Below are 57,671 nucleotides of genomic sequence, written 5' to 3' on the forward strand. Positions count from 1 at the left end.
GCTGGACATATCACTCCGTAATGTAGCTCCTGTAAATATGTATAATGTTGTACTGACCAATGTAAGACAGGATGAAGTTGTGAACCTCAATACAGGATTAGATGTAAATAAATATGTAGTGGCCATTACAGGTGCTGTTTTTACGGGAGCGGTCTCAGCGGCAAATACCACAACCAGTCCCAAATCATATGGTTCTTATGCGACTGAAATTACGCAGGTAACCAATGCAGGTAAAAACTATCATGCTATTAATTTAGCTTTTAAAGGGGCTGGAACAGTTTCTTCTCAAAACGGAACCTGGACATTTACTTTGAATGTATTTGAAAAGTCATTAGTTAAAGACTGGGGAACTTTCAATGGTTCTGTTTCAGCATCAGCTTCACCGGGATATTCCGGACTATCAACCAATACGCCTCTAGGGCTTCAATAAAAGACTATGAAAAAGAGAATTTATATCACTATAATAATGTGTCTTGGGATATTTTTGAATGCCCAAAAAGGAAAAGTAGGAATAAACACAGCCACCCCTGCAGAAACACTTGATGTTAACGGAAAGACTTACACCAATACATTATATCTGAGGAATCCGGGAGAACCTACCATGACGGGTGGAAGCTTTTTAGCCACTTCTCAGAATGGTTTGCAGCTGTATGATCCATCTCTGGAAAGCAGTGGATTATTTAATTATCTAAAACTCACCCTTACCGGAGTATCCGGAGCAGGAATTACAGATTATGATACCAAAATTGATGCAAACAATTTTCTGGTGATCCTTCACAACTACTCTTTCAAACTTAATGATGGAACTACCAACGTAATGCTTGATTACGGAGACAATGGGGTGAATGACAACAAACAGGGATCACCGGATGTGGTAGCATTCAAAAGCAACGGAACCTGGCATATCAGAGCCAGATTTACAGACAGCAGAATTATTGCGGCCACTTCAGCTACCCCGTCAAGAACGTACAACAACTTTACCGTTGATCTGTATTTAATGGCTTACAGAAGGCTGATTGAAAAACAGAATATCAGCGATATTAATGCGGATCTCGGAGGAACAGACGGTTCTACCCAGACGATCAATAAACCATCCGGTTTTTAATTAATTTTTCATTTTAAATAAAGAAACGGTTATTTACATTAAATAGCCGTTTTTCTTTTTTCTCCGGAGGATCTGAAAATAAATGGGAAACATCTTATGATTTATTTTCTTTAAACTTTTTAAAAATCAGCAATTTCCATTTGCTATTTCAAAAATATTTTATACTTTTGCAGTCCAAAAAGTAGGTTTATTGTTATGTGAGTGCATAACCTACTGAATAATAAATGCTTCCAAACTCATTAATTATTCAAATTTAAAAAACAAACAATGGCTAAGAAAGTCTTTAAAATGGTAAAGCTTCAGGTGAAAGGTGGCGCAGCTAACCCTTCTCCACCAGTAGGTCCAGCATTGGGTTCTGCAGGTGTGAACATCATGGAGTTTTGTAAGCAATTTAACGGAAGAACCCAAGATAAGCCAGGGCAAGTTTTACCTGTAGTAATTACAGTATATGAAGACAAATCTTTTGAATTCATTATTAAAACTCCACCTGCAGCAATCCAGTTAATGGATGCAGCTAAGATCAAGGGAGGTTCTGGTGAACCAAACAGAAACAAAGTAGGTTCTGTAACTTGGGAACAAGTAAAGAAAATCGCTGAAGATAAAATGGCGGATCTTAACTGTTTTACATTAGACTCTGCTCTTTCTATGGTTGCAGGTACTGCTAGATCTATGGGATTAAGAGTAACAGGAACTAAACCAACTAACGCTTAAAACTTAAAGAAATGGCAAAATTAACTAAAAAGCAAAAGGAAGCTTTAAGCAAAGTAGAAAAAGGAAGAATCTATAACCTTGAAGAAGGTTCAGCTCTTGTAAAAGAAGTGAACACTACAAAGTTTGATGCTTCTGTAGATATCGCTGTAAGATTAGGTGTAGACCCTAGAAAAGCAAACCAGATGGTAAGAGGTGTTGTATCTCTTCCTCACGGTACTGGTAAAGATGTTAAAGTATTAGCTCTTGTAACACCAGATAAAGAAGCAGAAGCTAAAGCTGCTGGTGCTGACTATGTAGGTCTTGACGAATATTTACAAAAAATCAAAGAAGGTTGGACAGACGTTGACGTTATCGTTACGATGCCAGCTGTAATGGGTAAATTAGGTCCGTTAGGTAGAGTATTAGGTCCAAGAGGTTTAATGCCAAACCCTAAATCAGGAACTGTAACCATGGAAATTGGTAAAGCAGTAACTGAAGTAAAAGCAGGTAAAATTGATTTCAAAGTAGATAAGTATGGTATCATCCATGCTGGTATTGGTAAAGTATCTTTCGATGCTGCTAAGATCAAAGAAAATGCTCAGGAGCTTATCCAGACATTGATCAAAATGAAACCAACTGCTGCTAAAGGAACTTATGTGAAGAGCATCTATTTGTCTTCTACAATGAGCCCGGGTATTGCAATTGATACTAAATCTGTTAACTAATATTTAATCCTAAGACAATGACAAAAGACCAAAAAGTTGTAGCAATACAAGAGATCAAAGACTTGCTTCAGGATGCAAAAGTAGTATACGTAGCAGATCTAGATGGTTTGAACGCTGCTAAATCTTCAGATTTCAGAAGACAGGCTTTCAAGCAAAATATCAAAGTGAAAGTGGTAAAAAATACCCTTTTACAAAAAGCAATGGAGCAGATTGAAGGAGTAGATTTCTCTGAAATGTTCGAAACATTCAAAGGAAACTCTGCTTTAATGATTGCTGAGACAGCTAACGCTCCTGCAAAATTAATCAAAGATTTTAGAAAGAAAGACGAGAAGCCTGCTTTGAAGTCTGCTTTCGTACAAGAAACATTCTATGTTGGTGACAATAACCTTGATACTTTAGTAAGCATCAAGTCTAGAGAAGAAATGATCGGTGAAATCATCGGATTACTTCAGTCTCCAATTCAAAGAGTTGTTTCTGCTCTTCAAAACAAATCTGAAGCTGTAGAAGCTCAAGCTGAAGAAGCTGCTCCTGCGGTAGAAGAAACTCCTGCTGCTGAAGCTCCGGAAGCTCCTGCTGCAGAAAGCACTGACGAAACGCCAGCTGCTGAATAATTACACTCAAAAAATTAAATAAATAATCAACAAAAACATTACAACAATGTCAGATTTAAAAAATTTAGCTGAAACGCTAGTAAACCTAACTGTAAAAGACGTAAACGAATTAGCTGCTATCCTTAAGGATGAGTACGGAATTGAGCCAGCTGCTGCTGCTGTAGTAGTTGCTGCAGGTGGAGCAGGTGAAGCTGCTGAAGAAAAGACTGAATTCGATGTAATTCTTAAGTCTGCAGGTGCTTCTAAATTAGCTATCGTTAAATTAGTAAAAGATTTAACTGGTGCTGGTCTTAAAGAAGCTAAAGATATCGTAGACGGTGCTCCTGCTCCAATCAAGCAAGGTGTATCTAAAGACGAAGCTGAAGCTCTTAAGAAGCAATTAGAAGAAGCTGGTGCTGAAGTAGAATTGAAATAATTTCAATTGTATATAAATATAGGAGCCCGGGCATCTGCCCGGGCTCTTTTTTTGTATGTAAGTCTTTGTAAATCCGTAGTTTAATTTATAATGGTATTGTGTTATTATTAAATCATCTTATATTGTATTTTATTATGATTGATTATTTGATATAAATTAACATAATATTGTGTTGATATTTTTGTCTTATGCGTTATTTATGTATGTTTTTATTAATAAAGTATTGTTTTGATTGAAAATATATTATATTTGCAGTGAAAAAACACAACATAATTGGATAGAAATTACTTTCTTTCCTACGGCCATAAGATAACGCTTCTATTGCTTTTGGCGGCTGTAGGAAAAATAAATGCTAAGCTTGTATCTGTGATGACGAAACCTGCGTTATCATGTGCAACAGATATTAATAATCATCTGCAACGGTGCTCGGCTGATGTTTCTATTTATTTATTTTCTGATGCAGATAATCAAAACCTGTATGCCGTAAGCAAAACAAGTGCTGTTCAGAATAAAGCCCATTCTCTCTATTTCAAAAATTGTGGCTGTCCACTTAATTTCTTTAATAATAGTCATCTGCAGAAGCTTCTCCAAAGAGAGAGCAAATTAGTCACCATTCAAAATAGACGGAACAATCTGTCCCTGATTTCCCCATCAGATATTTTCCCGTTATTGGAAGAGGTCAAAAAGCTCTATAACAATTCCGTTAAACTCATTGACGGTTTTAAGTTTATTGTTAAGATTCCTGATAAGCTGATGCATTCCCTTATTTAGTAATATTTCTTACAATTTTGGAAACTCTTACAGTACAACCTGTTATTTCATTTATGATTTGAATGAGAGTGTCCTGGATTTGTCCTTTTAAAATAAACACATCAACATAAAAAAACAGCAAATATCATTAGAAATGAAAAACAAATTATTAACCATCGCTCTTTTATCATCTGGTTTGACCACGTTCGCTCAGGTAGGGATTAATACTTCGCAAGCGCAGGCAACACTTGATGTCGTAGGATCACCTTCTAATACAAGTAAACTGGACGGGGTAATAGCGCCAAGGCTTACTGGAGTACAACTGAAAGCAAAAAACTATAGTGCAGCACAAACCGGTGCAATTGTATATGTTACAGCAATTGAAGCTTCGCCTACAGGACAAACTGTGGACGTGATATCACCGGGATACTATTATTTTGACGGAACCAAATGGGGAAGCCTGGGCGGAAGCTGGCGGATAACAGGGAATACCGGTACAGCAGCTGCAACGGCGGCTTTAGGAACAGATATTGGAACCGGAAATTATTTAGGGACCAATGACAGTCAGAACTTAGTTCTGGCAACTCAAAAAAATGTAAAAGGAGTTTTAGACATTAATGGAACTTTACAGGGAGGAAATGCTAATTCTGCTTCGGGTTCTTTCGCTTCATTTACGTGGGGTTCCAATAATACCCTTACCAACAGTACCTCCTCCAACGTTGCATTGGGAAAAGACAATACGGTTTCTGCGCAGGGGAACTTTCCGGCTGTAGCTATTGGACTAAATAACACGGCCAATAATGGGGCTAAAGTAATAGGAAATAACAACAGCGCTACGGGTGCCAATAATCTGGTTTTTGGAAACCTTAATACGGTAACAGGAATTGCGGGGCTTACTATTGGGAATAATCATAACAATAGTGGTGGAATTGCCATTGGAAGTGGAAATACAACCTCACTGAACAATATTGCTGTAGGTTCTGCCAATACAGCTACCGGTACAGAAGCTTTTGCAATAGGATTTTCCGGGCAGGCAGCTGCTGGGCAGCTGGTGTATGCCAACAAGGAGCATGTTTTCTTGAATAAAGGTAATGGAACAGATACCATCTTAGGAATCAATATGGCTCCTACAGCAGCTACATCTACAGGTGCTGCGATCCAGATGAAAGGAATTGCTTCCGGAGCCAACGCAGCTTGTACAACAGCTGAAGAAGGTGCAATCCGGTATAACGCATCTACGAGAGTGCATGAAGGCTGCAATGGAACCAACTGGAAAGCACTTTACTAATTCAATAAAAATAAACACAAACCTTAAAAAAATAAAAAATGACCAGAAAATTATTCGAAAAGCTGGCTGCAATGCTTATGACACTGATGATGTCTGCCGTAGTATTTGCGCAGCAGGGCTATGAGCCTATCCGTGGAATGGGTGTAGAAGCAAAGCCTGTAAACAATTCAGGGATCTGTCTTGCATGCTATAACGGAAGTATGAACCCTGTAGTGGACGCCAGTCTTGATAACAGTGTAAGTATGGGAAATTTCGCTTCCCTTTTAAGTGGAAACGGAATCTCTGTCAAAAATAAAAATACAGCCTATCCTGCGGGATATATTACCGGATTCAATGTAGATCTTGGAACAAGTTTTATTACCGTTGATCTGTTGAGCTCTTTGAGAATCAGTACTTATAAGAATGGAATACTTCAGGAAACAACGACCAGCAGTACACTTTTATCAGTACCTGCATTCGGGGGAAGCAAAAACAGAATATTCCTGCACTTCAAAACATCAAAAGAATTTGATGAAGTAAGATTGTATCAAACCAATGTTCTTTCCGTATTCAGTGCAATGAATGTATATTATGCATTTGCATTTGATCCTGCAAAAGTACCAACGGATAACAATGGGATTTGTGATGACATTATTGCCGGAAGCGGTGTGGATGGCAATGTATCAGGAAGCAGCAGTTTCCTTGCTCCGCTTTCTTATGTTCAGAATAAAGAAAGAATTGGTGACGGAAACAAAAACTCTTACGGATCAATAGTTCTTCCTGTAGGATTATTAGGATCCTACTCAGTGGGAGTGCTTGATAAAAATCAAACATATCCTGCAGGAAACAGAACAGGATTTGTTATTGAACCGGACGATCAGGGGAAATTGTTAAGTGCAGAATTCCTGAAAAATATGACGATAGAAACTTATCTTTTCGGGCAGCTTCAGGATTCAAAACAATTATCCGATGGAGGAGGCCTGATTAATATTAAAGTATTGGGATACGGATCAGGAAAACAAAAAGTTACCCTAACAACTACCAAGCCTTTCAACGAAGTAAGATTAAAAATTACCCAAACCGTAGGGTTTAATTTAGGAGCCTTAAAAGTATATTACGCTTTTGAAGAGCCTGTTACCTGTGAATGTGATGATAAAATCCAGACCAGCGGTTCTTCGGTACCAGGAAATTTGGTGACAGGTACTACATGGACCTCAGGCCCGGGATTTCTAGGTCTTATACTGGCTAAAATGACAAATCCGGAAGCTATTGTGGATAATAACCCGTCTAACTATGCAACAGCTACTGTTCCGGCAGCCTCCATTTTCAGTCTTTTCTCAGCATTTGCAACCGTAGGAACTAACGCTGTACTTCCCGCTAATACAATGGCCGGATTTACTGTAGAAAAAGCAGGAAATCTTCTGGGAGTAAGTGTTCTGGAAAATATTACTGTAACATTGTATAACGGAAATGTCTTGACAGATACCTTCACCAGTTCAGGAAGTCTTATCAGCGGGAATTTCTTCACCACAAATTCTAATAAATTCTATGTTGGAGGAAAGGCTACAAAACCTTTTAACCGTATTAAAATCACTTTCAACAGTGGAACAGCAATTCGTATTCCTCAAAATTACTATATCTATAATGCTTTTGCGAGCAGAGATGATGATAATGACGGTGTTCCGAACTGCTTCGATCAGTGCCAGGGAGGTGATGACAGTATAGATAATAACGGAAACGGAATTCCTGACTGCGCGGAAGGATGTACAGCAGTAAACGACAAATCACCTGCATTAGATACAGATGGCGATGGAATTGTAGATGCCTGTGATCTTGATTCTGATAACGATGGCATTCCGGATGCTATAGAAGATTTTGACAAAAATGGTAAATTCCAGGATGATGATAATGAGGGAGATATCCTGATAACGCCGGTGCTGGGTGATTCTGTACCGAATTATCTTGATCTTGATTCTGATAATGACGGTATCCTGGATTTATTCGAATCTGGAATTCCCAACTCAGTAATCAATCAGATTGACGCAGATCATAACGGTATTATTGATGCCAATGTGCCGGTAGGTAAAAACGGAATTGCAGATATTCTGGAAACTTCTCCAGATTCAGGAGTATTGAAATATTCAATTAAAAATACAGACGGTGATGATAAGCCGGACTTCCTGGATATTACTTCCAACGGTTCGGATCTTGACCTTTATAAAATAGGAAAAGCCAACCTTGATACCTTAGGAGGAGGATTTATCTCCACGATTGATGATAAAGATAAAGACGGTATTCAGGCTGTAGTAGATACAGATCTTGTGAAAAGAGGAGCTCCGGATTCGCCGCTTTCACCCTATGCTTCATTGCTGAAAAATGCATCCAATGCCGCAAAAATTGCAGCAGCAGATATTACAGAAGTAGCAAATGACATAAAAGTATATCCGAATCCTGTAAAAGCTGGAGAAAACCTTAGAATTACATCTGCAGAAGAAGGCGTGTATACATTGTTCTCAGCGCAGGGACAGGTAGTTAAAACAGATAAGTTCAATGCACATACAGGTATTGATACATCTTCACTTCCAACTGGGGTGTATATTATTAAGATAGAAACTCAATCGACGATAAAATCTTATAAGGTTATTGTGAAATAATCATAAGATTAGCTTGTGTTGTGGAGAGGCTGCTCATATTGGGGCAGTCTCTCTTATTTTAAGAGTCTCAAAATGAGATGATTTATTTGTTTTTGTGGATAACTTTTTGTATCTTTGCCCCTCTTTTGGCGCGAAAAATTGTTTGTAAATTTATAAAATACTGAAAATCAACTCTTTCATTGTGATAAACATGGAAGGGATTTCGTGTTTATAGATATTGCGGTAATATAGCCTCAAAAGTAATAAAAATATTTTGCATTACGCTGTGAAAAGATATACCAGTGTTGCAGTTAGAAAGAACCAAGTACACAGTTTAAAAGAGTCTAAGGTCCTTCGTGAGCGCCAAAAACACTTTTACCTTACTTTTATTTTGTTATTTATTCTTTTCTGATATTTTTTAATGAATCAAAATATTTTTTAACCCTTTCTTAAAAGTTTTATGAGTAAAACAAAATCAACAACTCAAGGAAATCCGAGAATTAATTTCTCATCAGCGAAAGGAAAAATCATCACTCCAGACTTTTTGGATATCCAAATTGAGTCTTTCAGAGAATTTTTCCAGCTTGATACACTTCCTGAAGCCAGAAAGACAGAAGCTCTTTACAAGACTTTCCAAGAGAATTTCCCAATTACGGATTCAAGAAACCAATTCGTATTAGAATTCCTGGACTATCTGGTAGATTCTCCACGTTATTCAATTGATGAGTGTGTGGAAAGAGGACTTACTTATTCAGTTCCTCTAAAAGCTAGACTTAAACTGTATTGTACTGACCCGGAACACGAAGATTTCCAAACTGTGGTTCAGGATGTATACTTAGGTCCGGTTCCTTATATGACGCCAAGTGGTTCTTTCATCATCAATGGTGCTGAGAGAGTTATTGTTACGCAGCTTCACCGTTCACCTGGTGTATTCTTCGGACAGACTTACCACGCGAACGGAACTAAACTTTACTATTCAAGAATTATTCCTTTCAAAGGATCTTGGATGGAATTTACAACAGATATCAACAGCGTAATGTACGCGTATATCGACCGTAAGAAAAAATTACCATTAACAACTTTATTAAGAGCTATCGGTTATGAATCTGATAAGGATATCCTTCAGATCTTCGACCTTGCTGAAGAAGTGAAAGTTTCTAAAGCTGCGCTTAAAAAAGTAGAAGGGAGAACATTGGCTGCGAGAGTATTGAACACTTGGTTCGAAGATTTCGTAGACGAAGATACAGGTGAGGTAGTTTCTATCGAAAGAAATGAGATCATCCTGGATAGAGAAACAATCCTTGAAAAAGAACACTTAGATCTTATCCTGGATGCTGGTGTGAAATCAATCCTGATTCACAAAGAAAACAGCAACGAATTCTCTATCATCCAGAATACATTACAAAAAGACCCTACTAACTCTGAAAAAGAAGCAGTAGAGTATATTTACCGTCAGTTAAGAAATGCAGATCCGCCAGATGAGGAAACTGCAAGAGGAATCATTGAAAAATTATTCTTCTCTGAGCAAAGATATTCATTAGGTGAAGTAGGACGTTACAGACTGAATAAAAAACTAGGCCTTAACATCCCTACAACAACTGAGGTTCTTACAAAAGAAGATATCATTGCTATTGTAAGACACCTGATCGAGCTTGTAAACTCTAAAGCTGAGGTTGATGATATCGACCACTTATCAAACAGAAGAATTAAAACTGTTGGTGAGCAATTGGCAGGACAGTTCGGAGTAGGTCTTTCAAGAATTGCAAGAACAATTAAGGAGAGAATGAACGTTAGAGATAACGAAATCTTTACTCCGCTTGACCTTGTTAACGCAAAGACATTAACTTCTGTAATCAACTCATTCTTTGGTACCAACCAGCTTTCTCAGTTCATGGACCAAACCAACCCTCTGTCAGAAATTACTCACAAGAGAAGATTATCTGCACTGGGACCTGGTGGTTTATCAAGAGAAAGAGCAGGTTTCGAGGTTCGAGACGTTCACCATACTCACTACGGAAGAATCTGTCCGATTGAAACTCCGGAAGGACCAAACATCGGTTTGATCTCCTCTCTGGGTATTTATGCTAAAATCAACAGACTTGGTTTCATCGAAACTCCATATAGAAAAGTAGAAGACAGTAAGATTGATCTTAATGCTGATCCTATTTACCTTAATGCAGAAGACGAAGAAGACAAAGTAATTGCTCAGGCAAACGTTGAATTGAGTGATAACGGTGATTTCTTAACAGACAGAATTATTGCAAGATTAGATGGTGATTACCCGGTAGTAGAGCCATCTCAGGTTAACCTTATTGATGTTGCACCTAACCAGATCTCTGGTATTTCTGCTTCATTAATTCCGTTCCTTGAGCATGATGATGCGAACCGTGCGTTGATGGGATCTAACATGATGCGTCAGGCCGTTCCTCTATTGAAGCCGCAGGCTCCAATCGTTGGTACAGGGCTTGAGCAGCAGGTTGCAAGAGATTCAAGAATTTTAATTAACGCTGAAGGTACAGGTACAGTACAGTACGTAGATGCTGACAGAATCGTTATTAAATACGAAAGAAGCGAAGACGAGGATTTAGTACAATTTGAGTCTGCTACTAAAACATATAACCTTACTAAGTTCAGAAAAACCAACCAGAGTACAACCATTACCCTAAGACCAAACGTAAGAGTAGGTGATGTAGTGGAAAAAGGACAGGTACTTTGCGACGGTTATGCTACAGAAAAAGGGGAATTAGCTCTTGGTAGAAACTTAGTGGTAGCGTTCATGCCTTGGAAAGGATACAACTTTGAGGATGCAATCGTAATCAATGAAAAAGTTGTACGTGAAGACTGGTTTACTTCAATCCACGTAGATGAATATTCTCTTGAAGTTCGTGATACCAAATTAGGTATGGAAGAACTAACCGCGGATATTCCAAACGTATCTGAAGAAGCTACTAAAGATCTTGACGAGAACGGTATGATCAGAATTGGTGCAGAAGTGAAGCCTGGAGATATCATGATTGGTAAAATTACTCCAAAAGGTGAATCTGACCCAACTCCTGAAGAAAAACTTCTTAGAGCAATCTTCGGTGATAAAGCAGGTGATGTGAAAGATGCTTCATTAAAAGCTGACTCTTCACTAAGAGGAGTGGTTATCAACAAGAAATTGTTCTCAAGAAACATTAAAGACAAAAAGAAGAGAACTGAAGAAAAACTTAAACTTGAAGAAATTGAAAACACTTACAAGGCTAAGTTTGACGAGCTGAGAAATACATTAATTGAAAAATTAAACACACTGGTAAGCGGTAAAACTTCTCAGGGGGTACATAATGACCTTGACGAAGAGATCATCGGTAAAGGGGTGAAATTTACTCACAAGTTATTAACTTCAGTTGAAGATTATGTAAACGTTAGCGGTTCAGACTGGACAGTAGACGCTGACAAGAATGAATTGATCAAACAATTGATTCACAATTACAAAATTAAGTATAACGACATCCAGGGAGTTAAAAACCGTGAGAAATTTGCTATTTCAATCGGAGATGAGCTTCCGGCAGGAATCATGAAGCTGGCCAAAGTTTACATCGCTAAGAAACGTAAACTGAATGTAGGAGATAAAATGGCAGGACGTCACGGTAACAAAGGTATCGTTTCAAGAATCGTTCGTGAAGAAGATATGCCATTCCTTGAAGACGGAACACCGGTAGATATCGTATTGAATCCACTAGGGGTACCTTCCCGTATGAACATTGGTCAGATCTATGAAACCGTTCTTGGATGGGCTGGTAAAAAATTAGGACTGAAGTTCGCTACGCCAATCTTCGACGGAGCAAGCCTTGATCAGATTACTGAATATACTGATAAAGCGGGTCTTCCTAAATTCGGTCACACTTACCTTTATGATGGAGGTACCGGAGAAAGATTTACTCAGGCTGCCACAGTAGGTATTATTTATATGCTGAAACTGGGACACATGGTAGATGATAAAATGCACGCACGTTCTATTGGTCCTTACTCATTGATTACTCAGCAGCCGTTAGGAGGTAAAGCTCAGTTCGGAGGTCAGAGATTCGGAGAGATGGAGGTTTGGGCACTTGAAGCATTCGGTGCATCGAATATTCTTAGAGAGATCCTTACTGTGAAGTCGGATGACGTGATTGGTAGAGCAAAAACTTATGAAGCCATTGCAAAAGGTGAATCTATGCCTGAACCAGGTATTCCGGAATCATTCAATGTATTACTTCACGAGTTACAAGGTCTTGGATTAGACGTAAGATTGGAAGAGTAAGATATCAGATGTCAGACACAAGATGTCAGACTATGGCACTCTAAAAATTTTATAATCCTTGAATTTGGAATGATGATTTCGTCTGAAATCTGAAATCTGAAATCTAAAATCTAAAAAAATTATGTCAAATAAAAATAAATCAAGTAGATTTAATAAAATAACCATCGGTTTAGCTTCACCGGAGTCTATTTTACAGGACTCAAGAGGAGAAGTGTTAAAACCGGAAACTATTAACTACAGAACTCACAAGCCTGAAAGAGACGGGCTATTCTGTGAGAAAATCTTTGGTCCTGTAAAGGATTACGAATGTGCTTGTGGTAAATACAAGAGAATTCGTTACAAAGGGATCGTTTGTGACCGTTGTGGAGTAGAAGTTACTGAGAAAAAAGTAAGAAGAGAGAGAATCGGACACATCAACCTGGTAGTTCCAATTGCACACATCTGGTATTTCCGTTCTTTACCAAACAAAATCGGATACCTTTTAGGAATTCCTTCTAAGAAATTAGACATGATCATCTACTACGAAAGATATGTAGTGATTCAGCAGGGTATTGCTAAAAAATTAGACGGTTCTGATTTTGAAAGCATGGAGTTCCTTACAGAAGAAGAGTACCTTGATATCATGGAAACTCTTCCTGTAGAAAACCAGTATCTTGATGATTCTGATCCGAACAAATTCATCGCCAGAATGGGTGCTGAAGCAGTAGAAGATCTGTTAAAAAGAATTGATCTGGATGCATTGTCTTTCGACTTGAGACACAAAGCTCACAACGAAGGTTCAAAACAAAGAAGAACTGAAGCTCTTAAGAGATTGAACGTTGTAGAAGCATTAAGAGGTGCTAATACAAGAATGATCAACAGGCCGGAGTGGATGATTATGCGTGTGCTTCCTGTTATCCCACCAGAACTGAGACCATTGGTTCCATTGGATGGAGGACGTTTCGCAACTTCTGACTTAAATGACCTTTACAGAAGAGTTATTATCAGAAATAACCGTTTGAAGAGATTATTGGAGATCAAAGCTCCTGAAGTAATCTTAAGAAACGAGAAGCGTATGCTTCAGGAATCAGTAGATTCATTGTTCGATAACACAAGAAAATCTTCTGCAGTAAAATCTGAATCAAACAGACCATTGAAATCACTTTCTGATTCATTGAAAGGTAAGCAGGGTCGTTTCCGTCAGAACCTACTAGGGAAAAGGGTTGACTACTCTGCGCGTTCGGTAATTGTTGTAGGTCCAAACTTACAGCTTCACGAATGTGGTATTCCTAAAGATATGGCAGCTGAACTTTACAAACCATTCATCATTAGAAAACTAATTGAAAGAGGTATTGTAAAAACAGTAAAATCTGCAAAGAGAATTATCGACAGAAAAGAACCAGTAGTATATGATATCCTTGAAAACGTGATGAAAGGCCACCCTGTTCTACTGAACAGAGCACCTACGCTTCACAGACTGGGTATCCAGGCTTTCCAGCCTAAGATGATCGAAGGTAAGGCAATCCAGCTGCACCCATTAGTAACTACGGCCTTCAATGCCGATTTCGATGGTGACCAGATGGCGGTACACTTACCGTTAGGACCAGAAGCGATCCTTGAAGCTCAGCTATTGATGCTAGGTTCTCAGAACATCTTGAACCCTGCAAACGGTTCTCCAATTACAGTACCATCTCAGGACATGGTTCTTGGTCTTTATTTCATGACTAAAGAATTAAGCTCTACTGAGACCATGAAAGTAAAAGGAGAAGGTCTTGCATTCTATTCTCCTGAAGAAGCAGAAATTGCTTACGCTGAAGGTAGAGTATCTTTAAATGCTAAAGTAAGATGTAGACTCCCTATCAAAGAAGATGGAGAAATCGTTACAAGATTGATCGAAACTTCTGTAGGTAGAATTCTATTCAACCAGATTGTACCTAAGCAGGTAGGATATATCAATGAGCTTCTTACGAAAAAATCATTGAGAAACGTTATCGGTAAGATCCTTGCAGATACAGATTTCCCTACTACTGTGAAGTTCCTTGATGCAATGAAAGACTTAGGGTATTCAAATGCATTCAAAGGAGGTCTTTCTTTCTCATTGGGAGATATCGTAGTTCCTGTTGAGAAAAAACAGATGATTGCACAATCAATCGAAACTGTAGACGAAATTAGAGCTAACTATAACATGGGTCTAATTACCGATACAGAACGTTATAACCAGGTAATCGACGTTTGGACCAATACCAACGCCGGATTAACTGAAATGATCATGAGCAGAATGAAAACTGACCAAGGTGGTTTCAACTCTGTATACATGATGCTTGACTCTGGAGCGAGGGGTTCTAAAGAACAGATCCGTCAGTTATCAGGGATGAGAGGTTTGATGGCAAAACCGCAGAAAGCCGGTTCTACCGGAGCGGAGATCATCGAAAACCCGATCCTTGCCAACTTTAAGGAAGGTCTTTCGATTCTAGAGTACTTTATCTCTACCCACGGTGCCCGTAAAGGTCTTGCGGATACCGCTCTTAAGACAGCCGATGCCGGGTACTTAACGAGAAGATTGGTAGACGTTGCGCAGGACGTTATCGTTACAGAAGACGACTGTGGAACATTGAGAGGTACAGAAGTTACTGCACTTAAGAAAAATGACGAGATTGTTGAAAGAATCTCTGAAAGAATCTTAGGTAGAGTATCCCTTCATAATATTTACGATCCTGAAACTGACGAGCTTATTGCAAGTGCAGATCAGGTGATCATTGAATCATTGGCGAAGAGAATCGAAGAAGCAGGATTAGAAGCTGTGGAGGTTCGTTCACCATTAACTTGTGAAGCTAAGAAAGGTATCTGTGCGAAATGTTACGGTAGAAACTTGGCAACAGGTAAAGTGATCCATATGGGTGAAGCGGTAGGTGTAATTGCAGCACAGTCTATTGGGGAACCAGGTACTCAGCTTACGTTGAGAACTTTCCACCAGGGGGGTACTGCAGGAAACGTATCAGAAAACCCATCTATCGTTGCAAGAAGAGATGGTATCGTTGAAATGGATGAAGTAAGAACAATTACTTCTGAAGATGAAAACGGTAATACAGCTGAGGTTGTAGTTTCCCGTTCAACAGAATTCAGATTAGTTGCTGATAATGAGTCCAGAACTCCATTAATGGTGGCTAACGTACCTTACGGATCTATATTATCTGTAAAACCAGGTGATAAAGTGAAGAAAGGAGATACAATCTGTAGATGGGATCCGTATAACGCGGTTATCATTGCTGAAACTTCAGGTAAGGTAGAATACGAGGATATCATCCAGGGTATTTCATTCCAGCTTGAAATTGACGAACAGACAGGATTCGAAGAGAAAGTAATCTCTGAATCTAGAAATAAGAAAGCAGTACCTACCCTTAAAGTGGTAGACTCTAAAGGAGTTGAGCAAAAAGCTTACAACTTACCGGTAGGAGCCCACTTAATGGTTAACGATGGTGAAAAAATCAAGGCTGGTAAAGTCTTAATCAAAATCCCGAGAAAATCTGCAAAAGCAGGGGATATCACCGGAGGTCTTCCGAGAGTTACCGAATTATTCGAAGCAAGAAACCCTTCAAACCCAGCGGTTGTTACTGAAATCGACGGGGTAGTTTCTTACGGAAAAATTAAGAGAGGTAACCGTGAACTTATTGTTGAGGCTAAAACCGGAGAAAGAAAAATTTACCTGGTAAAACTTTCTAACCAGATTCTTGTTCAGGAGAATGACTTCGTAAGAGCAGGTTCTCCACTTTCTGACGGTTCTATCACACCGGAAGATATCTTAAGAATTAAAGGTCCAACTGCCGTTCAGGAATACTTAGTAAATGAGATTCAGGAAGTTTACCGTCTACAGGGTGTAAAAATTGATGATAAGCACTTCGAAATTATCGTTAGACAGATGATGACGAAAGTATCTATTGTTGATGGAGGTGATACTCAATTCCTGGAAGGAGCTCTTGAGCATAAATATGACTTCCTGGAAGAAAACAACAGAGTATTCGGTCTTAAAGTAGTAGTAGACGCTGGTGATTCTAAAGAATTCCAACCAGGTCAGATGATTACTGCAAGAGAATTAAGAGACGAAAACTCTAAGCTGAAGCGTGAAGATTTAGCATTGGTAGAAGTAAGAGAAGCGCTTCCTGCTACTGCAACTCCAGTACTGCAAGGTATTACAAGAGCTGCACTTCAGACGAAATCATTCATGTCTGCAGCATCGTTCCAGGAAACAACTAAAGTTCTTAACGAAGCAGCAGTTGCTGGTAAAATAGACGATCTTAACGGTCTTAAAGAAAATGTAATTGTAGGACACAGAATTCCTGCAGGTACAGGTCTTAAGGAGTATCAGAACGTTATTGTAGGTTCTAAGAAAGAATTCGAAGACCTTAACTAAAATTAATGATTTGAAATTTGGGATTTGAATTTATTTTTATATTTTCACAATCTCAAATTTCGAATTTTAAAAACATAATTTATAACAATGGACAACAATCAAAATCCACAAGACGGAAACATCAACATCGAATTAAACGAAATGGTAGCTGCTGGTATCTATGCTAACCTTGCATTGGTAAACCACTCTCCATCTGAATTTGTAGTAGACTTTATTCAGTTGATGCCAGGTGTTCAGCAGGCTAAAGTAAGATCAAGAGTAATTCTTGCTCCACTTCATGCAAAAAGAGTATTAAACGCTCTTCAGCAGAACATCGCTAACTACGAGCAGCAGTTCGGAGAAATCAAAGAGGTTGAGCCTTTCGTATTAGGAGGAAACAACGTTCAAGCGTAAGATTTCTTTTACAATAAAATAAGAATGCCCTGATTTTATCAGGGCATTTTTTGTTCAATGTTGATTCAGGAATAATTCACTATTCTGTTCCTTTTTTCATTTTTTTTCATATTTCATAATTTTTTTTCAAAATAGCGTAAAAAATTATCAATATTTCAATTTGTGATATTCTTGTTAATTTTTGTTATAAATTAATAATACTTAATTCAAATTAGTTAAAAAATATCAATTTACTTGGTTAAATTTGTAAAAATTTGAATGGAATGAAACTCTACCCTATTGCAGCGGCCTTACTCTGCGTTCATGTGTATGCACAAAAGCAAAATACACTTAAAGAAAATCAAAAGCATCTGCAGGAACTGTATGCAAAATATGAGAAAGATCTGAAAAAAGCTCATAAAAAATCAAAAGCAGCAGGAATACCTCCTAATTTATATAATGAAGAGGATTATAAACGAACAATGGATCCCGTTACAGGGAGAACCAACTTTGAAGGACTTGCAAAAGTAAACCAGGATATTTTAACAGGTAAATACAAAGCTTCACATCCGATGTCTTTTATTTCCAGCCCAAATACCTCAGCAACAAGTAAAATTGTAAACGAACCCTGGATTGAAAGAGGCCCATACAGTGTAGGGGGAAGAACAAGAGCCATAATGTATGATCCCAATGATCCTACGGGGAAAAGAGTATTTGCAGGAAGTGTTTCAGGTGGTCTGTGGGTCAATCAGGATCCTTCCGTAGCTTCCAACGAGTGGCAGCCATTAAGTACATTCTGGGCCAATACCTCTGTTTCAAGTATTACTTATGACCCTAACAACCCTCAGATTTTTTATGTAGGAACAGGAGAAGCTCCCACTACGGATGCTGTAGGATCAGGAATATGGAAATCCACAAACGGAGGAACAACCTGGACGCAGATCTTTACCATTCCGGTAACCTATTCTTCTTCAGGAGTAAGAAACGGTAATTTCTATATTAATGACATCAAAGTAAGAAATAATAATGGTGTTTCAGAAGTATATGCCGGAGTAAGCGGTTCTTATGTAGGAATTTCTTTTAATGACGGATGGCAGGGGCTAAGCCAGGCCGGATTGTACAAATCTACAGATGGCGGAACCACATTCACCAAGAACAGCAGTTTACTTGCTCTTAATACCACTACCGGTGTTACCAGTACAACAGGATACTCTATACAGCAGATAGAAATAGGGGCGGATAATGCAGTTTGGGTTTCTACAAGATCTTCCCGCTTTTCAAACATCGATTCCGGAGGGAGAATCTTTAAATCTACAGATGGAAATACTTTTAATCAGATGTATAATGTAGGGAGCAGCGGTTCAAGAGTAAACTTCACGCTTTCTAAAACAAATGCGAATAAAATATATGCATTTATGCAGGGAGTGGGTACTGCAGAGCCCATCAGAATTGCAAAATCTGCAGACGGAGGAACAACATGGCAGGCAACCAATGATGCAGCTCCTGTTGTAACGTTACCTACTGCAACTGATACAAGTATTCCGGCCAATGACTTTACAAGAGGACAGTCTTTTTATGATCTGATCATAGAAGCAGATCCTCAGGATGATAATACACTGTACATCGGCGGTATTGATTTGTACAAATCTACCAATGGTGGAGCAAACTGGACACAGATCTCAAAATGGTCCAATAATAACAATATGGCTGCGTTGCAGGTTTCACAGGTACATGCAGACCAGCACGAAATTGTATTCAATCCTTATAATAACTATGCCACAGGACAGATGTTGTTTGGAAATGACGGAGGAATCTATTATGCAGCTAATAAAGCAACTATCGGTACCGTGGGCGGATTTGCAGCAAGAAATACCAGATATAATGTTACACAGTTTTATTCTGCAATGCTAAACCCTGTAAAAACACCTGCTGACGAAGAATTATTAGCAGGAGCACAGGATAACGGATCATGGTGGCTGTATGGTGTGCCGCAGGCTAATAATTTCCTGACTTCCCAATCTGCTACAGGCGGAGACGGAATGTATACTGAATATGATGATCAGGATAATTATGAAATTGCAAGCTACACGAACAATAACCACTATTTACTGACAAATAATGCATATTATCTTATCTCAACCAGTGCTAACAGAAGCTTAGGCCACTTTGTGAACGAAATAGCTCTGGACAGAATCAATGATGTTTTCTTTTCTTACCGTTCCGGACTTACACTTTTCAGAACATCCGGACTTTCTGCTACCGCTACATCATTTACTAACAATACAGTGACAGTAGGAACCGCACAAACTGGAGAGCAGATTTCCTGGATGAAGGTTTCTCCTTACACAACAGCTTCCACAACCCTTTTTGTCGGAACCAACCTGGGAAGAATTTTTAAGGTAACAAATGCCAACACTACATCTTATGCGGCAACATTATTAACTTCACCGGTAACAGGAACCGTATCTGATATTGAGTTTGGAGCGAATGAAAATGAAATTATCACCACTTTCTCCAACTATAACCTCACAAGTGTTTTCTATTCTACAGATGGCGGAACTACATGGCAGAACAAAGAAGGCAACCTGCCTGATATGCCTGTAAGAACTGTACTTAGAAACCCGGATAATCCGGATGAAGTACTGGTAGGAACAGAAATGGGAGTTTGGGGAACTACTAATTTCCTTTCTCTTACTCCGGAATGGTCTTCTGTAACAGGAAATATAGGAAATGTGAGAATTACAAATTTAGACTACAGACCTGCTACCAAAACTGTTTTGGTTTCTACTTATGGGAGAGGAGCATGGACAACACAGAATACTGTTACTCCATTATCTACAACAGAAACAAAATCTAAAAAAAATCTGAATATTATATATCCAAATCCGTCTAAAGGAATTTCTCATCTCAGATTTGATACGAATAAATACAGCACTGTGGATATAAGCATTGTTGATGGATCAGGCAGACTTGTATACAGCAAGAAAAATGTGAAGTCTGATGAAGAGTTTGGGCAGAAATTAGTACCTGGAACCTATATACTTAAAGCCGAATCTAAAGGTGAAATCGTATATAGCGGTAACTTCCTGGTATTAGGACGTACTGGAGGTGATGAGGATTAAAATATGAATAATCAATTGTATTTAATAATATTTTGGATGCTGGCTTCCTGCGGGATGCCGGTATCCTCTTTATATCAGGATAAGACAGTATCTGTGATCTCAGCAGAAAAAACAGAATGGACAGGTGGAAGAGCAGGAGTAAGAGGAGCGGTATATACCGTTAAACTGAGAAAACAAAGTAACAGCGCTATTACTGTTAAAACCTTACGGGCAGAAGGAAATACCATTCCGTTTGCTCAAAGTTATGCAGGAAATATAATAACGGTAAAAGGCAGTCTTACCTATAAAAATAATGAAGAGAACACGCTTATTGAAGATACTCCGGCAGGAGCGCCTATAGAAAAGCCAGCTTCTCAAAAACTCAATCCAAAAGACAGTTGGATAGAATATACCATAAAAGGATCTCAGACACTTTACAAAATAAGTATTTCAAAATTTACCGCTGTAGAATCAGCTGAGGAACCCGCCCCTTAAATATCTTTCATTCTTTGAATAAAAAACTACTCTTTATTTTTCTCTCTGTACCGGTAATCATATTATTCAGCAATGTGATGTATTCTGTAGTTTCTCACGTTAAAAGAGAACTGTATGAAAAGACACAATACTGTATTGCACAGAGTAATTTCAAAAAATCCGAAACGGTCTGTTTTTCTGAAAAACAGATGGCAGATGCTGTATGGAAAGAAGAAAAAGAATTTGTCCTTCACGGATACTCATATGATGTCATCAAAATAAGCAGAGTCAACGGGAAAAAATATTTTTTCTGTTATATCGATAAGAAAGATATTATCATTAATTCTCTATTAGACTTTTCAAAAAGACTGGCTGTCAAAAAAACATATTTACGGCTGAAGATAGACCTTCCCGGTCACAGTAAAAATAGGTTTAAAATGCCGGGATCGTTTGCCACTTTTGATAGAAAAGAATTTTGTTTTTTCTCAAATCATTATTCAGAAACCATCTCCAGACATTCTCATCAGCTGGAAAATACTCATTATTTATCCATTATTTTTCCTCCACCGGAAATGCAAACTATGAACAATGGAATGTAATATTAATGGTAAATAAATTAAATAATGAAAAAATATATAGGCATAGCAGTTTTGTTAGGCTGTACTCTTGCACATGCCCAGCAAACACAGGAAGGATCAATTGACGAAGTCAATATTCTGGGAAGAAAAAAAATTAAACAGGAACGCGCAGAATTTAAAAGACATGCACAATCTGTGGAAACCCTCTCTGAAGAAGATCTTAACAGAAATAACCCTGCTGCGATAGATCAGACTTTATCTACAATGCCGGGCCTTCAGGTAGATAAAAGAACAAATTTCGGAGGACAGAGACTTGTACTGAGAGGGTATGGAAATGATCAGAAATTTAATAACTGGGGCGTAAAGGCGTACTGGAACAATATGCCTTTAACCAATGCCGAGGGAATTACGGTTTTGGATGATGTGGATTTTGCTTACGTGACAAATGTTGAAGTGATTAAAGGACCTGCAGCAACCATGTATGGAGGAGGTGTAGGCGGCGCTGTTCGCTTCTATACCCGTCCTGATTTTACAAAAGGAGCATCCGTTTCAGAAAATGCAATGTTCGGTGCCTTCAAAACCTTCCAGTCAAGAACACAGCTGAATGTTGCTGATGATAATTACTCAGTAAGTGCAGCATACGGGCATCTTGAAACAGACGGATACAGGCCTAACGGAGGAGGGCTGAAAAACTTCTTCAATTTAAATGGTACAGTGAAATTAAGCAAAAAAGACCAGCTCAGTTTCTTTGCAAGTCAGGCATATTCCTATGAACATACTTCAGGGCAGATTTCCTACGATGACTACTATGCAGGTATTGATAATGGAAATCCTGCTTATATCAGAAAAAATTCAGGAACAAAAATAAAATCAACAAGAGTAGGATTGAGCAATACGGTAAGTCTTACTTCCAATTTAAGAAACTATACAACTTTGTTTTACTATAATGCAAACACAGAAAGTGTTTCTGCGGGAGCATATGGGATTACAAGCGCTCCGAATGTAGGATTACGCTCCACTTTTACCTTAAAAAATGATTTTAAAGACTTTGAAAACAGATTAGACTTTGGAGCCGAAATACAGAATTCTGTATCTACTACCTCAAGTTACCGTTTTACCGGCTCTGAAACAGAACCTTTACAGACAACGGGGATGGCCGGAGCTTCTTATTTTAAGTACAATAACAATCAATCCACCTATTTTGTTATTGATTATCTTACCTATAAGCCATGGGGACTTACCTTGCTGGCCGGTGTAAGCGGGAACAGAACCAATTATGACAGAAAAGATCTGTATGCCTTACCGGGTCTCATTGCCGGCCGTAAAGACCAGTCGTTCAATAAAAAATACGATATGGCCTATACACCGCATTTTGCATTACAGAAAGAATGGAAACATCAGATTTTTAATCTGAGCTATAGCGAAGGATACAATTCTCCTACCGCAGCCTCTTCATTTATTACGGCTACCAATACTACGAATGATGATTTAAAACCTGAACGTGCAAGAATGGTTGATTTCAGTGTACACGGGCTTTTACTCAATACAAAATTAGATTACCGTATTTCCGCTTTCAGAATCGACTACTCTGATAAACTTACACAGCTCGTCATTCCAAACAGTACGGCTCCGGGACAAACCTATTGGACCAATACCGGAAGTCAGAAAAATACAGGACTGGAAGTTAGTGTAGGATATCAGTACAGAGCCGAAAATTCTTTTATTGAAAGAATCGTTCCTTTTGTAAACCTGTCTTATTATGATGCGAAGTATAAAGACTTTACAACCATCGTGGGAGGAAGAAAGGATACTTATGATCACAAAACAGTAGTAGGGGTTCCAAGGAATAAATACGCTGTAGGACTGGATATCTTTACCCAACCAGGTTTTTATCTTGTGAATACCTATAATTATTTGGGAAATGTGTACGCAGACTTTAATAATGCAAACCTGGTAAAAGGATTTGGGCTGCTTAATTCAAAACTAGGGTTTAAAAAGTCTTTTAATAATTTTGATCTTGATGTGTATGTAATGGGGAATAACCTTACCAGCCAGATCAATTACACCTTCCTGTTCTTAGGAAACAGCATCAATGATTCTGATGCGGGCAATGGTTATCCTAAAGGTGTAAATACAGATCTTAATCCGGGACCGGGAAAAGCCTATTTCTTCTACGGGTTCAACGTTAAATACAGATTCTAAAAACAGTTTTTATCACGCAAAAACTTGTCTTGGAAATAAAATGCTCTGATTTTTTATCAGGGCATTTTTCATGCTCTGGATTCTGTAAAATAGTAACGAAATCTAGCTTTTGAATTGTTAATTTTATTTAATAATTTAAAAATAAGTACTAACGATATATCAATTTTATATCTTTGTTTAAGAAAAAGTAGAAAATATAAAATATGATTGATAACTCGTTCGTTGTAAGCAGATTTGGTTTTTTGGGCGCTGATTTTTTATCGGAACTTGAAAAGCATGCGGTTACCATTGATATAAAAGCAAAAACTGAAATCATAAGAGAAGGCCAGAAAAATAAATTCGTTCCGTTCCTGATAAAGGGCTCTATCAAAGTCTTTACCCTTAATGACGGAAGAGAACTTATCTATTACTACATTAAGCCAAAAGACAGCTGCCTGATGACCTTCTCATCCATTCTTACAGATTATATCAGCAGGGTCTATGCCATCGCAGAGGAAGACTCCAGAGCTATTCTGATCCCTGTTTCGATAATGCATGAATGGCTCATCAGATTTCCGGAAATCAATAAACTTTTTTATCATGAATATGACCGTAGATTTTCAGAAGTCATGAATATGGTCAATGATGCAGTTTTCCACAGATTGGATAAGCGGGTTCTGAATTATATTAAGCAGCAGATTTCGTCTACAGGAAACAATCCTATTAAGATTACCCACCGCGAAATCGCCAGCAGCCTGGGAACTTCCAGAGAAGTTGTGAGCAGAGTTTTGAAAAAAATTGAAAGTGAAGGTGAAATTATGCAAACCAAAGAGGGAATTAAAGTCCCTGTAAATGAAAATGTTAGGATTGTCTAATTTTATTTGTTCGAATTGTTTATTTCTATCATTGATAAAAACAATTTGCGTGGTGACTTTTATCACCTGTTTTTGAATTGAGAACTCAATAAGTTTGTTATATCATAATTTAAATCAAATTGTATATGACAAAAACTCTCTTATTTTTGTCAATGTTTTCTTCAGGTCTTGTCTTTGCACAGGAAGACCTGTTGAAAGATATTGATACCGTTAAAACCAATACGGAAACTTCACAACCCGCCTTCAAAGCCCTCCAGATTGTTACAGGGCAATCCACAAAACTCGCCGCCAAAAAGGAATGGTACATTATTGTAGCCCATAGATTTGGTGATATAAGTGCAGGATTTAAAGATTTTTTTGGTCTGGATCATGCCTCTACCAAACTGGGCGTTATTTATGGGATTTCAGACGCCGTTTCAGTAAGTCTTTCCAGAGAAACCAATATGAAAACATTTGAAGGAGCAGTGAAATACAGACTGGTAAGGCAAAATGAAAACTTCCCGGTAGATATTGTGGGGTACAACGTAATGGGAGCCAATACTGAACTGGATAAAGATACCTATCCTCATCTGAAGTTCAGTGACAGGCTGTCTTATCTGACCCAGGCACTGATCTCAAGAAGATTCAGTGATAGGCTCTCCGTACAGCTTACACCATCTTTCGTTCATAAAAACCTTTACGAGCCTGCCATTGAAAACAAAAATCAGTTTCTGGCAGGGGTGGGAGGACGCTATAAAATTTCAAAAAGAGTTTCTGTAAATGCAGAATATTTTGTGAATTTTGACGATCACAGTTTCTATAAAAACCCTTTATCATTAGGGGTAGATATAGAAACCGGGGGACATGTTTTCCAGCTTTTACTAACGAACTCCCAGATAAATTCAGATATCGGATATCTCACCAATGCCACGGGGGCATGGGGAAAGGGACATATTTTCTTTGGGTTTAATCTTTATCGAGTTTTTTAATATGAAAAAGCGAACATCCTTATTGATATTGTCATCAGCAATCATACTGATGGCTTGTGACAGCAGAACTTATGAAGAGATTTCTGACAATACTCCCATTACTGCACCAGTGAAGTATACTACAGATGTAAAGCCCATTGTAGACAACAGCTGTATAGGCTGTCATTCTGCCGGAAGTTTTAAACCGCTGGTTACCTACGATCAGGTGAAAAATAATATAGACGGAATTATAGACCGTATTCAACGGCCGAATGGTGATCCCGGGAAAATGCCGCAGGGTGGATCTCTATCCGCAGCCCAAATCAATATTTTCATCAAATGGAAAGCTGACGGATTAAATGAAAATTAAAAAAATTGATATGAAAAAACTAGCATTATTGAGCGTATTACTATTTTCTGCAGGATACGCTTCCGCACAAAAATACAGTTCTAAAACAGGGAAAGTGACTTTTGAAGCTTCTGTACCTCTGTTTGATGATATTTTCGCTCAGGATGATAATAATATTGTTATTCTAAATGCAGACAATGGTGAAATGGCATCCGTTTCCAACGTTAAAAACTTTCATTTTAAAACCAAATTAATGGAAGAGCATTTCAATGAAAGCTATGCTGAATCTGCAAAATATCCGAAAACAACTTTCAAAGGGAAAATAGTCAATTTTGATAAATCAAAACTTACGGCTAGTCCTCAAAAATATACGGTGCAGGGAACGCTTAACTTTCATGGGGTGGATAAAGCCGTTACTTCTTCTGCCACTTTATATGCAAAAGACGGAAAGATTTATATGCAGGGCGGATTTGTAGCCAGACCGGTAGACTATAAAGTGACTATTCCTAAAATGGTGACCAAAAAAGTTGCGGAAAATGTCAATATTGAATATAACTATATAATGGTGAAGCAATGAAACACATAATTTTAATAGTAGGGCTGTTTCTGAGTTCATTATTATCTGCCCAGGAGAAGGTAAAATCTATATTTGATATTGCCAGAAACGGGACGGTGGCTGACGTACAGCAACTGATGAAACAAAATCCGGATATCATCAATCAGACTAATGAGAACGGGTTTTCACCTCTTATTTTAGCGTGCTACAGAGGAAATAAGGATGTTGCGGATTTTTTGATTGACAATGTAAAAGATATCAATTATAAAAGCCGCGAAGGAACTGCACTGGCAGGTCTTTCCATAAAATACAATAAAGAACTGGTAGAACATCTCCTGAAGAAAAAAGCTGATCCTAATATTGCTGATGAGACAGGATATACCCCTTTATTCTGGGCCGTAAAATCAGGAAATAAAGAACTTGTGGAACAACTGCTTCAGTACAAAGCTGATAAAACAAAAAAAGATGCCATGGGAATGACCCCCTTTGAATATGCATTACAAACCAATAACAAAGAAATTATTAACCTTTTAAAAAATTGATATGAAAAAAACTCTACTAGCAATTAGTTTAGCTCTTGCTAATTTCGCATGGGCACAGTTTTCGTCAGGTGTTGTAAACTTACCCAATACAGCTATGACGGTGAAATTAGACACAACTCCTACCGGAGTAACGATGACCATAACAGGTGACAGCAATTCTATGATGGGAATCGGTTTCGGGACTACAGGAATGGCCGCTGGTGCAGACGGCTTTATTTATAATTCTTCAGCCAGCAGAGACTATTCTTTCAGTGGTGTTCCCAATACTCCGTCAGCTGATGCCGTTCAGGACTGGACAGAAACATCCAATACCATATCCGGCTCTACAAGAACTGTGGTGGCTACAAGGTCCCTTTCCGGTGGAACGGGGGATTTTGCGATAGCCAATGCTGCAGGAACAATCAATATCTTTTATTCCCGTAAAAGCGGAGGAACCTCGTTAGGGTATCATGATGCCGGAAGAGGATATGCATCATTAACCATGACAGCCGCTACTTTATCCACTAACGAAATTGCTGCCAGCAGCAAAAAGGTAAATCTGTACCCGAATCCGGCTAAATCAACAGTTAATTTTAAAAACTATGACAAAATAAAATCTGTCGATATTTACGAAGCAACAGGAAGAAAAGTGCTTTCAGTAAAGCAGGAAGGAGAAAGCATCAGTGTGGAAAACCTGAAATCAGGAAGCTATTATCTTGAAATCCAGCTTAAAGACGGAAGCACATCTTACGAAAAACTGATTAAAGAATAATTTTTTTTAATACCTTAAATATTTAGTGATGAATACCTCTGATTTTTCAGAGGTATCATTTTTTCCGAAGATACCGATGTACGGCAGATTACTCCAAAATTCCTATATTTGTACATATCCGGATTCTTAACGAAAGGCATTTCTCGGCCTTATAATCTGCAGCCAATGGAATTTAAAACCTTAGCCCATACCCATATAGATGAACTTTTATCAGTATTTAACTATTCATTCTCCGATTATGTGGTTCCCTTTCATTTAACAAAAGAGGTTCTTATCGCTAAAATTGAAGAGCAGAAATTAGACATGAATATTTCTGTGGGAGCATTTGAAGAAGGTAAATTAGTCGGATTTATCATTCAGTCTCAAAAAAATGAAAATGCAGAAAGCATTGTTTATAATGGAGGCACAGGAGTTATTCCGGAAAGCAGAGGGAAAGGATTGGTGAGAAAAATGTATGATTTTATCATTCCTGTACTGAAAGAAAGAAATGCCACTTCATTGCTTCTTGAAGTCATCGAGGGAAATCACACCGCAATAAGAGCTTATGAAAATTTAGGATTTACAATTGTCCGCAGATTACTTTGCTTCAAAGGCAATATTAATCACAGGGAAGGCAATACTGAAGTAACCATCAGGGAGCTTAAAAACTTTCCGTGGAATATACTGCGCTCTTTCTGGGATATTGAACCTTCATGGCAGGGATCTGTTTATGTCCTGGAACCTATGCCGGCAGATTATGTTGCTTTAGGGGCATATATCGGAGATCAAATGGTCGGGTATATGGTATATGGTCCAACCGTGAGAAAAATATATCAGATCGCTGTAGATAAGAACTATAGAAATAGGGGAGTAGGAACAAGACTTTTCAATGCTGTTCTGCAGAGAAATGGGGGAGAAGCTGTAATTGTAAACAATGTGGATGACTCTTCAGAAGAAACCGGTAAATTTCTTAGCGAAAGAATAGGACTGAATAACTGGCTGTCACAATTCGAAATGAAAAGAACGCTCTGACAGGAATAATTTTGATTTAAAAAAAATAAGAGGTTTTAATATACTTTTAATCTCTTAAACTTTTCAGGGAGAAGTATAGGATGTAACTTTGCCGAAAATTTTACAATAATGAAGCGAGGAATCCATTTTTTACTGCTGCTTATTTCTTTCACCTCTTTTGCACAACAGGCAAATATCGATACTGCCCAGGTTGTTATACCAGGAAGGCAAAACAGTTCGGAAGCACAGTCTAAACCCTATGTAATCATGATTTCAACGGATGGTTTCCGTTATGATTATGCCCGGAAATATAATGCTGAAAACCTTTTAAAACTGGCAAATGGCGGTGTAAAAGCAGAGGCAATGATTCCAAGTTATCCAAGTATCACTTTTCCTAATCACTGGAGTTTAATCACCGGCCTTTATCCCTCACATCATGGCTTGATTGATAATTTTTTCTACGATTATAAGAGAAAAGATAATTATGCCATGAGCAGCAAAAAAAATGCTGAAGATGGGAGCTGGTACGGGGGCATGCCGCTTTGGGGGCTTGCCGAAAAGCAGGGAATGGTATCAGCATCTTTAATGTGGGTAGGTTCTGCAAGTGATGCCGGAGGAATGAGACCTACTTATTATTATCCTTACCACGAAAAATTCACTCCTGCTGAAAAAGTGGAGAAAGTGGTCAATTGGCTGAAATTGCCTGAAGATAAAAGACCTCATTTTATCACATTATATTTTCCGGAAGTAGACGGAAGCGGCCATCATTATGGTCCTGACGCCAAAGAAACAGAAAATGCTGTTCATCTGATAGATCAGGCAGTTGGTGATCTTGTGCAGAAAGTAAATGATTTAGGGCTAAAAAATGTCAACTTTGTTTTTGTTTCAGATCACGGAATGATTAAAGTGGACGGTGGTACACCTCTGGAAATTCCGGCTCTTCTTTTTGATAAGAACAGATTTGATTTTTACAATTCCCAGACCTTGCTGAGAGTATACGTTAAAAATCCGGATGAGGTAAAAAAGGTGTATAAAGAACTGAAAGCCAATACAACAGGCGATTACGAAGTTTATCTGGATAAAAAGCTTCCCAAATACCTGCACTTTGCAACAAGAGATGATCAGTACAACAGAATAGGACAAATTCTTCTGATTCCAAAAGCTCCTAAAATTTTCTTAGAAAAAGGCAAGAAATCATCAGTTGGAAAGCATGGTTACAATCCTAAAACGGTACCGGAAATGAAAGCTACTTTCTTTGCCTGGGGACCGGAGTTTAAAAATAATCTGGTGATCGGTGAATTTGCCAACATCAACGTTTATCCTTTGGTTGCTGAAGTTTTAGGATTAAAAATAGATCAGCCTGTTGATGGAAAACTTAAAGTCTTACAAGGAATTCTGAAAGAAAAGAAGTAGTTTCAGAATTTAATTATAATATTTACTCAAAGTTTCGGCGCACCAAAGGTGCGCCGAAACTGGTTTTATACCTGACTTAGGAATTAATACTTAGAAGAAAACTCCTTCGCAAAATCTTCCAGCTTCACGGCTCCGGTAACAGGAGAACCATGATCATTAAAATCTTTCTGTACAACACCTGTTCTTATTCCTCTACCCATTTCTACATACAGCTTAGCCATATCTTCCGGCAGTCCGGCCTGAAGCATTCCGTTTAAAGAATCTTCATCAGAGAATTCTACCCATGGCAGTTCTGGCTTGTTAACAGAGGTCCCCAGAACTTTGGCAAAATCAGAAGCTTTTCTTACATCACTTACAATATATCTGATGGTGTTGGTATTTCCGTCTTTTACCAGTTCTTCGGCGGCGGCTCTGGCGATATCGTTAGGATGCACTACCGGTACTTCAATATCTGCAGGATAATTTGCCCCAATGATGCCTGAATTTTGAATTAAAGGGATGTCATTGAAAAAATTGTTATAAAAATATCCGGCTCTTAAAAAAGTAAAAGAAGTATCTTGTACTTCATTGTATATTTTTTCAATATTGTGAAGACCTGCGATAGGACCATTTTCTACGGGCGATTCGGCACCTACGCTGCTTAGCATTACCGCTCTTTTAACATGGGTGTTTTTTAAAGCCTCGGCATAGTTTTTTCCTGCATTCGTAGTGTTTTCCACGATCTTATCCGGGCTGATCGCAGGTGGAGTCATTACAAAAACAGCATCAGCGCCTTCAAATGTTCGGGTTAAGAAATCGACGTCTGTAATAGACCCTATGGCTGGAGTTGCCCCCAGAGATTCAATATCCTGTTTTCTGGCATCGCTGCTGCTTACTACTGTAATATGGTGCCCTTCGGCGATTAATTGCTTTGCCAGCGGTTGGGCTACATTTCCTAATGATCCGGTGATTATAATTTTCATACGTAAAATATTTTTTTATTTCTGGGAACAAAGTTATATTTGTACTTACTTTTATACAAGTACTTACCCTAAAGTATGTAGATATGACAGCCATCAAAGAAAGTTCAACCATTCAGGAAAATAAGAAAACAGTGCAGGATTGTCCTGTGATGTATGTGATGGAAAGAATTGGCGGATTCTGGAAACCGATTATCCTTTTTAATCTTTCCACAGGAGAAAAAAGATACAGCGAATTGAAAAAAGCAATTCCTGCAGTAACAGAAAAAATGCTTATCCAGCATTTGAAACAGCTTGAAACAGACGGATTGATTATCAGAACAGCGAAACCTGTGATACCACCTCATGTGACTTATAAACTGAGTGAGGCCGGTAATGAATTGGCTCCTGTTATTGATGCTATGGCAGCATGGGCTTTTCAGGATATGGAAAGGAATGATAATAAATGTGCCGAAGGAAACAGATACATTACCAATCAGGATCAGAATGCTTTTAGCCAAAACCTGAAAAAATAAAAACAGGCTCTTCAGATGGAAGAGCCTGCCTGTGTTAATATTCTACTGAAGAATTATAAAGACTGCATATCAATCACGAAACGGTATTTCACATCGCTTTTCAGCATTCTTTCATACGCGTTGTTGATATCCTGCATTTTAATCAGCTCAATATCAGAGACGATATTATGTTTTCCACAGAAATCTAACAGTTCCTGGGTTTCTGCAATCCCTCCGATTAAAGACCCCGCTACCGAACGGCGCTGGAAAATCATAGGTCTTGTACTTACTTCAGTTTCCTGGAATTCACCTACGAACCCTACAAGAACTAAAGTTCCGTTCAAAGAAAGAGTTTGCATATAAGGATTGATATCATGTTCATACGGTACGGTATCAATAATAAGATCAAACTTACCTTTTACAGCATCCATTTGTGAATCATCTGTAGAGATTACTACATGGTCTGCTCCAAGCTGTCTGGCATCATCCGTCTTTCCGGGAGTTCTTGAGAACAATGTAACTTCAGCCCCCAGTCCTTTTGCTAGTTTAATAGCCATGTGGCCCAATCCTCCCAATCCTACAACGGCTACTTTTGATCCCGGACCAGCATTCCAGTGTCTTAACGGTGACCATGTGGTGATTCCTGCACATAGAAGTGGTGCTACTGCTGCCAGATCCAGATTTTCTGGAACGCTTAGAACAAAATGCTCGTCTACAACTACCTTTTGAGAATACCCTCCGAAAGTGTGGCCTCCAAGGTGCTTATCTTTTCCGTTGTAAGTTCCTGTAAATCCGTTTTGACAATATTGCTCCAGATCGTGTTTACAGCTGTCGCAATGTCCGCACGAATCTACCATGCATCCTACCGCTGCAAGATCTCCCACTTTAAATTTGGAAACCTCACTTCCTACATTTGTAATTCTTCCTACAATTTCATGCCCCGGAACTACAGGATACAAAGAACCTCCCCAGTCGTTTCTTGCGGTATGAAGATCAGAATGGCATACCCCGCAGTAGAGAATTTCTATTTCTACATCCTTTGCGGTTACCTCTCTTCTCTCAATATTCAGTTCTTTCAGATCTGCCGTGGTAGACTCTGCACCATAAGCTTTTACTGTGATTGTACTCATTTTTTTATATTTAATTTATTTAGGTTTGTAATGATTGTGTTTTTGATAGTGGTTTCCAAAACATTACAAAAATCGACACTTTATTGTAAATCGTGCTTATACAGATTACCGAATTACTTACCAATTTTACAGACATTATTTAAGTTACAGATGAAAGTGGTAATTTTGAATCGTAATAAAAATATACTTCATGGAAAATCAGGAGGTTGAAATCTATAATACAGTTTCAGAATACAATAAAATGGCAAATCACGAAACCCTGCACCCGCTGGTGAGTATTATTGATTTTTCCAAGTCTGATCCCATCTGCCAGTATAAAAGAAAATTTGGTTTCTATACCGTTTTTCTGAAAGATGTAATGTGCGGAGATATGCAGTATGGAAAACACAGCTATGATTATCAGGAAGGAACCTTGGTTTTTATTGCTCCCGGACAGACGTATGGAATTTATAATAAAGACAGATCTGTTCAGCCTGCAGGCTTTGCCCTGATTTTCCACCCGGATCTTATAAAAGGAACCAACTTAGGGAAGAATATGAAAGACTATTCTTTTTTCTCTTATGATGTACATGAAGCATTGCACTTATCCGAAAAAGAAAGGGAAGTGGTGCTGGACTGCTTTAAAAATATTAAGCTTGAACTGGAACAGGCCATTGATAAGCACAGCAAATCTTTAATTGTTAATAATATCGAACTGTTCCTGAATTACTGCATGCGTTTCTATGACCGCCAGTTTATTACAAGAGATCATATTAATCAGGGAGTTATCGGGAAATTTGAAAATCTTGTAGATGATTATTTGAAATCTGAAAATCCCAAAAATATAGGTTTTCCCATGGTGAATTACTTTGCAGAACAACTGAATCTGTCTGCCAATTATTTTGGAGATCTTATTAAAAAAGAATTGGGAATTTCCGCACAGGAATTTATCCACAACAAACTCATTGATATTGCTAAAGAACAAATCCTGGATCAGGCAAAGACGATCAGCGAAATATCTTACGATCTGGGCTTTAAATATCCGCAGCATTTTACAAGACTATTCAAAACCAAAGTAGGTGTTTCTCCAAGTGAATATAAAATACTGAACTAGTTTTTAAACACTAATACACTAATTTTTTTCACAAATAACACGATGATAATTCGTGGATATTTGTGAAACTATTTGTGAGATTTATATTTAAATTATTAAATTTAAAAGAAAAGTTTTCACAGTTTAAAATGACACCCAATCAGCAGAATACTGTTATTTTTGAAACCCGTTTCGGGAAAATTTCAGCATTACAAGAAAAAGGAATATACAGAGCCCGGAGTATCCGGTATGCCCATTCTGAAAGATTTAAACAACCTGTTGCAGCAGAACCTTCCTTGTCTTCCGTAATTATTTCTCCCGATAAAACCCCGGTATGTCCTCAGGCATTAAGCCCCCTCGTTGAAAGGATGATTGGCGCAACCCCTGTTGAAAGCTTTGAGCCAGACGAGAGTACCCAATACCTTTCTATTACCCTTCCGGAAATAAAATCCGAAAATGAAAAGCTTCCGGTTATTGTCTGGATTCACGGAGGTTCTCATGAAATAGGCTGTGGAGATCTTGCCACGGCAGATCCTGCAGATTGGGTAAAAGAACAGCACATCATTGTAGTTACGGTTTCATATCGTTTAGGACTCTTTGGCTTTTTAGGTGGAGATGAAAACAGGCCTGCCAATCTGGGGCTCCTGGATATCATTGAAGCATTGAAATGGATAAAAGCCTATATCGCAGATTTTGGAGGTGATGAAAACAATATCACCCTTCTCGGACAGTCATCCGGAGGTGATGCTATTGCCCATTTGATGATATCAGAAAGTATTGACGGATTATTCCAACGCGTGATTATACAGAGCGCTCCTTTGGGATTACGTCATAAAAGACAGAAAATGTCTGCAGAATTTCTGAAAAAAACAGAATTTTTAAAAAATGAAACCGATGTTTTTAAAATGATGGAGCAGTATAAAATGTGGGTGCCTTCTGTTATAAAATACGGACTTAAAGCTGCGATGCCATTTGGTACCCAATACGGGCATTTTCCATTGTGCACAGAAGAAGAGTCGGTAGAGATATGGAAAAAGAATGCTCAGAAATTTGACGTGCTGATTGGTTTTAACAGTGACGAGACTGCATTTTATCTGAAAACTTCCGAAGCTCTAAACAAATACTTCGGAAAAGGGTTTGGATTGAAACTCATGGATAGAACCGTAGAAAAAACGACAGCAATGATCTACGGAAATCCGGCAAAGCAACTGGCTCAAAATCTGGCTGATGCCGGTGGCAATGTCTATCTCTTCAGAATTCATTCGAGATTGAAAGACAATCCTATCGGTGCACCACATTGCATTGATCTTCCCCTGATCTTTGGTAACGAAGCCGCATGGAAATCTTCCGAACTGCTGAAGAATATTCCCTGGAACCGTATTCATGAGAATGGTAAAAAACTGAGAGCGTTATGGGCCGGATTTGCCAGAACCGGAAACATAGCAGATACCTCAGAAAAACCGGAAATCCTGGAGCTCCGCAAGATATAGCCTCACAGCAAACTTATAAACCTCTTGTCTTAACAAGTATCCTAACTGAAGACGTAAACATTCCCCTCCCCCGGAGGGGTGGCAAAAATTCAAAAAATTTTTGACGGGGTGGTTAATATATTTAATTTTGATCAATGAATTTCATAGGCTAAACCAGATTTTTATAGGGTGTATTCATTCATAATTGTAATTTTTAACGTATATTTAATAACTAAACCATAAAAAATAATAATTATGAAAACAAACAAAGAATTCAAAGTGAAAAAACTGAACCGTCAGGAATTGAAGATTTTAAAAGCCGGAGACATTAGCAGAGGCAGAGTATGCTGTACTTCCAACGAAGACGGCCAATGCTGTGAATGGGCTAAAGATATCTGGTATTGTCAATACATTTATTGCTAAGAAATACCAGTCTCTAAAATAAGAGAAAGAAAACCCTTGTCAGGATTTTAATCCTTGACAAGGGTTTTATTGTTAAATGAAATTATCAGTTGTGTATGAAATTTTTTGAGGAGAATTCAGATATTTAAATTAATCTTATTCAGGAATCCAGACACTTACATTTCCCGCCGGCACGGGGAAATCTCCCCATCCATTTTCATCAATGAGTACTTTGTCTGTACATCTTTCCAGCAGATCTCTGAATCTTTTTCCGGCATATATTGTTCCCACTTCCATAGGTTTATGATAAGAATCTTTATTGCTCAGAACAACAGCACATCCTGTGTGGTCATCATCTCCGGTACGAACCCAGCCTAGGCAGTTGGCATCTTCAAAATAATCATGCTGTTCACCATACGCGTGTTCTTTTCTTGCTTTTAATAACGCTTCAAGACCATCTACTTTGGGCATAAATATTTCCTGATCATTACCTTCCCTGTCTTTATCCACATAATGAGCTCCGTAGAGATCCGGATAAAATACACAGGGATAGCCCTCTTTTCTCAATAAAATAAGGGCATAAGCAATAGGCTTGAACCAGGGTTCCACGGGAGCTTCAAGATCCTGTAAAGGCTGTGTATCATGATTGGCTACTAAACTTACCGAATGCATAGGATCTGCCTGTGTAAGGGTTTCGTCAAAAATTCTCCGAAGATCATAAGAACTTCCTTCCTTTGAAGCATTATGAAAATTATTCTGCAGCGAACTGTCAAAAAGACTCATGCAGCCTTCGGTGACCTCAATGTATTTCTGAAGCAGATGAAGATATCCCGGTGCCCAGTATTCTCCCACTGCAAAAATATCTTTTCCGGAATTGGAACGGAGAAGTGTAATCCACTCCTTATAAAAATCAAAGGAAATATGTTTTAAAGCATCCAGTCTTACCCCATCGAAATCGGTCTGGTCAAAATACCATTTTGCCCAATTGTTGAGTTCTTCCCTTACAAAAGGATTGCGGTGTTCAATATCATTGTACATCAGGTAATCATAATTTCCTTTCTCATCATCTATCATTTCCTCCCAGTCATTCCCGTATTCGGACTGTATTTTGAAGATATGGGAATCCATTCCTTCAGCGTAATCCACACCGCTGAAACAGGTGAAGTTCCATTCAAAATCAGAATATTTTTTTCCCCTTCCGGGAAACGTGAATTTCGTATAAGATTCTATTTCGATGACATCGGAGATCACTTTTTCCCTGTTCTCTTCATCTACTTTTACCACTTTGAACTTCTCCAGCTCATCGCCGCCGGCCTTATGTCCCAGAACAATGTCTACAATTACCTGTATATTCTGTTTCTTTAAGGCTTTTATGGCTTTTATATAATCGTTTTTAGTGCCGTATTTGGTAGGAACGGTTCCTTTTTGATCAAACTCTCCAAGGTCATATAGGTCGTAGGCATCATAGCCGATGGAATAGCCCCCGTTTGTTCCTTTGTAAGCAGGTGGAAACCATACAGAGGTGATTCCAAGTTTTGATAAGTATCCGGCCTGTTTTTCGGCCTCTTTCCACAATTTTCCGTCGCCTTCATAATACCAATGGAAAAACTGAATCATGGTTGAGTTCATAGAGTTGCTGATTTGATTGATACAATATAGCAAAAAAATATGATCTATTCATGTTCAAATTCTTCAAACGGAATTTTTAGTTGAACGGAAACCTGTTTTTTTTCTTCCGTATTCAGTTGAGAAAGAGATAATCCGAGCAGACGTACAGCCTTATCAAAAGGGCGAAGTTCCCAAAGTTTTTTTCCGGTACTGTAATACTGTTCGGGAGACGAAAAATAATCTTCTCTGGTTATGCTTCTGGTGAAAAGAGAAAAATCTTTGTATTTTATCTTTAAAGTTAAGGTTCTTCCGAGAATATTATTCTTCTGCAGTCTCTGATGAATTTCTTCTGCAAGACTTTCCAGCTTTTCATTAATCTGCTGTTCATCCATAAGATCTTCAAAAAATGTTCGTTCTACAGCTACACTTTTCTGAATCCGGTGAGGCTTTACTTCAGAAGTATGAATGCCGCGTACCACATTGTAATAGTGCTGGCCGGATTTCCCAAAAAGTCTTACCAGCTCTTCAAGCGATCTCTTTTTTAAATCTTTTCCTTTATAAATTCCTAAACTGAACATTTTGTTAGCCGTAACTTTTCCGACACCGTAAAATTTTTCTACAGGTAATTCTTCCAGAAAATGCTCCATTTTATCAGGGTGAATCGTTTTCTGTCCATTGGGCTTATTAATATCGGAAGCTACTTTAGCCAAAAATTTATTGACAGAAATACCTGCAGAAGCTGTTAATCCGGTCTGTTCAAAAATTTTCTGCCGGATTTCTTTGGCAATGAGATTAGCAGATTCCATTCCCTTTTTGTTTTCGGTAACATCCAGATAAGCTTCGTCAAGTGATAAAGGTTCTACCAGATCGGTATATTCATAAAAAATTTCCCGGATTTTTTTAGAGATTTCTTTATATCTCGCAAAGCGGGGAGGAACGAAGATAAGATGCGGACATTTTTCCTGGGCTGTTTTACTCGGCATTGCGGAACGTACCCCATATTTTCTGGCTTCATAGCTTGCGGCCGCCACTACACCACGATGCTGTCCTCCTACCGCTATGGGCTTGCCTTTCAGTGTAGGATTATCATGCTGTTCCACAGAAGCATAGAATGCATCCATATCCACATGAATAATTTTACGAAGCGGCAAAGAAAAATCCATATACAAAGATATGGATTCCTTTATTTATAGAAGATAGCCAGAAGCTGTAAGAGAGAAATTAATAGTGCTTAATAAGGAATTAAAGAGCTGCTCACTAAATAATAAAAAACGAAGTAGTAATTAATAACGCGTCAATAACTTCCAGCTTCCATCTCCCGCCTTCCATCCTTACGGCTTCAGTCTCATAGTGAGGAGATGAGGTTCAAAACCTGCTTTTTCATAAGCTTTTATCGCAGATTCATTTTGAGCATATACATCCAGTCTTATCTCATTCATTCCTCGTGATTTTGACCATGAAATAAGTTCATCCGTAATTATTTTGTTAACTCCTTTTCCTCTGTGCTCAGGTTTTACATACATAAAGCCGAGGTAGGCATATTCTTTAAACTGATAGTAATTCTTCTCTGCTTTTTTGATCAGAGCATATCCTGATGCAATGATCTCATTATTTTCTTCAGCAACAATAACGGTCGCTTCCGGAGACTGTATCAGATGTTTCAAGTCATAATAATGAATTTCTCCTTCAATAAGGGTACTGTTGAAAGGCCTTTCAGCAGTGACAACGCCCTGTTCAAATTCTAAAAGAATTTCTAAATCTTTTTCTGTAGCTTCTCTTGTGATCATGGTGTTATAGATATAAAATTTTAAAACCCATTGAAGGGTTTTATTTTCCAATGAGTTTTTATGTTGTTTGTATTACAGTAAATAGTGGTTACTTTAAAAGCTTGTTGATGGTTTGCTGGATTTCCGGATCATCAGGAGATATTGCATAATATTTTGCAATCGAGGACTTTTGGTCAATGACCATATATCTTGGAATCCAGTTAAGGTCTACATAATTATTGAAATCATTCTTCCAGCCTGTAGAAAACCAATAATTTTCTTTGTGTTTCATATCAAATCTTTCAAGGCTTTTTTCAAACCCTTCTTTTGAACGGTCTAATGACAGAAATACAAAATCAATATTCTTATTATTTTCTTCTAATTCTTTAGCTTTGGGAAGCGCATTTAAACAATCTCTGCACCATCCCGCCCAAAAATCAATCACTAAAACTTTTCCTTTATGCTGATCCAGAATCTGTTTAATGGTAACTGTTTTCCCATCTTCATTTTCCAGTTTCTGCTGTAAGGCCTCTTTTGAAAACCCTTTTTTAAGAACAGCAGGGACTTTTTGTGAGTAGCTTATCCCAAAAATACCCATCATAAAAATTACTATCAACTTTTTCATCTCGTACAATTTCATTTGTACAAATCTAAACAATGCATTGCAATCTGGGACTGATTTCTTTGGAATTAGTAAAAATTTATAATATTGATGGATTCTATGAGGTAGGAGTGTATGAATATTTTTAACCACCCCGTCAAAAATTCTGTTGAATTTTCGCCACCCCTCCAGAGGAGGGGAATACTACGTCTTCAGTTGTAATATTGGACTATTTTTACTGGTAGTTTTTAATCAGGCCTTTAACAACGGCAATTACATTAGGCATTGCTTTATTGGCTGCATTCAAGACTTCTTCGTGAGAAACAGCAAAAGCTACATCCGGCCCGCCAAGATCCGTGATTACAGAAATACAGAAAACATCCATGCCCATGTGTCTGGCAACAATAACTTCGGGAACGGTGCTCATTCCTACCATATCACCGCCAATGGCTTTAATCATGCCATATTCGGCCGGGGTTTCAAAGGTAGGTCCCTGAAGTGCCACGTAAACTCCCTGGTGAATTTTTATATGATGATCTGCTGCCGCCCGTTCTGCTGCCGCAATCATTTTTTTGTTGTAAGGTTCGCTCATATCCACAAAACGGGGTCCAAGCTCATCAATGTTTTTTCCCCGTAAAGGATGCTCGGGCATCATATTGATGTGGTCTTTCAGAATAACAATATCTGCAACGCTGTAGTCTGGGTTTACGCCTCCGCAGGCATTGGAAAGAATCAGATTTTGAATTCCCAGCAGATGAAAAACTCTAATTGGGAAAGTGACTGTTTCCATTGAATGTCCTTCATAGTAATGGAAACGTCCGCTCATCATCAGTACCTTTTTTCCTTCCAGCTTTCCGTAAATCAGTTTCCCGGTGTGGCCGGCCACAGTGGTTTGCGGAAAATGAGGAATGTCTTTGTACTCTAAAACATGGATCTGTTCTACTTCATTTTGTAATTTCCCCAGTCCGGATCCTAAAACAACTGCAAAATCAGGCGTTTCCTGAATGATATTTTTAATGAAATCTGCAGTCTCTTTAATTTTTTCTAACATAATCTAAGATGATTTGATTGAATTCTTCTTTCTTATCAATCAATACATTGATAGGCCAGTAGTAAACAATTTCTCTAAGATAGTCAAAAGTTTTCAGACGTACGTAATCTTTCTCTGTGGTTAATATCAGCTTATATTCGCCTAATTTTTTGTATTCAGCCAGAATTTTTTTGATGTCATCATCGGTGAAATTATGATGATCCCTGAACTTTAAATGTTTTACTCTTTTTGAGAATTTTGCCAGATGTTCCAGAAGCGGTTTGGGATTCGCAATTCCGGTGATCAGTAAAATATCATAATAGTTCAGGTTGTTATCCGGAAGCATTTTATCTTTTCCGTATACATTTTCGTCATAGCCGATGGATGAAAAGAATACTTTCTGTCCGTAAGCAGGTCGTATTCTTGAGATATAATACCTTTTTGTTTCCTCTGTAAGTTCATCAGGACATTTACTCACCATGATGATGTCTGCTCTTTTATATCCCGCTCTTGATTCTCTCAGATCTCCGGCAGGGAGAAGATAATCCTTGAAAAAAGGATCATTAAAATCAGTCATCAGAATATTAAACCCGGCCTTGATGGCTCTGTGCTGCATGGCATCGTCCAGTACCAGAACCTCAAGATCCATATCATCAATTACCTTTTTAGCGCCAGGCACACGTTCTTCAGAAACGGCAATTACGAAGCGGTTTTTGAAGCGCTCAAAAAGCTGCATTGCCTCATCACCTACCATTTTATAGTTGCTTTCATAATTCGTTACTTCATAACCTTTGGTGAGCCTTCCGTAACCTCTTGAAAGAACCCCCGTTCTGTAATGTTTCGATAAGAACTGGGCAAGGTACATCACCATGGGTGACTTCCCGCTTCCGCCCACAGAAAGGTTCCCGACATTGATTATCGGTGTTTTGAATTTTGTCGACTTAAAAACTCCCAGATCATACATGGTGTTCCGGATACCCGTTACCAAATGATAACCGAGGGAAAAAGGATAAAGGTACCATCTTTTCATACGATTGCAAAAATAGTAATTTTCATAAGCATTTGGTGTAATATTCTCAAAGACTTTTCAACAAATATTTCGTTAAATTAAAGTATTTTTGTGGAGTTATTACAATACTTTGAGATACTTTATTGAATTTTCTTATAACGGAAAGAATTATTTCGGCTATCAGATACAGCCGGACGCCATTTCCGTGCAGGAAGAACTGGAAAAAGCGCTGTCTACCATTTTGCGCGAAGAGATTAAAACTACAGGTGCAGGAAGAACGGATACAGGAGTTCATGCCAAAAAAATATTTGCCCACTTTGATACGGAAAAAAACTTGGATGATCAGCTTACACGCAGGCTGAACAGTTTTCTTCCTCCTGATATTTCTGTTAAAAGAATTTTCCCGGTAAAAGAAGATTTTCATGCCCGGTTTGATGCAACATTCAGAACCTATGAATATTATATCTCGCTGGAAAAAAATCCTTTTACACAGGAATCTGCCTGGCAGCACTGGAAAAGATCTCTGGATATTGATGCCATGAATGAAGCCTGCAAAATTCTTTTTGAATACGAAGATTTCACCAGCTTTGCAAAATTAAAAACCGATAACAAAACCAACATCTGCAAAATCTACAAAGCAGAATGGGAGCAGAACGGGTCGGAACTGAAGTTTACGGTTTCTGCCAACCGCTTTCTCAGAAATATGGTTCGGGCTATTGTGGGCACCATGGTAGAAATTGGAACCGGAAAACTGAAGCCGGAAGATCTTCGTCAGGTGATCGAAGATAAAAACCGCAATGCCGCAGGTACCTCGGCGCCAGGACACGGGCTGTATCTGGTGGACGTGGGATATGAATTTTAATATGTATAAATTATTAGTAATAAAATAGAAAGCCTTTTTCATAAGGAAAAGGGCTTTCTATTTTATATTTCAATTTTAGTTGCAAGGTTTAGCTAATATTTGTCCATCTTTAATGCTGAGTTCTTCCCAATCATTGGAATTATTAGAACCTCTTAATACCTTTATTCCCGAATCCTTTTCAGAAAGCATTTTTACAAATCCTAATTCGTTAACCTGAGGCGTATTGTTTATATGTATATTGTAATCTAGAAGATAATTCATAGTACTGAAATTATCAGTTTTACCTTCGTCAATTTTCCCATCGGGTGTAAGAAACTGATCTGTAAAAGTTAAAAATTTGGCTGAATCATCAATTACCAAAATATATTGAGTATTAGAAGCTGTTACTAGCCCGAAAATGAATGTATTAGGGTTTTTAATGAGCCAATTCTTATGTATTACTGAAAAACTGGCAAGATCTGCAGCTGTAAATATAGATAGTAACCCCACGTGGTGAGAATGTATAAATCCATCAATAGGAGCTGCAATATCAATATTAATTCCTCCTAGTCCAGCCTGTCCAGCTACAGGAGTGTTATTAATCTGTCCTCCCGATTCTGTAAGAAATTCACCGAATTCTTGATTAGAGTTAAACTTTGTTTTTAGGTTTTCAAAAAGTTGTTTTGTTGTATTGTTTCTCCCGATTCTAGTGATTTTTGTACAAGGAGAAGATTTTGGAAGAGGTAGATTTGGTATCGTAGGAGTTCCATCATTATTTCCCCCTCCTAAACCTCCAGGATTAGTAGGGCCCCCACCGCCACCGGTACCATCATCTCCCAGTGCTGTAGAAGCAGGAAGTGCTTTACATCTGTGTACAACCACGGTAACTAACGTTGAAGGCTGATCTGCTTTGCATGGACCTCCCTGACCTTTGGGAAGTTCACCATTAAAATGCTGGCCTTCACTACAAGAAGTATAATATGATTCTTCAATCCATTCACAGGATATGTTGGATTTTTCTGCAGATCTATTTTCGTTGTAGGTACCTGAACTAATCTCTTCTATACTTAGTTTATTCTTTGTATTGAGAGAGCCATTATTCAGAAGAATCTGTTTTTCCTGTGACGTAAAATGGTATGTAATTAAAAGAACTTTGTAACTTCCATCTGGAAGAAGACTTAGTACAATATTTTCTAATGGAGCATCTGCTGGAGCATTCTCCCGATTAATATGAAAAGTATAGCTATGAAAATTATGTCCCCGTTCTATATAAATAATATCATCTGTATTAACAGAAACTCCCTTATTGTAATGTTCGGTTTTTCCTGAAGAGAAAGTGTGTAGCTTCGTAAATATACTATTTACATTTTGAAGTTCTGTTGAGAGTTTCGCTTTGTGTCTGCTCTCGGTTAAAGATATTCTTTTCGAAGTAAAATGAAGATTACTGTTATTCGTAAAAGTATCATTCTGATCCTGTAAAGATTCAGTTCGGCATGACCATAGCATACTGAACAAAACTATCAGTAAAAATAGCTTAAGTGTAATTTTTCTCATGTATTAAAAGTTTTTCACTCAAATATATTAAAAGATTGTAAAATCGCAAGCGGTAATGCTCTTTATATTGGTCATCCTTATTTTTAGATTTGATTTTGTACATCAGTGTAATATTCATTCTGTAAATAGCAGTCATCTGAAATTTTCTATGACGATTTGCAAAAGTTGTAAAGGCAGTACGGGTATAATATCTTATTTTTGCATAGAATTTTTATTTTAATTCTTTCTTTCGATCGTACAATGAAAAAACAAGATACCTGGGGAATTATAAAAAGGCTGTTCTTTATCGGAATGAAATTTCGTTCTTGGTTCATCCTTACTCTTATCATTTCCATATTTCTTTCAATTGTTTCTACTTACAGGCCGTATCTTACCATGCAGGTAGTAGATAATGACATCACAAAGCTGCACGATAAGGCATTGATGATGAAACATATCTATATCCTTGTAGGGCTGGTATTTGCAGAAACGATTTTAAACTTTTTCTTAGTTTACTTTTCAAATTTCATTTCGCAAAATGTAATCAGGGATATCAGAGAACGTTTATATGCCAAACTGATTTATTTCAAGACTTCATTTTTTGATAAAACACCTATCGGGCAGCTGGTAACACGTGCGGTAGGAGATGTGGAAACTATTGCAACGGTGTATACGGATGGTTTCCTGATGGTATTCGGGGATATTCTGAGAATTCTGTTTGTTTTGGTGATGATGTTCAGCACCAATGTGCATCTGAGTTATATCACACTGGCTATTTTACCTTTAATGGTGGTAATTACAAGATTCTTTCAGAAAAGACTGAAAAAAGCTTTCGGGGATGAGAGAAACTGGACGGCTAATCAGAATTCATTTGTTCAGGAAAGACTGGCGGGGATGTCTATTATTCAGGTCTTCAACAGGCAGGAATCTGAGTTTAAGAAATTTGATGATATCAATATTACGCTGAAAGGCGCATTGCTGAGAACGGTATTTATATTCTCACTGTTCTTTCCTGTAGTGGAACTTATTTCTTCATTATTCATAGGATTTATTCTTTTCTATGGTGGATATATTACCATCAGCGCAGGGGTTGTCATTGCGTTTATCCAGTATATTTCAATGCTGATCCGTCCTTTGAGACAGATTGCAGACCGTTTTAATAATATCCAGCGGGGAATTGTAGGAGCAGAAAGAGTATTGGGACTGATGGATGAAGAAAACTCCATGCCGAATAACGGGACCGTGAAAAAGGATCATTTTGCAGGAAAAATTGAATTCCAGAACGTACATTTTGCTTATGATGAAAAGCAGGAAGTGCTGAAAGGAATTGACTTTAAAGTAAATCCGGGAGAAACCGTAGCAATTGTAGGGGCTACAGGTGCAGGAAAATCTACTATTATCAGCTTAATTACAAGATTATATGATATCAACTCCGGAAATATTCTGATTGATGATGTGGATTTAAAAGATTATGAGCTTTATAATCTGAGAAGTCATATCGGGGTAGTATTACAGGATGTTTTTCTTTTCCACGGAAGTATTTTTGAAAACCTTGCCTTTGGAGATGACAGCATTACATTGGATAAAATAAAAGCGGGTGCCAGAGAAATTGAAGTAGATCAGTTTATCCAGCAGTTACCCGGAGGATATGATTATGTAGTGAGTGAAAGAGGTTCTTCCATTTCTTTAGGCCAAAGACAATTGCTGTCTTTCCTGAGGGCTTATTTATCTGATCCGAAAATTTTAATTCTGGATGAAGCTACCTCTTCCATTGACCATGAAAGTGAAAAACTAATCCAGAGAGCAACAGAAAAAATTACTAAAAACAGAACTTCCATTATTATTGCCCACCGACTTTCCACCATTGAAAAGGCTGATAAAATTATTGTAATGGAACATGGTAAAATTGTAGAGGAAGGGAAACATCTTGATCTGCTTGATAAGAACGGATATTATGCTACCCTTTATAAAGCGCAGCTCCGCCATGAAGTAGAAATGGAACAGGAAAAAGAATCATAATGCCAATGTATTACCGAATTATAATAAACAAAAAAGAGAGTCATCAATGACTCTCTTTTTTTATCAATAATAATTTAGAATTTTAATTTTTTAGTAATTACTTTTCCGTCTTCCAGTACTGCTGTTGCAGTGATGATCATATTTTTCTCTTCAACCGGATATTTGAATTCTGAAGACTTAACGTCTGTTTTTCTCATCAGTAATCTTCCTGACGCATCATAAATATGCACCGAAGAAATTTTCACGTTACTTTTCACTGATACAGAATTTTCATCTTTAAAAATAACAGGTGAATTTTTTAATCCGGCGTTTTCCACAGCTAATAAGCTTTGTGTTTCAATAATTACTGAATAATCCTCTACCTGTCCGTATTTTGGAGTGTAGCATGCTGTTACCGCAGTTCCGTTAAACTCACCGATTACTCTCATTCTTAACGGAGTATTGGTTACTGCATTCGCAGGAGGTGTTACCTGAGCGGTAGCAAAAGATCCGTTGGTTACCCCACTTTGATTAAGCACAAGCTCTGTAGATTCGTTGAACTGCCCATCATTATTATAATCAATATATGCTTTGATCACATGGGAATTGCTGGTTCCCGGAGCTACGGTAAGGGTTGTAGCAGTATTTTGAGGAATTGAAGTTTTGGATATTCCCGAACAGTACGTCCCTGTGAAGTTTTCATAAAAATTGTTGGCAGCCTGTTTATAATTGCTGGAATAATTACTGATACTTCCGAATTTCACAGAAGTGATTCCTACATTATATCCTCCGGGATTAGTGATGGATGATGGAGTACATGTATTCGTTAAAGCAGCACTGTTGTTGATCGTAGAAGAAGAGGCAACCGGTGAATTGATCAGTGACTGTCTGTACTGTAAAAGCTGCGCTGTTGCCCTGTCCGTCTGTCCCTGCGTGAATAAATTTCTGAAGCAGTAGGTATAGGCCATTACATTTCTTTCGCCGCCATTGTACAGCTGGCTGGTACAGGGATTGATTTGCCCTGTCTGGCAGGTATGAGGAACGGTAGAGTGGTAAAGGCTTTTCATGGGCTCTGTATCACAGACCAGATCTCCGTCTAATGTACAGTCGTTGTTTACAGGGCAGTCTCCTGTAGTTTCATTATATCCCTGGTGCGTATGTCTGAGTCCTAAAGCATGACCGAATTCATGAGCAAGCGTCTGTGCATTGACAGCAGAAGCACTGGCGGCCATAAAAGCATAATCATTGCTTCCGCCCGGATAGTATGCGAAACCGTTCAGCCCTCCGGAATTGGATGTCAGTTTTTTAACCACATAAATGTTATAGTATTTTGAAGTGTCCCACATTCCCATTGCGGTAATCTCAGAGGCGGTTACGGCATTGGTTGTATTGTCATTATTAACACCCCCGCTTACATATTTGGGAAGAGATGATGCATTGATTCTGTTGATCCCATTAGTCGCATTACAGTTAGGATCTTTGGTGGCAAAAACAAATTTCACGGGAAGGATCGCACTGGTTCCGGACATTCCGCTGGTAGAGCTTCCTGCAAATACACCATTGGTATAATTGACCCATGCAATGATATCTGCATCAGATTTATTATTTGGAGTTCCTACAGCGCTTCCGTCTCCTACTACATGCACAACAATAGGGATTTCATATACCTGATTGTTGAGTTTTGAGGCGAGCTTTCCACTTTTAATCATTTTAGACAGTTTCAGGTTGAATGCATCATCCTGAGCTTTCTCTTCCGGATACCTTTCGTAATGTTTTTTCATTAATTCATCGGTTCCGCATTCCTGAAATTCCAAACTTTGTGAATAAAAATGGGAGCAGAATGCTCCTGAAATAAGCAGAAATAATAATTTTTTCATAGTATTTTTCATTTAAGAGTTGTGGATCTAAAAATAAATAAAAAATACTTAACAATAATTAACGTTTTTTCAGACTGCAGAAAACAAAATTCTGAACCGTCTCAAAAGGGGTAGTATGATCTTCTGTAAGGCACTGTACTTTTTTAAAATGTTCTCCAAATTTTTCTGATAATGACGCTTCATCATACTGCTGAATATCCAATCCGCTGCATTTGGCAGGACCCTTTTTAGAAAAAGTTCCGATGATTATAAAATGATTAACATTACTCTCAGCGATATTAACGTATTTTGAAACCTGTTCCGGTGTAGTGAGAAAATGAAAAGCCGCTCTGTCATGCCAGATATCGTAGGTTTGCGCAGGTTCAAAGCGGGTAATGTCTGATACAATCCATTGTACTTTACCAGCTTTGTCTCCTAGTCTTTTCTGCGCTTTTTCGAGTGCTTTGGCGGAAATATCAAGTACGGTGATGTTTTCATACCCTTCCTCAAGAAGAAAATCAACAAGATTGCTGTCCCCGCCGCCTATGTCAATGATGTTTGCATTTTTTCCCAGTCCGGAAGCCCTGATAAGGTCTAAGGAAGTCTGAGGTTTTTTTTGGGTCCAGCTTACCTGATCCGGATTTTTGGTTTCATATACATTTTCCCAGTGGTCTTTGTTGTCAGAAGATATCATGATTCTTTTAATTGATGATTGATTTCCTCAAATTTATTAATTAATTCATCAAGTTTTTCCTGCTGTTTTTTTATGGTTCTGGGTCTCAGATACAACCAGTTGAAAGCAATCCACGCCAATGTTACGGCATAGGCCAGAATACCTGAGCTCAGCGTCATCCTTGAAGTATACTCATACATATAAAGGCAAATTCCCAGAAACAGCATAATAAAATAAAGATTGAGGATGGTGGTCTGCATCAACTTCTGCTTGCTTTTTACTGTGTATAAACTTTGAAGATATTCATTATTAGACTGTGTCTGATCTATTTTGTAAAAGACCATAAACATCTTGTTGTATGCAAACAGGAATATAGCCATCCCCAATACCACAAGTACAATTCCGATTTTTGTGGTGATCATTTGAGGCTGGTAGCGATACCAGATAAAAAGAATTAATAATGAGGTAGTGATCAATCCAATGTTGGCAAAGATTAATCTGCGCAGGTTCTGGTTTCTGAATTTTTTCAGCTTTCCCAGAAGTTCTTCCATATTGGGTCTGTTGGAAGTCTGCTGTTTCCATATGTTTTTGAAATCAATATTAGTAGCCATTTTCTTTAAACTTTTGCGTTAATTTTTCCTTTATCCTGTGAATCTTTACCCTGATGTTAGATTCAGAAAGCCCTACAATATGAGCTATTTCAGCCTGTTTTATTTCTTCGAGCTCCAATGAGATAATAATTCTGTCTGTTTCCGGCAGCTCAGAAATAAACTGATAGAGCATCTGAATCTGAGGTTCTGTGGACTCCTGCTTTTTCTCTTCCAGATGGATGGGAAGATCTGTTTTTGCAAATTTCTTTTCCTTTTCAATCTGTCGGAGACAGTTGTTGGAAGCTATTCTGAAAATCCATGTTCCTACACTGGATTCATTCCTGAATTTCGGAAGCTGCTGCCAGACGATAATAAATGTTTCCTGGGCAAGATCCTGAGCGAGTTCAGTATCATTCACATATCCCATACAGAGACGGAATATCTTTTGCCAGTAGAGTTCGTATATCTCTTCAAAAGCCATTATTTCGCAGATAAGAAGTTAGTAAGCTGGTTAAAATACCAGTCCTTATCATCATACATTATAAAATGCAAACCTTTTGTAGCATACTGCATATCCGCGTTTTTCAAATTTTTATACTGGCTTTCAATGGTGGGTTTAAGATTGGCAAAGTAAGATTCCAGAAGGATAAGAGATGGACATTGTATATTTTTTATTTTCTCTCTGAGATCAGTATTGGAAAAGTCACAATACATTTTAGCGAATGTTTTTCGGTCAGATCTCATGCTCCAGTTGATCACAGTTTCCTGCATAGAAGGATCAGCGAGAAGGCGGGGTATAGTCTGGGTCTGCATTTTGCGGAACTGTTCATCATTCATAGCGGTTAACTGACTGATGGTGGCAGAGCAGTCGTTATTTTCTTTAGATATAAAATCTGGATCGGCCATTGCTGCAAGACAGGGAAGGGCATCTACGATTATGATTTTTCCGGTCAGTTCAGGGTAATCCGCTGCAATAGCCAGTGCAAGACCTCCTCCCATGCTGTGTCCGATGATCACAGGTTTGTTAATTTTATTATTTTTGATGTAAGCGGCTATCGCTTTTTCCCAATCTTTAAAACTGGCATCTGCCTGTGGTTTTGTTCCGGCAAATCCGGCCATCGTTAAAGTATAACAGGTGAAGTTTTTTTCAAATTTTGCTGTTGTTTCATTCCATACCTCTCCGGAAGAAGCAAACCCAGGAATGAATAACAGAGACTGATTTCCTTTTCCGGTTTTTTTTACTTCGAAAGGATAAGGAGTTTCCTGCCCGAATATATTGCATACCGCTAAAAAAAATAACATGATAATCAAAAGGAATGTGAATTTTTTCATGATTTCTAAAGTTTTAAGGTTTATTTGTCTTTTAGAGACGAACCTTTAAAAAATGTTACACGAAAAATTATTTTTTTTCGGAAAAAATATTTATCCTTCTTCAAATTCCTTTACCACAGAGGTAAAATTGAATTTATTTTAATCTAATATTCTTCCGTAAAACCTGCTGATATCGAAATAAAACCCGGGGATTTTGTATTTGTCTTTTTCAAATTCCTGATAATCACATTTTCCTTTCAGGCTTTGCGATTTTGTTTCCATTTGAAACCTGTTCAGAAGGACGTATTCATCTGTAACGGAAATCACGTGAAAGCCTGTCTCGCATTTCAGTCCGTCCCCGGAAGTAAGAATTGCATTTAATAATCCATGGAAATTTCCTGCAATTTTTTCGGCAGTGGCATCGTCCTTATTTAGATGATAGAGATAGGCAAGATAATTCATGGCACGAAGGTCCAGAGGGTTTTCGTCTAACACATCCAGAAATAGCTGAATCCCTTTAGACAGATCTTTTTGTGAAATGCCTTCTCCCCGATAATATTTGGCTACTTCTTCAGCCTTCTTTCCGATTTTATAGGGCTGATATTCTTTCTGAAAGGTATAACCGAAATAAAGATGGCGGTATTGGGTGCTTGTAAGCAGTGTATCGTTCTCTTTTAATCTTTTTAAAAGCTTAGGATAATAGAGTTCTGAATTTTTATCCTCAATATTTTTTTGAATGGCAGCGTAATCAGGTGCTTTAAATTCCAGTTTCTGAGCCTGAAGGAACGTAAGCAGTATTGAAAAGAATAATGAGAGGAATGCTTTATTATTCATGGTTTGCGTATCGTTGTTATAATTTTTTAGCATGTTAAAAATACGGAATTTGTATCAATCGGATTTTATCGGATTACTATTTGCAAAAAAAATAATAAAATATTATCAAAGTGTTATTTTGTGTTGATAAATTTACTAACTTTATTCGGAATTTAGGAGTTACCCCTGACATTTAAGGGGGTAAATGGAATTTTTAACTAAAAAACCAAAAATATTAATGAGCAGTAGTAGTATCCAAGATGAATTTAAAGTCTTCAAAGACGAATTGAGAAAGTTGAATATCGAAGTACAGAAAGTTGTAAAAGTAGGAAACGGCAGTATGGATTTCCATGAGGTTTTCTACAAATCGCCGAGGTATGAAGAGGTAAAAAGCATATACGTTCAGCGTCATAACCTGGATAGTATGATTGAAAAATTTAAACAGGCCTATCATTAAAAATAGAACGCGCACCGCAGATACTCTGCGGCGCGCTGTTTTTCTAAAGCCATCAGGAATTAATCCTTATCCAGTGCAGAAGTTTTTTTGGTATCTTTCATGCCAATGTAAACAATAAGGGAGAAAAGAATACATCCTGTAATGTACCAGTAAAAATATTCTTCAGAACCGATTTGTTTGAACCAAAGCGCAATATATTCTGCCGTTCCTCCAAATACCGCAACGGTGATGGCATAGGGCAGGCCCACGCCAAGCGCCCTGATTTCTGAAGGAAAGAGCTCTGCTTTTACTACTGCATTAATGGACGTGTAGCCGCTAACAATAATTAATGCTGCCATAATAAGGAAAAATGCGCCCCAAATGGATGTAGTGGTGCTCAGTGCCGTAAGAAGAGGAACTGTACATAAGGTTCCCAGAATTCCAAAACCTAAAAGAAGCGGTCTTCTTCCGATCTTATCAGACCATGCTCCAAATACCGGCTGGAGACAGGCAAAAATGAAGAGTGAAATAAAAGAAACCAATGTAGATTCTTCTTTTGAAAGATGAACGGTATTCACCAGGAATTTCTGCATATAAGTGGTATACGTATAAAATGCCAGTGTACCTCCCAGAGTAAGGCCTACAACCGTAAGCAGGGCTCTTGGATGTTTCAGCAGTTCCTGTACTGTTCCTTTTTTCTTTTCGCTGACCTCTTTTTTGTTTTCAAAGGCTTGGGTCTCATGAAGATTAGCTCGCAGGTATAATGCAATGATGGAAAGCATAGCACCAATTACAAAAGGAATTCTCCATCCCCATTCTTCAAGCTGTGCTTCAGTCAGTACTAATTTCTGTAAAATAAGCTGAATTCCCAGTGCGATAAGCTGTCCGCCGATCAAAGTAACGTATTGAAAACTTGAATAAAACCCCCTTCTGTCCTGTGTGGCCATTTCGCTGAGGTAGGTGGCAGATACTCCGTATTCACCGCCGACACTCAGGCCCTGAAGTAATCTGGCCAGCAAAAGTATAAGAGGAGCGAGAATACCTATAGATGCATAAGTGGGAGTAAGAGCAATGAGTAAAGATCCGAAAGACATAAGAAGAACAGAAAGCGTCATTGATTTTTTCCTTCCGATCTTATCTGCAATACTTCCGAACACCCATCCCCCGATGGGACGCATAAGAAAGCCCACGGCAAATATCCCTGCGGTATTCATCAGTTGGGCATTGAGGTCAGAATCAGGAAAAAATGAATGGGAGAAGTAGATGGCAAATGCTGCGTAGGCATACCAGTCGTACCATTCAACAAGATTTCCGATAGATCCGCCTATGATGGCTTTGATTCTTTGGCCTGTGGTGATAGAGGTTGAGTCCATAGATGTATATTCCAGAAAGTTTTTTAATAATGGTCTCCAAGATACAAATTTCAGGAAAAAATAAACCGCTCTGAAAAAGAACGGTTTAGCAATAGGGAAGTCTTAATTTTTAAAATCTGTATCCAATAGAAAGCCCGCTTCTGAATCCTGCCCAAGGGCCGTCCACTTTTATTCTGGCACCATTGGAATTGGTTTCTACCGTATATTTTACAAACGGAATATCAAGGTTCTCAATCTCTTTTTTAAGCTGAGCCTGCATATCCGGAGTCAGTACATAATCTGAAGTCATGCTGAAATCACCTTTTCCGCTTCCGTAATGTGCTCCTGCAATCCAGAAATCCAGTACAAGATTCTGGCTTCTTGTTAAAAAGAACTGCACCCCCACCATTAATCCTCCACTGTTTCCATTGGTATCTCCCTGGCCTCTTAATGGAATTTGATAGGTATTCCCGTCAGGGCCGTTGTAATCATAATAAAAATCAAAAGTATTTGAGGTCACGCTTGAATAGCGGTAATAAGGTGCAAAATAGAAACCTTTGCCATAGCCTTTTCCAATATAAAATCTGGGTTCTATGGTGAAATTGGTAGCTTTTACCCTTAGATTCTGGAATCTTTTTTCATCTTCATCTTTCAGAAAGGCATTGATGAATGGTACTTTTCCCTCCGGCATTGTTCCGAAACCGATGTTCAAAGAAAACCACTGATTAATGGCCCGTTCGTAAGACAGATTAATATTTCTGAATGCATAAGCCGTGACATTGGTCTTGACGATATTCATCTTCTCTGCCGGGCTGTTTTGAATTTCCTGAGCTTCCAGAACAGAGAACAGGAAGCAAGGAATGGCTATAAATGCTTTTTTCATGATTCTTTATTTTGTGATGTAAAAAAATACCAGCAAAAAACGGGCTGAATTTAACATAATAATTATAATTAAAGAAAATTTATTGATAATTTTTTAATGTACTGTGATTATGAATGTAATAAACATCGGGAATTGATTGTCCTAATGGTATAATTCATCTTCTGAAATGATAAAAACTATATATACCATCCTCTTTCTTTGTGGAACTTTACTATTTTCACAGGAGAAGAAAAATGATACGGCTGATACTACGGCAGCCAAAGAGATCCAGGAAGTTATTCTAAAATCACAGCGCAAAAAACAGTTTGCCGATAAAGCTGTATATACTTTTGATAAAGAGGCGCTGGAAAAAGCACGCTATGCAAAAGATTTGCTGAGCACTCTTCCGGAATTGCAGCTGGATCCGGTATCCAACACCATTACCAGTACCAAAGGAGGGACTACCTTATTTCTTATCAATGGAATTGAAGCTACAGATATGCAGATCCGAAGTGTAGCCCCCGGTGAAGTTGTAAAAGTGGAGTATTATGATATTCCTCCGGCCAGATGGGCAACAAGAGCAGATACAGTAGTGAATATCCTGACAAGGTCTACAGAAACCGGATATGTTTTCGGAGCTGATGTTTCCGCAGCTTTAAACACAGGATTTGTGAATGGCTCTGCCTATGCCGATTACACCAAAGGAAAAAACAATTTCGGACTGGAATATTCCCTGAATATCAGAGATTATAATGACAGAAGGGTCAACAGCATCTATGATTATCAGTTAAACGGAACGCATTACAGGTCTGATGAAAACAGGACAGATCATTTTGGGTATACTTTCCAAAATGTTGCCCTGCGCTATACCAGGCTTGTTCCGGATAAGTATGCTTTTCAGGCTAAAATGAATATGGATATTTTCAGCAGGTTTTCAAAAGGGATAGGGCAAAGTGTTTTTACTGAAGATCATCTGAAAGAAGAGCATAATATGTTTAAAAATAATGGTTCAGATTATATAATTCCTAAGCTGGACCTTTATTATTCTAAAAAAATGGGCGATAAAGATGAATTGAGTATCAATGTGGTAGGTTCTCATTACACAACAAATACTACGGAAACAGCCAAAGAATGGATTGTTGGCTCAGGCTTGTCTGTATATGATAATGATATGGTTTTGAAAGCCAGGCAGACGAGTCTTGTAGGAGAGCTTGCGCATGTTCATGATTTTAAGGCAGGGAAGCTGTCTTCTGGCTACCGTATTTCGAGATCTTCCATTTCTAATGATCTGAATAATCTCGCCGGATATTCCCAATACAGTGTTACTTATCTTGAGCAGTATTTTTACACAGAATTTGCAGGAAAAATAGATAAATTCAGTTACCGAATCGGAGCCGGGCTTACCAATATTCATAACAAAAGTGCGGAGACTACTTTTAATGAATGGACTTTCACCCCCAAGGTTATTTTAGCCTATCAGATTAAAGGAAACCAGAATCTTCGTTTTACAGCAGGCTACAATCCGGTAAGTCCCTGGAGCAATGCTTTGAGCAGTAATGTGGTTCAGCTGGCACCTAATATCGTTCAGCGGGGAAATCCTTTCTTAGAATCTCAACAGGTGTATTCTAATAATCTGACTTATTCTTTCAATAATAAATATTTTGATGTTAATGCAGGCCTGTTTTACAGATATACCAACAGGGTGATCAATCAGTATTATGTACAGGACGAGGTTTTGGGAGGCTACGCTCTGACGTACGAAAACGGGAAAAACGGACAAAGGTATGGTGTGCAGTTAACAGGATCTTATAAACCGTTTGGAAACAGCCTTCTTGTTATCAAAGCAGTGATCACGCCAACTTCTGAAACTGTGAGAACCAGTAAAGGAGCCCTGATTAAAAATGATTATTTAGGAAATTATTTTTCGTTATCTTCAGAATATAAATCGTTCTCAGTCCAGTATCAGTTCAATATTCCAGTGTACAGCCTTAATGGGGCATTCCTCAATACGAACGAAAACCAGAATAACATTTTTGTAAGCTATAAACGAAAAAACTGGACGTTCTCCACCGGAATGTACTGGATTGGAATGCCTTCGGAATATAAAACAAAAAGTCTACCGGAGAGTCTGGTTGACTATAAAGTTCATACACAGATTATGAACAATAAATCCATGTTTATCCTAGGATTAAGCTACGATTTTTCTAGAGGAAAAAAGACCGAAATCCAACGTAAGCTTAATAACGAGACCGCTCCTGCCGCTACTTTTTAAAAGTTGGTTTTAAGTTGGAAGCTAGAGATTGGCTGGCTGGAAGTTGATTTAATCGGAGGAACAAACAATATAGGTCATTTTTTCACTTAAAATAATTGACACATTATATAGTCCTGTTTTCCACATTTCTTATCAAAAATCCCCACCCATATTTTGGAGTGGGGATTTTTTTTATTTCTTAATGAATTTTGCATTCTTTTTTTCCGAAGTATTTTTTTCGCTCATCTCAATGAAATAAGAGGCTGGCGGAAGATCTGAGATCTGAATATTCCCGGATTTTACCTCTGCTGTTTTTACCAGCTTTCCGTCCAGACTGTAAATATTCGCTTTGGAATAATTATCTGTATTTCCCTTAAACCCGATAAAGTCTTTCGCTGGGTTAGGATAAACAACCAGATTCTCTTTTTTTACAGCATTATTTACGGTCAGGAATGTTTCACTTAAAGCCTGTGCGCTTGAAGTAGACTGGTTGATCCCTAGTAAAGGAACACTTATATTTCCGCTGCTTGTGCTTAATAATGCATATCGGTGAGAAGCATCATAATAAGCATAGGCGGTATTGGTAACCGTTCCGATCGGGTTAGAATAAATTACATCAAAGGAAGAATATAAATTAAAACTCTGGGTATACTTTACCCGTAGAACGTTATTGTATGTTTTATTTCCTATAATCAGGGTTCCGTATGCATCAGCCTGAGTTGCTAAGGTTCCGCTGAACAGTCCATTGGCTACCGATGAAGAGAAAGTACCTTTAGCGGTATCATTCTGGGCAGGTCCGTAGGTGGTAGGGTAGTTGTTATAAGTTCCGTTATCAACATTGAAATTTAAAGTGGCCTGTGGATTTACAATTCCTGTAATTTCCAGTTTAGTAGCAGTGGCTTTGTAATAAATAGTAGTTGCTCCGTCCACCATTTTAATTGTAGAACCTGGAAACGTTGTGATTTCAGCGGAGGTCGGCACAGAATAAGTAGTTTGTGATGATGGCCCCATCGTAACGGCTGCGTTTGAAAATGTAACGTTGGCTCCAACTGCAGAATTGTCTACAGATCCGTTTAACTGATTGTAATTAATAACATCTCCGGAAACAGGATCATTGGCTGTTTTTGTAAGAGTTATTTGCGCAGAAAGCATTGCAGAAGCTCCCAGTAAAAAGAGTACAGATTTTTTCATAGTCAAAAAATTTTTTGTTAAAATTAAATAAAAATAGTATTCAAATTTTTATTTAACTTCTTTTTAATTAAATATTTAAATAAACCGCCGGCTGATAAGTTCAGCCGGCGGTTCTGTGCGTTAAATACCTTTAATTTTAGTTGCTCATGATCATTTTACGATAAGCATAGATGTCTTCTATAGTCACTACACTCATCCCTTTTTTTATGGCAAAATCTACAATTTCAGGAAGTCTTGCCATGGAACCATCCTCATTGGTCAGTTCACAGAGTACAGCATCATCTCCCAGATTGGCCATTTTTACAAGATCTACACTGCCTTCAGTATGGCCGCGTCTTTCAAATACGCCCTCTTTTCTGGCGATCAGAGGGAATACATGTCCCGGACTTGCAATATGCTCTGCCTGTGCGTTTGCTGCAACAGCAGTTCT

General features: G+C 38.2%; 51 protein-coding genes (2 of these 51 running past the window's edge). 32 read left to right on the top strand and 19 right to left on the bottom strand.

Annotated features, from left to right (window positions below):
- The 24 genes from BLW74_RS01060 to BLW74_RS01175 all read left to right on the top strand — a co-directional run.
- Positions 1 to 430: the 3' portion of a hypothetical protein gene (locus BLW74_RS01060; RefSeq protein ID WP_089689623.1), read on the top strand. Its footprint begins 218 nt before the window's first position; the window shows 430 of its 648 coding nt (coding positions 219–648); its start codon lies beyond the left edge, outside the window; it ends in the stop codon at positions 428 to 430.
- Positions 431 to 436: 6 nt separating this feature from the next.
- Positions 437 to 1,105, top strand: coding sequence for a hypothetical protein (locus BLW74_RS01065; RefSeq protein ID WP_089689624.1), 669 nt, complete (start codon positions 437 to 439; stop codon positions 1,103 to 1,105).
- Positions 1,106 to 1,372: 267 nt separating this feature from the next.
- Positions 1,373 to 1,816: a 50S ribosomal protein L11 gene (rplK, locus tag BLW74_RS01070; RefSeq protein ID WP_089689625.1), complete on the top strand. Its 444-nt coding sequence runs from the start codon at positions 1,373 to 1,375 to the stop codon at positions 1,814 to 1,816.
- Positions 1,817 to 1,827: 11 nt separating this feature from the next.
- Complete coding sequence (gene rplA / locus BLW74_RS01075) at positions 1,828 to 2,520, top strand: 50S ribosomal protein L1 (RefSeq protein ID WP_002976422.1); 693 nt, start codon at positions 1,828 to 1,830, stop codon at positions 2,518 to 2,520.
- A gap of 17 nt (positions 2,521 to 2,537) precedes the next feature.
- Positions 2,538 to 3,131: a 50S ribosomal protein L10 gene (gene rplJ, locus BLW74_RS01080; RefSeq protein ID WP_089689626.1), complete on the top strand. Its 594-nt coding sequence runs from the start codon at positions 2,538 to 2,540 to the stop codon at positions 3,129 to 3,131.
- 46 nt (positions 3,132 to 3,177) lie between these two features.
- Complete coding sequence (gene rplL, locus BLW74_RS01085; protein ID WP_076781873.1) at positions 3,178 to 3,546, top strand: 50S ribosomal protein L7/L12; 369 nt, start codon at positions 3,178 to 3,180, stop codon at positions 3,544 to 3,546.
- A gap of 273 nt (positions 3,547 to 3,819) precedes the next feature.
- Entirely contained in the window at positions 3,820 to 4,317 is a 498-nt protein-coding gene (locus BLW74_RS01090; RefSeq protein ID WP_089689627.1) for a hypothetical protein, read from the top strand.
- Between the two features lie 133 nt (positions 4,318 to 4,450).
- Positions 4,451 to 5,584, top strand: coding sequence for a hypothetical protein (locus BLW74_RS01095; protein WP_089689628.1), 1,134 nt, complete (start codon positions 4,451 to 4,453; stop codon positions 5,582 to 5,584).
- 38 nt (positions 5,585 to 5,622) lie between these two features.
- Positions 5,623 to 8,217 carry a T9SS type A sorting domain-containing protein gene (locus tag BLW74_RS01100; protein ID WP_089689629.1) on the top strand — a complete coding sequence of 865 codons (2,595 nt, stop codon included), beginning with the start codon at positions 5,623 to 5,625 and terminating at the stop codon, positions 8,215 to 8,217.
- Positions 8,218 to 8,656: 439 nt separating this feature from the next.
- Entirely contained in the window at positions 8,657 to 12,478 is a 3,822-nt protein-coding gene (gene rpoB, locus BLW74_RS01105; RefSeq protein ID WP_089689630.1) for a DNA-directed RNA polymerase subunit beta, read from the top strand.
- A gap of 121 nt (positions 12,479 to 12,599) precedes the next feature.
- Complete coding sequence (rpoC, locus tag BLW74_RS01110) at positions 12,600 to 16,865, top strand: DNA-directed RNA polymerase subunit beta' (protein ID WP_089689631.1); 4,266 nt, start codon at positions 12,600 to 12,602, stop codon at positions 16,863 to 16,865.
- Positions 16,866 to 16,952: 87 nt separating this feature from the next.
- Positions 16,953 to 17,258, top strand: a complete 306-nt coding sequence (locus BLW74_RS01115) for a DUF3467 domain-containing protein (RefSeq protein WP_002976436.1) — start codon at positions 16,953 to 16,955, stop codon at positions 17,256 to 17,258.
- A gap of 263 nt (positions 17,259 to 17,521) precedes the next feature.
- Positions 17,522 to 20,359, top strand: a complete 2,838-nt coding sequence (locus tag BLW74_RS01120) for a T9SS type A sorting domain-containing protein (protein ID WP_089689632.1) — start codon at positions 17,522 to 17,524, stop codon at positions 20,357 to 20,359.
- 3 nt (positions 20,360 to 20,362) lie between these two features.
- Positions 20,363 to 20,833, top strand: a complete 471-nt coding sequence (locus BLW74_RS01125) for a hypothetical protein (RefSeq protein ID WP_139265674.1) — start codon at positions 20,363 to 20,365, stop codon at positions 20,831 to 20,833.
- Positions 20,834 to 20,847: 14 nt separating this feature from the next.
- Complete coding sequence (locus tag BLW74_RS01130; RefSeq protein WP_139265675.1) at positions 20,848 to 21,411, top strand: hypothetical protein; 564 nt, start codon at positions 20,848 to 20,850, stop codon at positions 21,409 to 21,411.
- Positions 21,412 to 21,435: 24 nt separating this feature from the next.
- Positions 21,436 to 23,592: a TonB-dependent receptor gene (locus tag BLW74_RS01135; protein ID WP_089689635.1), complete on the top strand. Its 2,157-nt coding sequence runs from the start codon at positions 21,436 to 21,438 to the stop codon at positions 23,590 to 23,592.
- A gap of 203 nt (positions 23,593 to 23,795) precedes the next feature.
- On the top strand, positions 23,796 to 24,446 hold the full coding sequence (locus tag BLW74_RS01140) for a Crp/Fnr family transcriptional regulator (protein ID WP_089689636.1): 651 nt from the start codon (positions 23,796 to 23,798) through the stop codon (positions 24,444 to 24,446).
- Positions 24,447 to 24,571: 125 nt separating this feature from the next.
- Positions 24,572 to 25,414, top strand: coding sequence for a DUF5777 family beta-barrel protein (locus tag BLW74_RS01145; protein ID WP_089689637.1), 843 nt, complete (start codon positions 24,572 to 24,574; stop codon positions 25,412 to 25,414).
- A gap of 1 nt (position 25,415) precedes the next feature.
- Positions 25,416 to 25,763, top strand: a complete 348-nt coding sequence (locus tag BLW74_RS01150) for a c-type cytochrome (protein WP_227413139.1) — start codon at positions 25,416 to 25,418, stop codon at positions 25,761 to 25,763.
- A gap of 10 nt (positions 25,764 to 25,773) precedes the next feature.
- On the top strand, positions 25,774 to 26,319 hold the full coding sequence (locus BLW74_RS01155) for a YceI family protein (RefSeq protein ID WP_089690597.1): 546 nt from the start codon (positions 25,774 to 25,776) through the stop codon (positions 26,317 to 26,319).
- Positions 26,316 to 26,840: an ankyrin repeat domain-containing protein gene (locus BLW74_RS01160; RefSeq protein WP_089689639.1), complete on the top strand. Its 525-nt coding sequence runs from the start codon at positions 26,316 to 26,318 to the stop codon at positions 26,838 to 26,840. Before BLW74_RS01155 ends, BLW74_RS01160 begins: the two co-directional genes overlap by 4 nt.
- 1 nt (position 26,841) lies before the next feature.
- Positions 26,842 to 27,591, top strand: a complete 750-nt coding sequence (locus BLW74_RS01165; RefSeq protein WP_089689640.1) for a T9SS type A sorting domain-containing protein — start codon at positions 26,842 to 26,844, stop codon at positions 27,589 to 27,591.
- A gap of 165 nt (positions 27,592 to 27,756) precedes the next feature.
- Positions 27,757 to 28,602 carry a GNAT family N-acetyltransferase gene (locus BLW74_RS01170; protein ID WP_089689641.1) on the top strand — a complete coding sequence of 282 codons (846 nt, stop codon included), beginning with the start codon at positions 27,757 to 27,759 and terminating at the stop codon, positions 28,600 to 28,602.
- A 108-nt stretch (positions 28,603 to 28,710) separates the two neighbouring features.
- Positions 28,711 to 29,994, top strand: a complete 1,284-nt coding sequence (locus BLW74_RS01175; RefSeq protein ID WP_089689642.1) for an alkaline phosphatase family protein — start codon at positions 28,711 to 28,713, stop codon at positions 29,992 to 29,994.
- 83 nt (positions 29,995 to 30,077) lie between these two features.
- On the opposite strand, the gene BLW74_RS01180 is transcribed toward BLW74_RS01175, so the two are convergent.
- The gene (locus BLW74_RS01180) at positions 30,078 to 30,956 is read right to left on the bottom strand and encodes an NAD(P)H-binding protein (protein WP_089689643.1); all 879 of its coding nucleotides are present in this window, start codon (positions 30,954 to 30,956) and stop codon (positions 30,078 to 30,080) included.
- An 83-nt stretch (positions 30,957 to 31,039) separates the two neighbouring features.
- Between BLW74_RS01180 and BLW74_RS01185 the strand changes: the two genes are divergently transcribed.
- Positions 31,040 to 31,468 (top strand): winged helix-turn-helix transcriptional regulator, encoded by a 429-nt coding sequence (locus tag BLW74_RS01185; protein ID WP_089689644.1) that lies wholly within the window; start codon positions 31,040 to 31,042, stop codon positions 31,466 to 31,468.
- Between the two features lie 53 nt (positions 31,469 to 31,521).
- On the opposite strand, the gene BLW74_RS01190 is transcribed toward BLW74_RS01185, so the two are convergent.
- Positions 31,522 to 32,577, bottom strand: a complete 1,056-nt coding sequence (locus BLW74_RS01190) for an NAD(P)-dependent alcohol dehydrogenase (RefSeq protein WP_089689645.1) — start codon at positions 32,575 to 32,577, stop codon at positions 31,522 to 31,524.
- Between the two features lie 190 nt (positions 32,578 to 32,767).
- Here BLW74_RS01190 and BLW74_RS01195 point away from each other — a divergent pair, with 190 nt between their 5' ends.
- The 3 genes from BLW74_RS01195 (at position 32,768) to BLW74_RS22285 (ending at position 35,541) form a co-directional block, all read left to right on the top strand.
- Positions 32,768 to 33,670, top strand: coding sequence for a helix-turn-helix domain-containing protein (locus tag BLW74_RS01195; protein WP_089689646.1), 903 nt, complete (start codon positions 32,768 to 32,770; stop codon positions 33,668 to 33,670).
- Between the two features lie 128 nt (positions 33,671 to 33,798).
- Positions 33,799 to 35,139, top strand: a complete 1,341-nt coding sequence (locus BLW74_RS01200; protein ID WP_089689647.1) for a carboxylesterase family protein — start codon at positions 33,799 to 33,801, stop codon at positions 35,137 to 35,139.
- A gap of 234 nt (positions 35,140 to 35,373) precedes the next feature.
- Positions 35,374 to 35,541, top strand: coding sequence for a hypothetical protein (locus BLW74_RS22285; RefSeq protein WP_167358358.1), 168 nt, complete (start codon positions 35,374 to 35,376; stop codon positions 35,539 to 35,541).
- A 135-nt stretch (positions 35,542 to 35,676) separates the two neighbouring features.
- On the opposite strand, the gene BLW74_RS01205 is transcribed toward BLW74_RS22285, so the two are convergent.
- From BLW74_RS01205 to lpxK, 6 genes are all read right to left on the bottom strand, one after another.
- Complete coding sequence (locus tag BLW74_RS01205; RefSeq protein ID WP_089689648.1) at positions 35,677 to 37,149, bottom strand: alpha-amylase; 1,473 nt, start codon at positions 37,147 to 37,149, stop codon at positions 35,677 to 35,679.
- A 44-nt stretch (positions 37,150 to 37,193) separates the two neighbouring features.
- Positions 37,194 to 38,291 (bottom strand): DNA polymerase IV, encoded by a 1,098-nt coding sequence (gene dinB / locus BLW74_RS01210; protein WP_089689649.1) that lies wholly within the window; start codon positions 38,289 to 38,291, stop codon positions 37,194 to 37,196.
- A 168-nt stretch (positions 38,292 to 38,459) separates the two neighbouring features.
- A complete protein-coding gene (locus tag BLW74_RS01215) occupies positions 38,460 to 38,915 on the bottom strand; it encodes a GNAT family N-acetyltransferase (protein ID WP_089690599.1) in 456 nt (151 codons plus the stop codon).
- An 88-nt stretch (positions 38,916 to 39,003) separates the two neighbouring features.
- The gene (locus BLW74_RS01220; protein ID WP_089689650.1) at positions 39,004 to 39,519 is read right to left on the bottom strand and encodes a TlpA family protein disulfide reductase; all 516 of its coding nucleotides are present in this window, start codon (positions 39,517 to 39,519) and stop codon (positions 39,004 to 39,006) included.
- A gap of 211 nt (positions 39,520 to 39,730) precedes the next feature.
- Positions 39,731 to 40,546: a purine-nucleoside phosphorylase gene (locus BLW74_RS01225; protein ID WP_089689651.1), complete on the bottom strand. Its 816-nt coding sequence runs from the start codon at positions 40,544 to 40,546 to the stop codon at positions 39,731 to 39,733.
- Positions 40,530 to 41,555 (bottom strand): tetraacyldisaccharide 4'-kinase, encoded by a 1,026-nt coding sequence (lpxK, locus tag BLW74_RS01230; protein ID WP_089689652.1) that lies wholly within the window; start codon positions 41,553 to 41,555, stop codon positions 40,530 to 40,532. Before lpxK ends, BLW74_RS01225 begins: the two co-directional genes overlap by 17 nt.
- Positions 41,556 to 41,664: 109 nt before the next feature.
- On the opposite strand from lpxK, the gene truA reads away from it, so the two are divergent.
- Complete coding sequence (gene truA, locus BLW74_RS01235; RefSeq protein WP_089689653.1) at positions 41,665 to 42,396, top strand: tRNA pseudouridine(38-40) synthase TruA; 732 nt, start codon at positions 41,665 to 41,667, stop codon at positions 42,394 to 42,396.
- Positions 42,397 to 42,471: 75 nt separating this feature from the next.
- On the opposite strand, the gene BLW74_RS01240 is transcribed toward truA, so the two are convergent.
- Positions 42,472 to 43,929 (bottom strand): hypothetical protein, encoded by a 1,458-nt coding sequence (locus tag BLW74_RS01240; RefSeq protein WP_089689654.1) that lies wholly within the window; start codon positions 43,927 to 43,929, stop codon positions 42,472 to 42,474.
- Between the two features lie 240 nt (positions 43,930 to 44,169).
- Between BLW74_RS01240 and BLW74_RS01245 the strand changes: the two genes are divergently transcribed.
- Positions 44,170 to 45,927, top strand: a complete 1,758-nt coding sequence (locus BLW74_RS01245) for an ABC transporter ATP-binding protein (RefSeq protein ID WP_089689655.1) — start codon at positions 44,170 to 44,172, stop codon at positions 45,925 to 45,927.
- Positions 45,928 to 46,001: 74 nt separating this feature from the next.
- Here the strand turns inward: BLW74_RS01245 and BLW74_RS01250 are convergent, their stop codons facing one another.
- The 6 genes from BLW74_RS01250 to BLW74_RS01275 all read right to left on the bottom strand — a co-directional run bounded on the left by BLW74_RS01250 (position 46,002) and on the right by BLW74_RS01275 (position 51,170).
- Positions 46,002 to 47,783 (bottom strand): GEVED domain-containing protein, encoded by a 1,782-nt coding sequence (locus BLW74_RS01250; RefSeq protein ID WP_167358359.1) that lies wholly within the window; start codon positions 47,781 to 47,783, stop codon positions 46,002 to 46,004.
- A gap of 58 nt (positions 47,784 to 47,841) precedes the next feature.
- Positions 47,842 to 48,456: a class I SAM-dependent methyltransferase gene (locus tag BLW74_RS01255; protein WP_089689657.1), complete on the bottom strand. Its 615-nt coding sequence runs from the start codon at positions 48,454 to 48,456 to the stop codon at positions 47,842 to 47,844.
- On the bottom strand, positions 48,453 to 49,046 hold the full coding sequence (locus BLW74_RS01260) for a hypothetical protein (protein WP_089689658.1): 594 nt from the start codon (positions 49,044 to 49,046) through the stop codon (positions 48,453 to 48,455). Before BLW74_RS01260 ends, BLW74_RS01255 begins: the two co-directional genes overlap by 4 nt.
- Complete coding sequence (locus tag BLW74_RS01265) at positions 49,036 to 49,506, bottom strand: RNA polymerase sigma factor (protein WP_089689659.1); 471 nt, start codon at positions 49,504 to 49,506, stop codon at positions 49,036 to 49,038. The genes BLW74_RS01260 and BLW74_RS01265 overlap by 11 nt, the downstream gene beginning before the upstream one ends.
- Positions 49,506 to 50,357: an alpha/beta fold hydrolase gene (locus tag BLW74_RS01270; protein WP_089689660.1), complete on the bottom strand. Its 852-nt coding sequence runs from the start codon at positions 50,355 to 50,357 to the stop codon at positions 49,506 to 49,508. Before BLW74_RS01270 ends, BLW74_RS01265 begins: the two co-directional genes overlap by 1 nt.
- A 138-nt stretch (positions 50,358 to 50,495) precedes the next feature.
- Positions 50,496 to 51,170, bottom strand: a complete 675-nt coding sequence (locus tag BLW74_RS01275) for a DUF4919 domain-containing protein (protein WP_089690601.1) — start codon at positions 51,168 to 51,170, stop codon at positions 50,496 to 50,498.
- Between the two features lie 217 nt (positions 51,171 to 51,387).
- On the opposite strand from BLW74_RS01275, the gene BLW74_RS01280 reads away from it, so the two are divergent.
- Positions 51,388 to 51,606 (top strand): hypothetical protein, encoded by a 219-nt coding sequence (locus BLW74_RS01280; RefSeq protein WP_227413140.1) that lies wholly within the window; start codon positions 51,388 to 51,390, stop codon positions 51,604 to 51,606.
- A 59-nt stretch (positions 51,607 to 51,665) separates the two neighbouring features.
- Here BLW74_RS01280 and BLW74_RS01285 read toward each other — a convergent pair whose 3' ends face one another.
- Both BLW74_RS01285 and BLW74_RS01290 read right to left on the bottom strand, forming a co-directional pair.
- Complete coding sequence (locus tag BLW74_RS01285; RefSeq protein ID WP_089689662.1) at positions 51,666 to 52,958, bottom strand: MFS transporter; 1,293 nt, start codon at positions 52,956 to 52,958, stop codon at positions 51,666 to 51,668.
- Between the two features lie 109 nt (positions 52,959 to 53,067).
- Positions 53,068 to 53,820, bottom strand: a complete 753-nt coding sequence (locus tag BLW74_RS01290) for a DUF3575 domain-containing protein (RefSeq protein WP_089689663.1) — start codon at positions 53,818 to 53,820, stop codon at positions 53,068 to 53,070.
- 166 nt (positions 53,821 to 53,986) lie between these two features.
- On the opposite strand from BLW74_RS01290, the gene BLW74_RS01295 reads away from it, so the two are divergent.
- Positions 53,987 to 56,071: a TonB-dependent receptor domain-containing protein gene (locus tag BLW74_RS01295; RefSeq protein ID WP_089689664.1), complete on the top strand. Its 2,085-nt coding sequence runs from the start codon at positions 53,987 to 53,989 to the stop codon at positions 56,069 to 56,071.
- Positions 56,072 to 56,242: 171 nt separating this feature from the next.
- Here the strand turns inward: BLW74_RS01295 and BLW74_RS01300 are convergent, their stop codons facing one another.
- Positions 56,243 to 57,241, bottom strand: a complete 999-nt coding sequence (locus BLW74_RS01300) for a T9SS type A sorting domain-containing protein (protein WP_089689665.1) — start codon at positions 57,239 to 57,241, stop codon at positions 56,243 to 56,245.
- 136 nt (positions 57,242 to 57,377) lie between these two features.
- Positions 57,378 to 57,671: the 3' end of a 3,4-dihydroxy-2-butanone-4-phosphate synthase gene (gene ribB / locus BLW74_RS01305; RefSeq protein WP_089689666.1), read on the bottom strand. Its footprint extends 354 nt past the window's final position; the window shows 294 of its 648 coding nt (coding positions 355–648); its start codon lies beyond the right edge, outside the window; it ends in the stop codon at positions 57,378 to 57,380.

This window comes from Chryseobacterium culicis, assembly GCF_900108365.1.
GTDB classification, from domain to species: domain Bacteria; phylum Bacteroidota; class Bacteroidia; order Flavobacteriales; family Weeksellaceae; genus Chryseobacterium; species Chryseobacterium culicis.

What these genes read in the sequence shown, in the direction of transcription:
- BLW74_RS01065 (WP_089689624.1), top strand. Translation starts at nt 437, where the DNA reads ATGAAAAAGAGAATTTATATCACTATAATAATGTGTCTTGGGATATTT.
- rplK (WP_089689625.1), top strand. Translation starts at nt 1,373, where the DNA reads ATGGCTAAGAAAGTCTTTAAAATGGTAAAGCTTCAGGTGAAAGGTGGC.
- rplA (WP_002976422.1), top strand. Translation starts at nt 1,828, where the DNA reads ATGGCAAAATTAACTAAAAAGCAAAAGGAAGCTTTAAGCAAAGTAGAA.
- rplJ (WP_089689626.1), top strand. Translation starts at nt 2,538, where the DNA reads ATGACAAAAGACCAAAAAGTTGTAGCAATACAAGAGATCAAAGACTTG.
- rplL (WP_076781873.1), top strand. Translation starts at nt 3,178, where the DNA reads ATGTCAGATTTAAAAAATTTAGCTGAAACGCTAGTAAACCTAACTGTA.
- BLW74_RS01095 (WP_089689628.1), top strand. Translation starts at nt 4,451, where the DNA reads ATGAAAAACAAATTATTAACCATCGCTCTTTTATCATCTGGTTTGACC.
- BLW74_RS01100 (WP_089689629.1), top strand. Translation starts at nt 5,623, where the DNA reads ATGACCAGAAAATTATTCGAAAAGCTGGCTGCAATGCTTATGACACTG.
- rpoB (WP_089689630.1), top strand. Translation starts at nt 8,657, where the DNA reads ATGAGTAAAACAAAATCAACAACTCAAGGAAATCCGAGAATTAATTTC.
- rpoC (WP_089689631.1), top strand. Translation starts at nt 12,600, where the DNA reads ATGTCAAATAAAAATAAATCAAGTAGATTTAATAAAATAACCATCGGT.
- BLW74_RS01115 (WP_002976436.1), top strand. Translation starts at nt 16,953, where the DNA reads ATGGACAACAATCAAAATCCACAAGACGGAAACATCAACATCGAATTA.
- BLW74_RS01120 (WP_089689632.1), top strand. Translation starts at nt 17,522, where the DNA reads ATGAAACTCTACCCTATTGCAGCGGCCTTACTCTGCGTTCATGTGTAT.
- BLW74_RS01125 (WP_139265674.1), top strand. Translation starts at nt 20,363, where the DNA reads ATGAATAATCAATTGTATTTAATAATATTTTGGATGCTGGCTTCCTGC.
- BLW74_RS01135 (WP_089689635.1), top strand. Translation starts at nt 21,436, where the DNA reads ATGAAAAAATATATAGGCATAGCAGTTTTGTTAGGCTGTACTCTTGCA.
- BLW74_RS01140 (WP_089689636.1), top strand. Translation starts at nt 23,796, where the DNA reads ATGATTGATAACTCGTTCGTTGTAAGCAGATTTGGTTTTTTGGGCGCT.
- BLW74_RS01145 (WP_089689637.1), top strand. Translation starts at nt 24,572, where the DNA reads ATGACAAAAACTCTCTTATTTTTGTCAATGTTTTCTTCAGGTCTTGTC.
- BLW74_RS01150 (WP_227413139.1), top strand. Translation starts at nt 25,416, where the DNA reads ATGAAAAAGCGAACATCCTTATTGATATTGTCATCAGCAATCATACTG.
- BLW74_RS01155 (WP_089690597.1), top strand. Translation starts at nt 25,774, where the DNA reads ATGAAAAAACTAGCATTATTGAGCGTATTACTATTTTCTGCAGGATAC.
- BLW74_RS01160 (WP_089689639.1), top strand. Translation starts at nt 26,316, where the DNA reads ATGAAACACATAATTTTAATAGTAGGGCTGTTTCTGAGTTCATTATTA.
- BLW74_RS01165 (WP_089689640.1), top strand. Translation starts at nt 26,842, where the DNA reads ATGAAAAAAACTCTACTAGCAATTAGTTTAGCTCTTGCTAATTTCGCA.
- BLW74_RS01170 (WP_089689641.1), top strand. Translation starts at nt 27,757, where the DNA reads ATGGAATTTAAAACCTTAGCCCATACCCATATAGATGAACTTTTATCA.
- BLW74_RS01175 (WP_089689642.1), top strand. Translation starts at nt 28,711, where the DNA reads ATGAAGCGAGGAATCCATTTTTTACTGCTGCTTATTTCTTTCACCTCT.
- BLW74_RS01180 (WP_089689643.1), bottom strand. Translation starts at nt 30,956, where the DNA reads ATGAAAATTATAATCACCGGATCATTAGGAAATGTAGCCCAACCGCTG.
- BLW74_RS01185 (WP_089689644.1), top strand. Translation starts at nt 31,040, where the DNA reads ATGACAGCCATCAAAGAAAGTTCAACCATTCAGGAAAATAAGAAAACA.
- BLW74_RS01190 (WP_089689645.1), bottom strand. Translation starts at nt 32,577, where the DNA reads ATGAGTACAATCACAGTAAAAGCTTATGGTGCAGAGTCTACCACGGCA.
- BLW74_RS01195 (WP_089689646.1), top strand. Translation starts at nt 32,768, where the DNA reads ATGGAAAATCAGGAGGTTGAAATCTATAATACAGTTTCAGAATACAAT.
- BLW74_RS01200 (WP_089689647.1), top strand. Translation starts at nt 33,799, where the DNA reads ATGACACCCAATCAGCAGAATACTGTTATTTTTGAAACCCGTTTCGGG.
- BLW74_RS22285 (WP_167358358.1), top strand. Translation starts at nt 35,374, where the DNA reads ATGAAAACAAACAAAGAATTCAAAGTGAAAAAACTGAACCGTCAGGAA.
- BLW74_RS01205 (WP_089689648.1), bottom strand. Translation starts at nt 37,149, where the DNA reads ATGAACTCAACCATGATTCAGTTTTTCCATTGGTATTATGAAGGCGAC.
- dinB (WP_089689649.1), bottom strand. Translation starts at nt 38,291, where the DNA reads ATGGATTTTTCTTTGCCGCTTCGTAAAATTATTCATGTGGATATGGAT.
- BLW74_RS01215 (WP_089690599.1), bottom strand. Translation starts at nt 38,915, where the DNA reads ATGATCACAAGAGAAGCTACAGAAAAAGATTTAGAAATTCTTTTAGAA.
- BLW74_RS01220 (WP_089689650.1), bottom strand. Translation starts at nt 39,519, where the DNA reads ATGAAAAAGTTGATAGTAATTTTTATGATGGGTATTTTTGGGATAAGC.
- BLW74_RS01225 (WP_089689651.1), bottom strand. Translation starts at nt 40,546, where the DNA reads ATGTTAGAAAAAATTAAAGAGACTGCAGATTTCATTAAAAATATCATT.
- lpxK (WP_089689652.1), bottom strand. Translation starts at nt 41,555, where the DNA reads ATGAAAAGATGGTACCTTTATCCTTTTTCCCTCGGTTATCATTTGGTA.
- BLW74_RS01240 (WP_089689654.1), bottom strand. Translation starts at nt 43,929, where the DNA reads ATGAGAAAAATTACACTTAAGCTATTTTTACTGATAGTTTTGTTCAGT.
- BLW74_RS01245 (WP_089689655.1), top strand. Translation starts at nt 44,170, where the DNA reads ATGAAAAAACAAGATACCTGGGGAATTATAAAAAGGCTGTTCTTTATC.
- BLW74_RS01250 (WP_167358359.1), bottom strand. Translation starts at nt 47,783, where the DNA reads ATGAAAAAATTATTATTTCTGCTTATTTCAGGAGCATTCTGCTCCCAT.
- BLW74_RS01255 (WP_089689657.1), bottom strand. Translation starts at nt 48,456, where the DNA reads ATGATATCTTCTGACAACAAAGACCACTGGGAAAATGTATATGAAACC.
- BLW74_RS01260 (WP_089689658.1), bottom strand. Translation starts at nt 49,046, where the DNA reads ATGGCTACTAATATTGATTTCAAAAACATATGGAAACAGCAGACTTCC.
- BLW74_RS01265 (WP_089689659.1), bottom strand. Translation starts at nt 49,506, where the DNA reads ATGGCTTTTGAAGAGATATACGAACTCTACTGGCAAAAGATATTCCGT.
- BLW74_RS01270 (WP_089689660.1), bottom strand. Translation starts at nt 50,357, where the DNA reads ATGAAAAAATTCACATTCCTTTTGATTATCATGTTATTTTTTTTAGCG.
- BLW74_RS01275 (WP_089690601.1), bottom strand. Translation starts at nt 51,170, where the DNA reads ATGAATAATAAAGCATTCCTCTCATTATTCTTTTCAATACTGCTTACG.
- BLW74_RS01280 (WP_227413140.1), top strand. Translation starts at nt 51,388, where the DNA reads ATGAGCAGTAGTAGTATCCAAGATGAATTTAAAGTCTTCAAAGACGAA.
- BLW74_RS01285 (WP_089689662.1), bottom strand. Translation starts at nt 52,958, where the DNA reads ATGGACTCAACCTCTATCACCACAGGCCAAAGAATCAAAGCCATCATA.
- BLW74_RS01290 (WP_089689663.1), bottom strand. Translation starts at nt 53,820, where the DNA reads ATGAAAAAAGCATTTATAGCCATTCCTTGCTTCCTGTTCTCTGTTCTG.
- BLW74_RS01295 (WP_089689664.1), top strand. Translation starts at nt 53,987, where the DNA reads ATGATAAAAACTATATATACCATCCTCTTTCTTTGTGGAACTTTACTA.
- BLW74_RS01300 (WP_089689665.1), bottom strand. Translation starts at nt 57,241, where the DNA reads ATGAAAAAATCTGTACTCTTTTTACTGGGAGCTTCTGCAATGCTTTCT.